Origin of the sequence: Pseudonocardia sp. MH-G8, assembly GCF_002262885.1 — a bacterium.
Taxonomy (GTDB): Bacteria; Actinomycetota; Actinomycetes; order Mycobacteriales; family Pseudonocardiaceae; genus Pseudonocardia.
Window position 1 is genome coordinate 169,402 of sequence record NZ_NKYF01000013.1, and the last position, 57,671, is coordinate 227,072.

43 protein-coding genes (2 of these 43 only partly in view) are annotated in these 57,671 nt (G+C 72.5%); 13 read left to right on the plus strand and 30 right to left on the minus strand.

Annotated elements, in window-relative coordinates; all coding sequences use genetic code 11:
• Positions 1-1,726, minus strand: partial view of a Pls/PosA family non-ribosomal peptide synthetase gene (locus CFP66_RS26670; protein ID WP_198961685.1) — the start only. Its footprint begins 2,522 nt before the window's first position; only the first 1,726 of its 4,248 coding nucleotides appear in the window; its start codon is at positions 1,724-1,726; its stop codon lies beyond the left edge, outside the window.
• Between the two features lie 10 nt (positions 1,727-1,736).
• Positions 1,737-2,723 (minus strand): 2,3-diaminopropionate biosynthesis protein SbnA, encoded by a 987-nt coding sequence (gene sbnA / locus CFP66_RS26675; protein ID WP_094927911.1) that lies wholly within the window; start codon positions 2,721-2,723, stop codon positions 1,737-1,739.
• A 173-nt stretch (positions 2,724-2,896) separates the two neighbouring features.
• On the opposite strand from sbnA (CFP66_RS26675), the gene CFP66_RS26680 reads away from it, so the two are divergent.
• The 4 genes from CFP66_RS26680 to CFP66_RS26695 are packed head-to-tail and all read left to right on the plus strand — an operon-like array spanning position 2,897 to position 7,010.
• Positions 2,897-4,804 (plus strand): molybdopterin biosynthesis protein, encoded by a 1,908-nt coding sequence (locus CFP66_RS26680; RefSeq protein WP_094927912.1) that lies wholly within the window; start codon positions 2,897-2,899, stop codon positions 4,802-4,804.
• Positions 4,805-4,864: 60 nt separating this feature from the next.
• Complete coding sequence (locus tag CFP66_RS26685; protein WP_094927913.1) at positions 4,865-5,578, plus strand: 2-phosphosulfolactate phosphatase; 714 nt, start codon at positions 4,865-4,867, stop codon at positions 5,576-5,578.
• Positions 5,575-6,351 carry an MBL fold metallo-hydrolase gene (locus CFP66_RS26690; protein ID WP_094927914.1) on the plus strand — a complete coding sequence of 259 codons (777 nt, stop codon included), beginning with the start codon at positions 5,575-5,577 and terminating at the stop codon, positions 6,349-6,351. The genes CFP66_RS26685 and CFP66_RS26690 overlap by 4 nt, the downstream gene beginning before the upstream one ends.
• 14 nt (positions 6,352-6,365) lie before the next feature.
• Complete coding sequence (locus CFP66_RS26695) at positions 6,366-7,010, plus strand: TenA family protein (protein ID WP_094927972.1); 645 nt, start codon at positions 6,366-6,368, stop codon at positions 7,008-7,010.
• A 137-nt stretch (positions 7,011-7,147) separates the two neighbouring features.
• Here CFP66_RS26695 and CFP66_RS26700 read toward each other — a convergent pair whose 3' ends face one another.
• Positions 7,148-7,936, minus strand: coding sequence for an LLM class flavin-dependent oxidoreductase (locus CFP66_RS26700; protein WP_094927915.1), 789 nt, complete (start codon positions 7,934-7,936; stop codon positions 7,148-7,150).
• A gap of 260 nt (positions 7,937-8,196) precedes the next feature.
• Here CFP66_RS26700 and CFP66_RS26705 point away from each other — a divergent pair, with 260 nt between their 5' ends.
• Entirely contained in the window at positions 8,197-10,068 is a 1,872-nt protein-coding gene (locus CFP66_RS26705; protein WP_094927916.1) for a S9 family peptidase, read from the plus strand.
• A gap of 16 nt (positions 10,069-10,084) precedes the next feature.
• Here CFP66_RS26705 and CFP66_RS26710 read toward each other — a convergent pair whose 3' ends face one another.
• Both CFP66_RS26710 and CFP66_RS50410 read right to left on the minus strand, forming a co-directional pair.
• Positions 10,085-11,614, minus strand: a complete 1,530-nt coding sequence (locus CFP66_RS26710) for a serine/threonine-protein kinase (protein ID WP_094927973.1) — start codon at positions 11,612-11,614, stop codon at positions 10,085-10,087.
• Between the two features lie 130 nt (positions 11,615-11,744).
• A complete protein-coding gene (locus tag CFP66_RS50410) occupies positions 11,745-13,844 on the minus strand; it encodes a DUF4038 domain-containing protein (RefSeq protein WP_143517389.1) in 2,100 nt (699 codons plus the stop codon).
• A 363-nt stretch (positions 13,845-14,207) separates the two neighbouring features.
• On the opposite strand from CFP66_RS50410, the gene CFP66_RS26730 reads away from it, so the two are divergent.
• The 3 genes from CFP66_RS26730 (at position 14,208) to CFP66_RS26740 (ending at position 16,769) form a co-directional block, all read left to right on the plus strand.
• Entirely contained in the window at positions 14,208-14,639 is a 432-nt protein-coding gene (locus CFP66_RS26730) for a CBS domain-containing protein (protein WP_094927917.1), read from the plus strand.
• A gap of 824 nt (positions 14,640-15,463) precedes the next feature.
• A complete protein-coding gene (locus CFP66_RS26735) occupies positions 15,464-16,219 on the plus strand; it encodes a hypothetical protein (RefSeq protein WP_094927918.1) in 756 nt (251 codons plus the stop codon).
• Between the two features lie 85 nt (positions 16,220-16,304).
• Positions 16,305-16,769 (plus strand): pyridoxamine 5'-phosphate oxidase family protein, encoded by a 465-nt coding sequence (locus CFP66_RS26740; RefSeq protein WP_255413897.1) that lies wholly within the window; start codon positions 16,305-16,307, stop codon positions 16,767-16,769.
• A 16-nt stretch (positions 16,770-16,785) separates the two neighbouring features.
• On the opposite strand, the gene CFP66_RS26745 is transcribed toward CFP66_RS26740, so the two are convergent.
• On the minus strand, positions 16,786-17,409 hold the full coding sequence (locus CFP66_RS26745) for a DsbA family protein (RefSeq protein ID WP_233159739.1): 624 nt from the start codon (positions 17,407-17,409) through the stop codon (positions 16,786-16,788).
• A 160-nt stretch (positions 17,410-17,569) separates the two neighbouring features.
• On the opposite strand from CFP66_RS26745, the gene pepN reads away from it, so the two are divergent.
• Positions 17,570-20,116, plus strand: a complete 2,547-nt coding sequence (gene pepN / locus CFP66_RS26750) for an aminopeptidase N (protein ID WP_094927921.1) — start codon at positions 17,570-17,572, stop codon at positions 20,114-20,116.
• 202 nt (positions 20,117-20,318) lie between these two features.
• Here the strand turns inward: pepN and CFP66_RS26755 are convergent, their stop codons facing one another.
• From CFP66_RS26755 to CFP66_RS26770, 4 genes are all read right to left on the minus strand, one after another.
• Entirely contained in the window at positions 20,319-20,573 is a 255-nt protein-coding gene (locus CFP66_RS26755) for a hypothetical protein (RefSeq protein WP_094927922.1), read from the minus strand.
• A 315-nt stretch (positions 20,574-20,888) separates the two neighbouring features.
• Positions 20,889-21,416, minus strand: a complete 528-nt coding sequence (locus tag CFP66_RS26760) for a DUF5130 family protein (RefSeq protein WP_369805165.1) — start codon at positions 21,414-21,416, stop codon at positions 20,889-20,891.
• Positions 21,403-21,657, minus strand: a complete 255-nt coding sequence (locus CFP66_RS26765) for a hypothetical protein (protein WP_094927923.1) — start codon at positions 21,655-21,657, stop codon at positions 21,403-21,405. The genes CFP66_RS26760 and CFP66_RS26765 overlap by 14 nt, the downstream gene beginning before the upstream one ends.
• A gap of 154 nt (positions 21,658-21,811) precedes the next feature.
• Positions 21,812-23,257 (minus strand): DUF4038 domain-containing protein, encoded by a 1,446-nt coding sequence (locus tag CFP66_RS26770; RefSeq protein ID WP_198961686.1) that lies wholly within the window; start codon positions 23,255-23,257, stop codon positions 21,812-21,814.
• A 59-nt stretch (positions 23,258-23,316) separates the two neighbouring features.
• On the opposite strand from CFP66_RS26770, the gene CFP66_RS26775 reads away from it, so the two are divergent.
• The 3 genes from CFP66_RS26775 (at position 23,317) to CFP66_RS26785 (ending at position 26,724) form a co-directional block, all read left to right on the plus strand.
• Positions 23,317-24,633 carry a glutamate-1-semialdehyde 2,1-aminomutase gene (locus CFP66_RS26775; RefSeq protein ID WP_094927924.1) on the plus strand — a complete coding sequence of 439 codons (1,317 nt, stop codon included), beginning with the start codon at positions 23,317-23,319 and terminating at the stop codon, positions 24,631-24,633.
• Between the two features lie 180 nt (positions 24,634-24,813).
• Positions 24,814-25,302 carry a hypothetical protein gene (locus CFP66_RS26780; RefSeq protein WP_094927925.1) on the plus strand — a complete coding sequence of 163 codons (489 nt, stop codon included), beginning with the start codon at positions 24,814-24,816 and terminating at the stop codon, positions 25,300-25,302.
• Between the two features lie 81 nt (positions 25,303-25,383).
• Complete coding sequence (locus CFP66_RS26785; RefSeq protein ID WP_094927926.1) at positions 25,384-26,724, plus strand: HAMP domain-containing sensor histidine kinase; 1,341 nt, start codon at positions 25,384-25,386, stop codon at positions 26,722-26,724.
• Here CFP66_RS26785 and CFP66_RS26790 read toward each other — a convergent pair.
• The 10 genes from CFP66_RS26790 to CFP66_RS26845 form a co-directional block, all read right to left on the minus strand.
• Positions 26,642-27,376, minus strand: a complete 735-nt coding sequence (locus CFP66_RS26790) for a response regulator transcription factor (RefSeq protein ID WP_094927977.1) — start codon at positions 27,374-27,376, stop codon at positions 26,642-26,644. The two genes, CFP66_RS26785 and CFP66_RS26790, sit on opposite strands and share 83 nt — an antisense overlap.
• 2 nt (positions 27,377-27,378) lie before the next feature.
• The gene (locus CFP66_RS26795; RefSeq protein ID WP_233159740.1) at positions 27,379-28,503 is read right to left on the minus strand and encodes a pyridoxal-phosphate dependent enzyme; all 1,125 of its coding nucleotides are present in this window, start codon (positions 28,501-28,503) and stop codon (positions 27,379-27,381) included.
• The gene (locus tag CFP66_RS26800) at positions 28,500-30,203 is read right to left on the minus strand and encodes a heparan-alpha-glucosaminide N-acetyltransferase domain-containing protein (RefSeq protein ID WP_094927928.1); all 1,704 of its coding nucleotides are present in this window, start codon (positions 30,201-30,203) and stop codon (positions 28,500-28,502) included. The genes CFP66_RS26795 and CFP66_RS26800 overlap by 4 nt, the downstream gene beginning before the upstream one ends.
• 27 nt (positions 30,204-30,230) lie before the next feature.
• Entirely contained in the window at positions 30,231-31,217 is a 987-nt protein-coding gene (gene sbnA / locus CFP66_RS26805) for a 2,3-diaminopropionate biosynthesis protein SbnA (RefSeq protein ID WP_094927929.1), read from the minus strand.
• 37 nt (positions 31,218-31,254) lie between these two features.
• Complete coding sequence (gene sbnB, locus CFP66_RS26810; RefSeq protein WP_094927930.1) at positions 31,255-32,301, minus strand: 2,3-diaminopropionate biosynthesis protein SbnB; 1,047 nt, start codon at positions 32,299-32,301, stop codon at positions 31,255-31,257.
• Positions 32,298-33,299, minus strand: coding sequence for a TauD/TfdA family dioxygenase (locus tag CFP66_RS26815; RefSeq protein ID WP_094927931.1), 1,002 nt, complete (start codon positions 33,297-33,299; stop codon positions 32,298-32,300). Before CFP66_RS26815 ends, sbnB begins: the two co-directional genes overlap by 4 nt.
• A gap of 20 nt (positions 33,300-33,319) precedes the next feature.
• Positions 33,320-35,830: an amino acid adenylation domain-containing protein gene (locus CFP66_RS26820; protein WP_094927932.1), complete on the minus strand. Its 2,511-nt coding sequence runs from the start codon at positions 35,828-35,830 to the stop codon at positions 33,320-33,322.
• A 36-nt stretch (positions 35,831-35,866) separates the two neighbouring features.
• Entirely contained in the window at positions 35,867-39,349 is a 3,483-nt protein-coding gene (locus tag CFP66_RS26835) for a Pls/PosA family non-ribosomal peptide synthetase (protein ID WP_143517390.1), read from the minus strand.
• A 465-nt stretch (positions 39,350-39,814) separates the two neighbouring features.
• The gene (locus CFP66_RS26840; protein WP_094927979.1) at positions 39,815-40,636 is read right to left on the minus strand and encodes a glucose-1-phosphate cytidylyltransferase; all 822 of its coding nucleotides are present in this window, start codon (positions 40,634-40,636) and stop codon (positions 39,815-39,817) included.
• A gap of 122 nt (positions 40,637-40,758) precedes the next feature.
• Positions 40,759-42,186 carry a polysaccharide pyruvyl transferase family protein gene (locus CFP66_RS26845; protein ID WP_369805167.1) on the minus strand — a complete coding sequence of 476 codons (1,428 nt, stop codon included), beginning with the start codon at positions 42,184-42,186 and terminating at the stop codon, positions 40,759-40,761.
• 196 nt (positions 42,187-42,382) lie between these two features.
• Between CFP66_RS26845 and CFP66_RS26850 the strand changes: the two genes are divergently transcribed.
• Positions 42,383-43,939: an oligosaccharide flippase family protein gene (locus CFP66_RS26850; RefSeq protein WP_158228228.1), complete on the plus strand. Its 1,557-nt coding sequence runs from the start codon at positions 42,383-42,385 to the stop codon at positions 43,937-43,939.
• Here the strand turns inward: CFP66_RS26850 and CFP66_RS26855 are convergent.
• From CFP66_RS26855 to CFP66_RS26900, 10 genes are all read right to left on the minus strand, one after another.
• Positions 43,918-45,054 (minus strand): glycosyltransferase family 2 protein, encoded by a 1,137-nt coding sequence (locus CFP66_RS26855; protein ID WP_094927934.1) that lies wholly within the window; start codon positions 45,052-45,054, stop codon positions 43,918-43,920. The two genes, CFP66_RS26850 and CFP66_RS26855, sit on opposite strands and share 22 nt — an antisense overlap.
• Positions 45,003-45,932, minus strand: a complete 930-nt coding sequence (locus CFP66_RS26860) for a polysaccharide lyase (RefSeq protein ID WP_158228230.1) — start codon at positions 45,930-45,932, stop codon at positions 45,003-45,005. The genes CFP66_RS26855 and CFP66_RS26860 overlap by 52 nt, the downstream gene beginning before the upstream one ends.
• Complete coding sequence (locus CFP66_RS26865) at positions 45,815-47,941, minus strand: alginate lyase family protein (protein WP_094927936.1); 2,127 nt, start codon at positions 47,939-47,941, stop codon at positions 45,815-45,817. The genes CFP66_RS26860 and CFP66_RS26865 overlap by 118 nt, the downstream gene beginning before the upstream one ends.
• A gap of 2 nt (positions 47,942-47,943) precedes the next feature.
• Positions 47,944-49,170, minus strand: a complete 1,227-nt coding sequence (locus tag CFP66_RS26870) for a glycosyltransferase family 4 protein (protein ID WP_094927937.1) — start codon at positions 49,168-49,170, stop codon at positions 47,944-47,946.
• Positions 49,167-51,464 carry a glycosyltransferase gene (locus CFP66_RS26875; RefSeq protein WP_198961688.1) on the minus strand — a complete coding sequence of 766 codons (2,298 nt, stop codon included), beginning with the start codon at positions 51,462-51,464 and terminating at the stop codon, positions 49,167-49,169. The genes CFP66_RS26870 and CFP66_RS26875 overlap by 4 nt, the downstream gene beginning before the upstream one ends.
• Positions 51,461-52,510 carry a glycosyltransferase family 4 protein gene (locus CFP66_RS26880; protein ID WP_094927982.1) on the minus strand — a complete coding sequence of 350 codons (1,050 nt, stop codon included), beginning with the start codon at positions 52,508-52,510 and terminating at the stop codon, positions 51,461-51,463. Before CFP66_RS26880 ends, CFP66_RS26875 begins: the two co-directional genes overlap by 4 nt.
• 59 nt (positions 52,511-52,569) lie before the next feature.
• Positions 52,570-54,027, minus strand: a complete 1,458-nt coding sequence (locus tag CFP66_RS26885; RefSeq protein ID WP_094927938.1) for an O-antigen ligase — start codon at positions 54,025-54,027, stop codon at positions 52,570-52,572.
• A 59-nt stretch (positions 54,028-54,086) separates the two neighbouring features.
• Positions 54,087-55,775 carry a hypothetical protein gene (locus CFP66_RS26890; protein ID WP_143517392.1) on the minus strand — a complete coding sequence of 563 codons (1,689 nt, stop codon included), beginning with the start codon at positions 55,773-55,775 and terminating at the stop codon, positions 54,087-54,089.
• Positions 55,776-55,905: 130 nt separating this feature from the next.
• Positions 55,906-57,276 (minus strand): sugar transferase, encoded by a 1,371-nt coding sequence (locus tag CFP66_RS26895; protein ID WP_233159741.1) that lies wholly within the window; start codon positions 57,274-57,276, stop codon positions 55,906-55,908.
• Between the two features lie 339 nt (positions 57,277-57,615).
• Positions 57,616-57,671, minus strand: partial view of a sugar transferase gene (locus tag CFP66_RS26900; RefSeq protein WP_233159742.1) — the 3' end only. The gene runs 1,351 nt beyond the window's last position; only the last 56 of its 1,407 coding nucleotides appear in the window; its start codon lies off the right edge, out of view; its stop codon occupies positions 57,616-57,618.

Sequence of the window (57,671 nt, forward strand, 5' to 3'; positions counted from 1 at the left end):
CGGCGAGCTCGCGCTCCAGCCCGGGCACGCGCCCGGCAGCGGCGGGCGCGGCCGGAACGGCGTCGGTGACCTGCGACGCGGTGAACGCCACCGCCTGCGGCACCGGCAGCGCAACCGCCTGCGGCACCGGCAGCGGCACCGGCAGCGGCACCGGCAGCGGCAGCGGCAGCGGCAGCGCAACCGCCTCCGGCACCGGCACCGGCAGCGCAACCGCCTGCGGCACCGGCAGCGCTACGGCCTGCGGCACCGGCAGGGCCGGCGCCGGCGGCTCGGGAGCCGGCAGCACCGCGGCCTCGACGACATCCGACTCCGTGAGGTCGTCGCGCACGGGGGCCGGCCCGTCGAGCCGGCCGTGGTACTCGAGCTCACCGTCGGGGTTGACCCGCCCCAGGTCGCCGGTGCGCAGGATCCGGCCGGACGGGTTCGCGGGGATGCCCAGGAAGTCGGGGATGAACGCGGTGTCGGTGGGGTCGTCGTGGTCGAGGTGGCCGCCGGTCAGCCCCACGCCGGCGATGCCGATCTCCCCGACCTGGCCGTGCGGCAGGGCGCGGAACGGGTCCGCCGGGTCCAGGACGACCGTGCTGCAGGTGGGCAGCGGGATCCCGAGGGTCGGTGCCTTGTCCGGGTGCAGCTCGGTCCAGGTGACCGACAGCGTCGCCGCTGCCGGGCCGTAGACGCCCACGAACCGGCGGCCGGGCCGGTGCCAGCGGCGGACCAGGTCCTGCGGGCAACCGCGACCGGAGACCAGGAGGAACCGCAGGGCGGGGAGGTCCGCCTCGAGCGTGGCCAGGAGCTCGGGGGTGCCGCACAGCGCGGTGACGCGCTGCACGTCGAGGAAGGAGTGCAGGGACCGGCCCCGCAGCCCGGCGCCTGCCGGCCGCGGCACCAGGGTCGCCCCGACGACCCACGGCACCCAGACCTCCTCGACCGACGGGTCGTGCGCCAGCGGCACGCCCTGGTACACGCGGTCCCACGGCCGGATGCCGTAGACCTCCGCGGCGACCTTGACGGCGTTGCAGGCGCTGCGGTGGTCCACCGCCACCCCGGTCGGCCTGCCGTCGGGCCCCGGCCGGTAGGTGATGAGGGCGAGCGAGCCGTCCCGCGTCCCGCGCTCGACGGGCAGGAGTCGGTGCGCGCTCTGCTCGTCGACCAGCCGCGCGGCGCGGTCGAGCTGGACGACCTCGGTGCCGCCCGCGGTGAGCAGGTCGAGCCGGTCCACCCGGGCCACCACGTCCGAGGCCGACAGCACGGTCCGCACCCGGGCGTCCTCGACGACGGCGGCCGTGTGGGCGGTAGGCAGGTCCGGGTCCATCGGGACATACGCGGCGCCGATCTTCAGGACCGCGAGGGCCGCGACGTAGCCGTCCGTCGCACGGTCGAACAGCAGGCCGACCCGGTCGCCCGCGGCGGCGCCGCGCAGGCGCAGGAACCGGGCGAGCCGGTTGGCGCGCGCGTCCAGCTCGTCGTAGGTGAGCGACAGCTCGGCGGTGTCGACGGCGAGCTGCCCCTCCCGTCCGTACGCGTGGATCCAGTCGCAGCGGGCCTCGAACAGGCGGTCCAGGCGCTCGTCCTCGCGCACCCGCCAGCCCTGCGCCTCGTAGGAGTCCACCAGCACCAGCTCGGACATCGGGACCGAGCGCCGCAGGTCGTCGCGCTCGTCCAGCGGGACGAGGCCCGGCCTGGTGTGCCGCCGCTCGGCGGGCGTCTCGGGAACCAGCGTGCTCATCGGGTGCTCCTCAGGCCGCGCGGTCGCCGGTGGACAGCTCGTCGGCGTCGAGGACGTCGGCGCCGTACAGGTCCCGCACCCAGTTGCTCTGGTAGACGGTCTCGAGGTAGCGCTCGCCCAGGTCCGGGGCGATGGCGACGGCGGTGAGGTCACGCGCGTCGCGCCGGGCCAGCCAGCTCGTCGCGCCGGAGACCACGGTGCCGGTCGAGCCGCCGAACAGGAACCCGCGCCGGGCGAGCCGGTGGCACATCCGGATCGCGTCGGCCTCCTCGACGTGGAGGACCTCGTCCACGAGGCTCTCGTCGAGCAGCGGCGGACGCACGTTCATGCCGAGGCCGGGGAGCATCCGGCGGGCGGCCGGTGTACCGAAGCTGACCGAGCCGGCGGCGTCTACGGCGACGATCCGCACCGACGGGCGCCATTCCTTGAACCAGCGCGCGCAGCCCATCAGCGTGCCGGTGGTACCCGCCCCGACGAACAACACGTCGAGCTCGGGGAACCGCCGAGCGATCGCCGGTGCCGTGGTGCGGTGGTGCGCCTTCCACGAATTCGCGTTCGAGTACTGGTCGAGCCACACGAAACGCGGGTCGGACGCGCAGACGTCGCGGACGTACGCGAGACGCGCACCGAGGTACCCGGTCTCCGGATCCGGCACGGTGACGACGTGCACCTCGGCGCCCAGCGCCTCCATCAGCAGGCGGGTGGCGAGGTTGCAGCGGGAGTCGGTGACGCACCGGAAGCGGTATCCCCTGCTCGCGGCGATGATGCTCAGTGCAACGCCCAGGTTCCCGGACGAGGATTCGACCAGCACGGACCCCGGACGCAGGACGCCGTCGGCCTCCGCGGCCGTCACCATCTCGTTCGCGGCCTTCAGCTTCACCGAACCGGCGAAGTTGAACCCCTCGCACTTGAGGAACAACGGGCTCCCGAGAACCTGCCGCAGGTCGACGTACAGGTCGTCCTGGTTGAACTCCTGGGGAACGGAGATGATCGGCATGGTGCCCCCTCGTCCATCGGGATCGCCGCGGTGCGACTGGAACGAGAATGCGTCGGGAGAGGGCGCGGATCGATGGGGGCAGCACGTCGGGGGGAGAGGGTGCCCCCCGGATCCGGGTGGGGTTGTCCCGACTGCCCTGCCGCCGGCGGCCGCTCCCGGCGTACCGTTCCCAGGTGGTCGCCGACTCGCCGTTCGTGTCCGACGTCCCCGCCGCCCAGGCGCTCGACGCGTGGCGCGACGCGTGCGCGGCCACCGGATGCCCACCGCGGCTGGAGGTCGTGCGGGTGCCGGTGGCCCACGCCGTCGGGCGCGTCACCGCCGAACCGGTGTGGGCGCAGCGCTCCTCCCCCGCCTTCGACGCGTCCGGGATGGACGGGATCGCGGTGCGGGCCGCCGACACCATCGGGGCGGCGGAGACCACGCCGGTGCTGCTGCGCGACTTCGCCGTGGTCGACACCGGCGACCCGCTGCCCGAGGGCTACGACGCCGTCGTCATGCGCGAGCACGTGCACCGCGTCGGCGAGGCGGCCGAGGTGCGCGCCGCGGTGCCCCCGTACCAGCACGTGCGGTCCATCGGCGAGGACATCGCGGCCGCGGAGCTGCTGCTGCCGGCCGGGCACCGGCTGCGCCCGGTCGACGTCGCGGCGGCCGCGGCGGCCGGCGCCGTCGAGCTGGCCGTGCGGCGCGCGCCGGTGGTCGTGGTCGTGCCGACCGGTGACGAGATCCGGCCCATCGGCACCGAGCCCGCACCCGGCGAGATCCTCGACACCAACTCGCTGATGCTGGCCGCGCAGGCGCGCGAGCTGGGGTGCGAGGCGCGGGTCACGCCGATCGTCGCCGACGACCCGGCGGTGATCATGCAGACGTTGCAGGAGGCCACCGCCGAAGCGGATCTGGTGGTGCTCGTCGCCGGCTCCAGCGCAGGTCGCGACGACTACACCGCCCGGGTGGTCGCGAAGGCGGGCACGCTCGCGGTGCACGGGGTGGCCGTGCGGCCGGGACACCCGGTCGTGCTCGGCGCCGTCGACGCGACGCCCGTGCTGGGCGCGCCCGGCTACCCGGTCTCGGCCGCGCTCACGTTCGACATCTTCGCCGCGCCACTGCTGGCCGCCCTGGAGGGAGCCGCACCCCGCGAACGGCCCACCGCCACGGCCCGGCTCGCCCGCAAGCTCGCCTCGAACGTCGGCATGGACGACTGGGTGCGCGTCCGGCTGGGTCGCGTCGGCGGCGATGTCGTGGCCACACCGCTCCCGCGCGGCGCGGGCGTGCTCACCTCGCTGGTCCGGGCGGACGGCCTGCTGGTGGTCCCGGCCGGGTTGGAGGGCCACCACGCGGGCGAGCAGGTACGGGTGGAGCTGCTGCGCGGGCTCGGCGAGATCGGGCGCACGATCGTCGCGATCGGCTCCCACGACCTCGTGCTCGACGTCGCCGCGTCCGCCCTGCGCGCCGACGACCCGCTGGTCACCCTGGCCGGTTCCAACGTCGGCTCGCTGGGCGGGCTCGTGGCGCTGCGCGACGGGCTGTGCCACCTGGCCGGCTCGCACCTGCTCGACCCGGCCACGGGCGAGTACACGCTGCCGTACGTCGACAAGATCCTCGGAGTGGACGACGTCGCCGTGGTGCGGCTCGTGCACCGCGACCAGGGCCTGATCGTCGCCCCCGGCAACCCCCTGGGCCTCGCCGGGATCGAGGACCTGGCCCGCGAGGGCGTCCGCTACGTCAACCGGCAGCGCGGAGCGGGCACCCGGGCCCTGCTCGACCACGAGCTCGCCACCCGGGGCCTCGACCCGGCGCAGGTCGACGGGTACACGCGCGAGGAGCACACGCACCTGGCGGTGGCCGCCGCCATCGCGGCCGGTCGGGCCGACGCGGGCCTGGGCATCCTCGCCGCCGCGCGCGCGTTCGGCCTGGACTTCGTGCCGGTGGCCCGCGAGCCCTACGACCTCGTGCTGCGCGCCGAGACCCTGGACGAGCCGCTGCTCGCGCCGCTGTGGGAACTGCTCGCGCGCCCGGCGTTCCGCGAGGAGGTGGAGGCGCTGGGCGGCTACTCGTGCGCCGAGACGGGTCGGCGGATCCGGTGATCGCGAGTATCGGTTGCCCATTGCTGTGATCACGACAATGGACAACCGATACTTCGGATCATGACCCGTCCCGAGCACCGCCAGCGCGCGTACCCGGTCCGGCTCGAGTGGGGGCGGGAGGGGGCCGCGGTGCTCGCCGCCGACTGTGCGGTCGTGATCGTGGTCGACGTGCTGTCGTTCTCCACCGCTGTGGACGTGGCCGTGGGGCGGGGCGCCGCGGTCCTGCCGTTGCGCTCCGCGGACCGGGACCGTGTGCTGCCTCCGGACGTACAGCTCGCCGGGCCCCGCGGCGGGCCCGGGCCCTCGCTGAGCCCGGCGTCGCTCGTGGACCTGCCCGCGGGCACCCGGCTCGGTCTGCCCTCCCCCAACGGCGCCACCCTGTGCGCGGCCGTCGCCGCTTCCGGGGCCGTGCTGCTGGCCGGCTGCCTGCGCAACGCGTCGGCGGTGGCGGCCGCCGCGCAGGCCGTCGGGGGCCCGATCGGGATCGTGCCGGCCGGGGAGCGCTGGCCCGACGACACGATGCGCGTCGCCGTCGAGGACGCGCTCGGTGCCGGCGCGATCGCCGCCGCGCTCCCCGACCGTTCCCCCGAGGCCGAGCTGGCCGTCGCGCAGTTCCGGGCGGCGCGCGCGCAGGGCCTGGCCGACGTGCTCGCCACCACCGCCTCGGGCCGTGAGCTGCACGCGGAGGGCTTCGCGGACGACGTCGCCCTGGCCGCCGCGCACGACGTCAGCGACGTCGCGCCGACGCTGCGCGAGGGCATGCTGGCGGCATGAGCGACGGGCGGTGGGTCGAGGTCGGCGACGGGATCCTCGCCCGCCGCTACGCGGAGCTGGACCTCACCGTCGGCCTCGTGCTCGGCACCGACCGCGCCCTCGTGGTCGACGTCCGCGGCGACGCGCGGCAGGGCCGGGAGCTGGCCGCGGCGGTGCGGGCGGTCACCACGCTGCCGCTCGTCGTCGCGATCACGCATGCGCACTTCGACCACTGCTTCGGCGCCGGCGCCTTCGCGCCCGCCCCCGTACACGCGCTGCCCCGCTGCCGGGAGGTGCTGGCCGCGACCGCCGCGGCGCAGCGGGAGCGGTGGAGCGCGCACTACCGCGGCCGCGGCGACCACACCACGGCCGACGCGCTCGCCGGCACCGTCGCGCCGCTGCCGGACCGCGACGCACCCGCCGTCCTCGACCTCGGCGGGCGCCGCGCCGAACTGCGCCACATCGGGCGCGGGCACACCGATCACGACCTCGTCGTCGTCGTGCCCGACTCCGGGGTCGTGTTCGCAGGAGACCTGGTGGAACACGGCGCGCCGCCCGACTTCGAGGACGCCGTCGTCGCCGAGTGGCCCGCCACCCTCGCCGCCCTGCTGGAACTGCGGCCGCGCGTGGTCGTGCCCGGGCACGGCGACCCCGTCGACGCCGCGTTCGTCGACCGGCAGCGGGCCGAGCTGGCCGAGGTCGCCACCCTGCACGCGGCGGTCGGCCGGGGCGAGATCACCGCCACCGAAGCGGCGCGCCGGTCCCCGTACCCGGGCGTGCCGTGGCCGCGATGACTACCGTCCGCCCGGTGACCTTCTCAGCGCAGCTGCGGGAGCTGACCGCGCCGACGTGGAACGCCGCCGTCGGCCACCGGTTCGTGGACGAGATCTGGCGTGGCGAGATCGACGGGGACGTCCTGGCGACCTACCTCGTGCAGGACCACCAGTTCGTGGACGCCTTCCTCGCGCTGATGGGCGCCGCCGTGGCCTCCGCCGACCGTGCGGAGGCGCGGGTCGTGCACGCCCGCCAGCTCGGGATCATCGCCGGCCCCGAGAACGACTTCTTCGCCCGCGCCCTCGACACGCTCGACGTGCCGCTGACCGACCGCACCTACCCCGAGCTGCGGGAACCGACGAGCGGGTTCATCGCGCTGATGGACACCGCCCGCACCAGCGCCGACTACCCGTCGTGCCTGGCGGTGCTGCTGGTCGCCGAGTGGCTCTACCTGGACTGGGCCACCCGGGCGGACACCGAGCTGCCCGAGGAGCCGTTGCAGCACGAGTGGATCGCGCTGCACACCGGCCCGGCCTTCACCGCGTGGGTGGACTTCCTGCGCGACGAGTTCGACCGGGTGACCGAGGACCTCGACAACGGCCACCGCGAGCAGGTGCAGGAGCTGTTCGTCCGCGCGGTGGACCTGGAGCTGGCGTTCTTCGAGGCGTCCTACACCTGACCTCGCCGCTTGCCGGGTCATGCCGCCACCCGCTTCCTGCCCAGGTCCAGCCGACGTGAGGGTTTTGGATCTTCCCCGATTCCCTCTCAGATCTATCTGATCATGCAAAGATCGCAGGTCAGGCCCACCAGCCTCGCCTACCGCTTCGCGAGGGCCGCGATCAGCGGCTCCGGGTCCGGGTCGTCGAGGAGGGCCTGGAACACCACCGTGTCGGCCCCGGCCGCGGCGTAGGTGCCGACGGACTCGTCGATCCGCGCACCGAGGTCGGGGGCCGACGCGTCGATCTCCACGAACACGAGGTTGTCGAACGGCTCGCCGACGCGGCCCACGCGACCCTCGGCCGCGGTCGCGAACACCTCCCGAACCTGAGCGGGCGTCTGTCCGGCGTCGAGGATGACGCCGTCGGCCAGCTCACCGGCCAGCCGCACCGTCTTGGGCCCCCGCCCCCCGACCAGCAACGGCGGCGGCGATGCCGGGGGCCAGTCCAGCGTGACGTCGCGCAGCTTCACGTAGCGGCCCTCGACGTCGACGGTGCGCCCGTGCAGGAGATCCCGCACGGCGCTCGTGTACTCGCGCAGCAGGGTCATCGGCGACGCGGCGCGCGCCCCGACCTGCTCCATCCACTCCAGGACGCCGTGGCCGAAGCCGGGCCGGAACCGGCCGGGGAACAGCCGCGCGACGGTGGCGATCTCCATCGCGGCCAGCGCCGGGTTGCGCAGCGGCACCGGCATCAGCCCGATGCCGACCTGCAGCCGCTCGGTGCAGGCCAGTGCGGCGGTGGCGCTGGTGAGCCCGCCCTCGAAGAAGCAGTCCTCCCACAGCCACAGCTGCGCGATGCCCGCGGCCTCGGCCGCCTGCGCCACCTCCTGCAACCGCTCCGGTGGGGACTTCGGGGTGAGCACCACGCCGACCGTCGTATCCGTCATGCACGGATCACACCACGACCGACCGACAAGCCGACACGAAGTGGAAACACCTTGTGCCTTGCGCGGCCAGGCCGCCGCGTCGTCCACTGGCAGTGCCGGGAGGAACGGCCGGGACGGTGCTGTCAGGGCGCGGCGCGCGCAGTGGTACCGGACGCCGTCACCGACCGGTCCACGGGGTACTTTCCGGTTCCGGTGATCCGGCACCTCGAGGGCCGTCCCCGGCCGGCGATGTGGCTGCAGTGGAGGAGGCTGTGAGGGAGATGGAGCACGTGGAGGTGTCGGGGTTCACCGAGCGGCGGCTCGCGCGTCTCGGCGGTGGCACGGATGCGCCCGTGCTGTTCCCTCCGCAGTACTCCCATCCGGCGCCCTCGCCGGACGGGGCGCTGCTGGCCTGGATCTCCGACCGGGACGGCCGCCCGCGCGCCTGGGTGGCCCCGCTCCCGCCCGACGGCGCGCCGGTCGTCGAGCCGGAGATGGCGCTGCCCGTCGAGGGTGACGTCGAGGCGCTGAGCTGGTCGCCCGACGGGCTGTGGATCGCCTGCCAGACCGCGCGGTACGGCGGCGAACGCACCCGGGTGCAGGTGGTCGCGCCCGAGAGCGGGGAGGTCCGCGAGCTCGCGCCCGGTGCTGCGGCCACCACCCTCGGCGTCTGGTCGCCCACCGGGCGGCAGCTGGGGATCACCCTCTTCGCCGAGGGCTCGGGCGACGGGCAGGCCTGCCTCGTCGACCTGCGCGACGGCACGTCCACGGTGCTCACCTCGGGCCCGGCCGCCCGGGTCTGCGCGGTGAGCGGCGACGGGCGGCGCGCCGTCGTCCGGCTGGGCCGCCAGGGCGCCCACCGGCTCGAGCTCGTGGACCTGCGCTCCGGGCGGCGCACCGAGCTGCTGCCGGGTGGCGGAGGAGTCGCCGACGCCCGGTTCGGCGTCACCGGACGCCAGCTCTACGTGCACACCGACGCCGGGCGGGAGCGCCCCGCGCTGCTCGCGGTGACGCTGCGCGGCAGCAGCGGTGTGTCCAGCGTCTACACGATCGCCCAGCGCCCCGACGACGACCTCGACCTGGTGGCCCTCGATCCCGCGGGCGTGCGCGCCGCGCTCGCCTGGAACGTCGACGGGCGCAGCGAGCTGGAACTGCTCGACCTGCGCTCGGGCCTGCTGGAGCCGGTGGTCCCGGTGCCCGGCGACGTGATCACCGGTGTCGCGTTCGGCCGCGACGGGCGGGCCCTGCTCGTGGCGAACGAGGGCCCGACGGTGCCCCCGCGGATCTCGCGCGTGGGGCTGGAGAAGCACGACGCGTCCACGCCGTTGCTGCGCGGCCCCCGTCAGCAGTTCGGCACGTCGCTGGTCGAGCCCACGTTGCAGAACTTCCGGGGCGAGGACGGGCTGCGGCTGTCCGGCTGGCTCTTCCGCCCGAGCGGCGAGCTGGGCCCGCTGCCCACGCTGCTCTGGCTCCACGGTGGCCCGGAGGCCCAGGAACGCCCGACGTTCCAGCCGCTGTTCCAGGCGCTGCTCGCGGAGGGCGTGGCCGTCTTCGCACCGAACGTGCGCGGGTCGGGCGGCTACGGGCGCAGCTTCGCCACCGCCGACCACGGGGAGGGGCGCTTCGCCGCGATCAGCGACGTGCGCGCAGCCGTCGACTTCCTCGTGACGGCGGGCCTGGCCGACGCGGCGCGCGTGGGGGTGTCGGGACGCTCCTACGGCGGCTACCTCACCCTCGCCGCGCTCGCCTGGTACCCCGAGCGGTTCGCCGTGGGCGTCGACGTGTGCGGCATCTCCGACTTCGCCTCGTTCTACGCGCGCACCGAACCGTGGATCGCCACCGCGGCCACCACCGCGTACGGCGATCCCCACGCCGACGCGGCCCTGCTGCACGAGCTCTCCCCGCTGCAGCACGTGGAGCACATCGCCGCGCCGCTGCTCGTGGTCCACGGCGCCCACGACACCAACGTGCCGCTCGAGCAGGCGCAGCAGGTGGTGGACGCGCTGCGCGAGCGCGGCGCGAGCCCCGGCTTCCTGCTGTTCGACGACGAGGCCCACGAGGTGCGCGGCACGGACAACCGCGTGGTCTTCGTGCGCGAGGTGGTGAGCTGGGTGAAGGCCCACCTCCACGAGGTGGGCGAACGCACCGCGTAGCCCCGCCCCGGGCGGGTCAGCCTTGGCTGAAGCTCTCGATGATCGGCTGCCCGTCCTCGCCCGTGCCGACGACGAAGCGGTACGGCTCGGTGGTGGTGGCACCGTCGCGGGGGTCGAACACGACCGTGGCCTCCACGGTGTTCTCCCCCGTGGCGCGGACGTCCTGCAGAGCCACCGACTCCATGCCGCCGTAGAAGCTGTCGAAGGAACCCCGGTTGCCGGACTGGCCCTGCGCCTGGGGGCTCAGCATCTGCCAGGCCGCGTCGCGGTTGCCGGGCAGCAGCCCGTAGTAGGTCTGCACGGCGGCGGCCGCGTCGGTGGCCGCCGGGGCGGACGGTGCGCTCGTGGTCGTCGGCGCGGCGGTGGTCGTCGGCGGTGCGGGGGTCGTCGTGGGCGCAGGAGTGGTCGTGGCGGCGGCCGCAGGCGGCTCCGTCGGTGCGGCGGGCGCGCTCGTGCCGGGCAGTGCGGCCGGTGCGCCGCCCGGGTCGCCGCCACTCGTGAGGAGCGCCACCGTGACGCCGACTCCCGCGGCGAGCACCGCCAGCACCCCGATCAGGATGGGCACGCGGCGGTTGCGACGCCGCTCGGGCCGGGGCCCCCGCAGGTCGGACACGGTGGGCGGGCCGGCAGGTGCGGGCGGCGGGGCCGCGACCGCGGTGCTCGCCGCCATCGTGGGCGCGGGCGGCGCGAGGCCGGTGTCGCGGCCTGCGGCGACCGCGGCCAGCGCGTCGCGGGCCTGCGCGGCGGACGGGCGGTCCTCGGGCTCCCGGCTCAGCAACAGCATGATCACGTCGACGACCGGGCCGCCCTCGCGCGGCGGGCGCACCGTCTCGGTGGCGACCTTGTGCAACAACGCGTAGGCGTTGTCGTCGAGCCCGAACGGCGGGGTGCCCTCGATGGCCGCGTACAGGGTGGCGCCGAGCGCGAACACGTCCGACGCGGCGGTCGGGTCGTGCCCGCGCGCCACCTCCGGCGAGATGAACGCGGGCGTGCCGGCGATCAGGCCGGTGCGCGTGAGCTGCACGTCGTCGACCGCGCGGGACACCCCGAAGTCGGTGAGCTTGACGCGGCCGTCCTCGGCGATGAGCACGTTGCCCGGCTTGACGTCGCGGTGCACCACACCCGCGACGTGCGCGGCCGCCAGCCCGTCGGCGACCTGGCGGCCGATGTCCGCCACCTCGAGCGGTGGCAACGGACCCTTCCCACCGAGCACCTGGGCCAGCGACTGCGACGCGAGGTACTCCATCACCAGCCACGGCCGGTCCTCGTACACCACGACGTCGAACATGCTGATCACGTGTGCATGCTGGAGACGGGCCCCGATCCGGCCTTCGCGCAGGAGCCGCTGGCGCGACTCCTCCAGCGCGTCGTTGCCCGCCGCCGTGGGCGGCGCGGCTGCCACGAGCAACTCCTTGACCGCGACCGTGCGGTTCAGCAGCTCGTCGGTGGCTCGCCATACGACGCCCATCGCGCCCGCGCCGATCCGCTCGTCGAGCCGGTAACGGGCGCCGACGCGGACGGGGCTGTGATTGGATGCGGGGCTCATCGCCCGCAAGGGTAGCCAGGGCCACTGAGAGCGTGCTTAACGGCCGGGGTCATGCCGTGCACCTGCACGAATGGTCCGCCCGGCCGAACCTATCGGACGAATGCGCCGCTGCGCGAGAGGCCCAGAGTGATCACCAGCTCCAGCGGGGCAGGCCCAGCCGGCTCGCGCAGGCGGGCCAGGAGCCGTAGCCGCCGCGGTCGTCGCGGACGCGGGCAGCCACGAGGATCTGCTCCTCCCGGGTGGCCAGGTGCGCCTGCGGCGCGAACTCGGTGCCGCCGTAGTCCTTCCACGTGCCCTCGTTGAACTGCAAGCCGCCGTAGTAGCCGTTGCCGGTGTCGATCCCCCAGTCACCGGAGGACTCGCAGGCAGCGAGCTGCTCCCACACCGCGTCGTCCGCGGCGGCCGGCTCCGCCGCGTCCTCCTCCCGCTCGGCCCGGTCGCCCTCCGTCTCCCCGCGGTCGCCCCCACCGCCGCCGGCGTCACCGGCCTCGTCACCGGCGTCCTCCTGCCCGCCGCCGCGGTCGTCCCCGCCCTCGTCGCCGTCCCGGGCGCGCTCGTCCTCACCACGACCGTCCTCCTCGCGAGCTCCGTCCGCTCCGGGGCCGTCGTCCTCGTCCCCACCGGTACCTCCGTCCGTGTCCGGCTCCTCCCCGCCGCCGCCGGGTCCGAAGCCCGCGTCGGGGTCGTCGAGGTCGCGGCCGGAGGCGCCCGTCCGGTCGGAGGTCGGCGTGTCGCGGCCCTGGAGGCGGTCGGCGCCCGGTGGGCCGAAGTCGGCGGCGGCGTCGTCGACGACGAGGACCCAGTCGGCCTCGTCGCCCCCGGTGACGGGCGGGGTGAAGGTGGCGCGCCCGTCACCGTCGACCGCGTCGAGCCGGAGGGCGTCGCCGCTGCGCGGGTCGAACCACCAGGGCTGGGCGGTGGCACCGGCCACCACGCCCAGGTCGACGTCCACCTCCCGGCCCGCCGGCGTGTAGGCCATGAGCGTGGAGCCGTCGGGCGCCACCGCCGCCTGGATCCGTTCGGCCCCCTCCCCCGGGTCGGCCACGACCGGGCCCGGCTCCACCCGCGGCCTCGACTCCACCAGCGCGCGCACGTTCTGCATCTGCTCCGCGCCGGGGGACCGCAGCGCCTCGGTCCAGGTGCCGCGGGCGTGCAGCTGCGGCGACCGGCCCTCGGCGAGGAACTGCCAGACCGCGTGGTGGCCGTAGGTGTGGCCGGCCGCGCCGCCGAGCACCGACCAGTAGGCGTCGCGCCGCACGTCCCGGGCGTCCGCGTACCCGTCGCCGGGGCGCCGGCAGTACGGGTGGTCCTCGTGGATCGGCTCACCGTCCACGAACGGCAGGCCCGCCGCGTACGTCTGCACGACGAGCTCGGCGCGGACGTCGTGGCGCAGGCAGTGCCCGCCCCGCAGCATGTGGAAGCCGATCCGCTCGTCGCCTTCGAACCAGGTGGCCGAGGTCTGGTCGCCGCGCGGGTGGTAGGTCGTCAGCTGCGTGCCGCCGCCTTCCCGGATCCCGTCGGCGAGCGCCCGCCAGACGCCTTCGACGCCGTCTGCGGGTGCGTCGCCTCCCAGCACCCAGACGACGTTGCCGGCCTCGCCGTAGCGACGTCCGAGGAACTCCCCGTACGCGCCGGCGTTCGCCTCGGTGAGCAGCTCGCCGACCTGCCCGTCCGCCCACACCGGCAGCATCGCCAGCACGAGGCCGCGCTCGGCGGCCTGCGCGACGACGAAGTCGACGTGGTCCCAGTAGTCGTACTGCTGCTCGCCCTCGTCCCCCGGGGTGACGGCGAGCTCGTCGAGGCCCGTGTCGTAGGGCGAATCGCCGTACTGGTTCGGGCCGGGGCCACCGGCCTGCGGGAAGAGGGCCGCCGCCTGCACGACCGTGAAGCCCTGCGCCGCCCGCGTGTCGAGGTACTCCTCGGTCTCGGAGCGGGTGAGGTTGACGAAGAGGCTCCAGGCGGTGTCACCCAGCCAGAAGAACGGCTCGCCGTCGCGGGTGAAGGTGCGCCCGTCGGCAGCGAGCGCGTCCGGCGCGCAGACCGCACGCCCCGCTCCCACGACGCTCCCGGTCACCACGCCCGACGCGTCCGCGCCCGCGCACTCCCAGGTCGCCGCCGGATGCGCCGGCGCGGGGCCCCGGAGCAGCGCGGCGAGCGCCGCCACGGCCACCACGACCGCCAGTACGGCGAGCGCCGGCGCCGTGACAGCGGCTCGGCTCGGACGGCGCACGGACCACCTCGACTCCCGCCGGACGGGCGGGCTCGGACGGGCTGCGACGGCGCCGTTCCGCGCCGCCACTCGGGCAGGCGCACGCTAAGCAGGCGCGCGTCCGAGCCGGTCCGGAACGGTGCGAGAGCACTCGCGCCCGGCGCCCGGGAGGCGCGTCCCTCGGCAGGTCAGTGGCACGTCGCGGGGCCGGAGCGATCACGACCGACCGTTCACGATCGTGATCGGTGACCGTTCGGCGCACGGAGCCCGACATCACGGACGGATGGTGCGACTTTCCGGGTGACACACATCGCTGCCATCCCACACGGCACAGCCGACAGGAGCACCATGGGGCCATTCGCAGCCGGATGTGAAGGGGTAACGATGAAGATCGCCGACATCCTCGACACCAAGGGACGCGACGTCCATTCCGTGCTGCCGTGGCTCACGGTGGCGGAGGTGGTCGATCGCCTCGGCCGGCTCGGCATCGGGGCGGTGCTCGTCAGCGAGTCCGACTCCATCCAGGGGATCGTCTCCGAGCGCGACATCGTCCGCGCACTGCGCAAGCACGGCGCCGCACTGCTCACCATGCCGGTGAGCGAGGTGATGACCCGCTACGTCGAGACCTGCGACCCGGACGAGACCGTGGCGCACGCGATGGCCCGGATGACCGCGGGCCGCTACCGGCACCTGCCGGTGCTCGTGGACGGGCGCCTCGTGGGCATGGTCAGCATCGGGGACCTGGTGAAGCACCGGGTCCGGGAGATGGAGATCGAGACGGGCGTGCTGCGCGATGCGGTGATCGCGCGCTACTGAGGCCCCGTTCCTGATGTCAGTAGAGCCACCTTCATGTCACGAGATGACATGAAGGTGGCTTTACTGACGCGGGAGGCCGGGCAAGCGTCGCCTGCCAGGGGCCCCGCACCCCTTGGGCCGGTAGCGCGCAGGCCGTCGCGATCCGCCCACCGGGCGAGCGATACGTTCACACTTGCAAACACTTTCACGCGAAACGGACCCAAGACATCCCGCGCCGTGTAACCGTCGTCCTGACCGAAAGGCCGAGGCGAGGAGCTGGCGGACATGTTTACAGGTCGCCCATGGAGAGTCCGCGTACCGAAACGCGTTGAGTCGAGCCACATCACGCGGGTCACGACCCGCCTAGCTCCGCTCACGTCGATCATGCTGACACTTGCCTTGGCGGGGAGCGGCTGGGGCGACTCCGCGCACGCCGCTCAGACGGAAGTGCACGCACCGTCAGCGACAACCCAGGATGGGGGACTGTTCACCTCACACGGCGACTACGTCCACACCTCGAACACGCCGCCCTTAGCAGCATCTGCTCATGGCTGGTGGACCATCGGCCCGAATGTAGGCGTACGGCCCGAACTGGCAGTTGTGACCGTCCAGTTGCAGTTCAAAAGGACCGACGGCACGTGGATCGACGTAGGCGAACCAGGATCGGAGCGCGTCAAGCCGGATGGCGGCTCAGCGAACAGGGCGAACGCCCGAGTCCTGTGCGCCGATGCGAAAACGCGCATGTGGCGAAGCGTTGTCGACGTCGACGTCGTCGGCTACGGGGATTCTCCGAACCAGCTGATCACCTCTGAACAGGCAGTGGAATGTAGGGTACGGTTGGATCCATGAAGGTTCTCAGCCCGTCCACGTTCGTGGCCTTGTACGGGTCGTTCCGGCCGCACCCGTGGATCACGATGGGCGAGACGGAAGAAGACGCTTACAGCCTCTTCTTCAACCGCGCGGAAATGATGGGGTGGTCGCATTCGACCACCGAGGGCCGTCGTCCCGTCCTCTGGGGGATGAACGACGCGGGGTTCGACGTCGCGGGCGAGACGACCGACGCGGGCCGGGTCGCCTGGTTCCAGGTCGGGACCGGTGAGGACGAGCTGTCGGGTGTCGCGTTCCCGTTCCATCCGCTGCTGACGTGCGCGGTCGACTCCGTCGCCCGCGTGGGCCAACTCGGCCTGGACGGTGTGCAGTTCCTCGTACCCGTGCAGTACGCCGGCGCGCCGGCGTTCCGCTCCGCGGTGCCGAACTGGTTCAACCTCTGCGATCCGGCCTCCCGCACGCGCCTGCGGGTGACCGTGGACAGCGGCGAGGACGCGGTCCTGCCGCGGGTGGCGGCGAAGCTGTCGGAGCTCGTCACGCTGATGGCGCCGGAACGGTTCGCGGTCGAGCCGGGCCTCCGGCAGGAGCACGTGCAACTCCTGCCGGAGGCCACCGAGTTCTGGATGGGCGAGGGCCGGCATCCGGTCACGTTCGACACCGTGGCCCCGGACTGGACCCTCGACTCCATCGCCTACACCGCGGACCTGTTCGCCGAGGCGTGCCGGCGCATCGAGATCCGCACGTCGGTCCAGATCAACATCGGGCGCCGGTAGGCCGGCTCCTGACGTCCCGTTCCTGCCGTCGCGGCGTAGATCGGTAAGTCTTGACTTACCGTTAGCCTTGGCTTACCGTAGGCGTGTGCTCACCATACCGACGCCTCGGACCCACGACGAACGCGTAGCGGCTGCACGCCTCCGCCTGGAGCAGGAATTCCAGATGTGGCTGTCAACGGGGGGACGGGCCGGTCCACACCTGATCCCGGTGGCGTTCGTCGAAGATGGCGACACCATCGTCACCGCGACCGGAACGGGCAGCAGAACCGTTCGACACCTTCAGGAGACCGGGAGAGCACGGGTCGCCCTGGGCACCACGTCCGACGTGGTGATGATCGATGCCACCCTCGATCGTCTCGTGCCCGTTCCCGAGGTTGCCACCGAACTGGCCGACCGCTTCGCCGCCGTCTCCCATGACCCGCGGCAGATGCCGGGCTACGTGTACCTCCGGCTGCTCCCCCACCGCGTGCAGGTGTGGAACGGGTTCCACGAGTTCCCCGGCCGGACGGTGATGCTCGAGGGTGAGTGGCTCCCGCACCCGGTCGACTGAACTGAGCAGCGAACCCTCAGTCGAACGTCGGGTCCTCGGTGCGGGTGCGCTTGAGCTCGAAGAAGTGCGGGTAGTTCGCGAGCAGCCGCGCGCCGTCGAAGATCTTGCCCGCGTCCTCGCCGCGCGGGATGCGGGAGATGACCGGGCCGAAGAACGCGGTGCCGTCGACGTGGATGGTGGGGGTGCCGACGTCCAGCCCCACCGGGTCCATGCCGCGGTGGTGGCTCGCGCGCAGCTCCTCGTCGTACTCGGTGCTGGTGGCGGCGTCGGCGAGCGCGGCGGGAAGGCCCAGCTCGGCGAGCGCCTCCTTGATGACGACGTCGAAGTCCTTGTTGCCCCCGTTGTGGACGCGGGTGCCGAGGGCGGTGTAGAGCGGCTCGAGGATCTCCTGGCCGTGGTCGCGGGCGGCGGCGATGGCCACGCGCACCGGGCCCCAGGCGCGGTCCATCATCTCGCGGTACTCCGCGGGCAGGTCGCGGCCCTCGTTCAGCACGGCGAGGCTCATGACGTTCCAGTGGATCTCGATGTCGCGGACCTCGCGCACCTCGAGCATCCAGCGCGACGTGATCCAGGCCCACGGACACAGCGGGTCGAACCAGAAGTCGACGCGGGCGGTCTGCGCGGACTCGGCACTCGGCACAGCAAGCTCCTCGGGTTGCGGCGGGGCGTTCGTCGGCACCAACCAGAAGGCTGGGTCGGGCATTCCGCGACAACGGAGATCTCACCGGCGTCCCGCGGGCGGTCGTGGTTGGATCGGCGCCAGTCCCGAGCGTCCACCGATACAGGAGTGCCGAGTCCGCATGGCCCCGCCCAACCTGACCCGCACCGACGCCGAGCGCCGGGCCGCGCAGCTCGAGGTCGCCGACTACGCCGTCGAGCTCGATCTCACCAACGGCTCCGGCGAGCCCGGTGAAGCGACGTTCGCGAGCACCACGACCGTCCGGTTCCGCGCCGAGCCGGGCACCGACAGCTGGATCGACTTCGTGGGCGCCGAGGTCGCCTCGGCCACCCTGAACGGCACGCCGCTGGACGTCTCCGGCTACCGCGAGGAGGACGGCATCGCCCTGCCGGGGCTCGCGGCGGAGAACGAGCTGCGCGTCGAGGCCACCGGCCGGTACATGAACACCGGCGAGGGCCTGCACCGCTTCGTCGACCCCGTGGACGGCGCCGTCTACCTCTACTCGCAGTTCGAGACGGCCGACGCGAAGCGCATGTTCGCCTGCTTCGACCAGCCCGACCTCAAGGCGCGCTACACCCTCACGGTCACCGCGCCGCTGGACTGGAAGGTCATCTCCAACGCGGCCGCCGAGAGCGTCGAGGGCGGGGTACACCGCTTCGCCACCACCGAGATCATGTCCACCTACCTGGTGGCGCTGATCGCCGGCCCGTACGCGGAGTGGCGCGACGAGCACCGTGACGATTTCGGGGACATCCCGCTGGGGATCTACTGCCGCGGGTCCCTCGCCGAGCACATGGACGCCGAGCGGCTGTTCACCGAGACCAAGCAGGGTTTCGACTTCTACCACCGCAACTTCGGCGTGCGGTACCCGTTCGGCAAGTACGACCAGCTGTTCGTCCCGGAGTTCAACGCCGGCGCGATGGAGCACGCCGGGGCGGTGACGTTCCTGGAGGACTACGTCTTCCGCTCCCGCGTCACCCGCTTCCTCTACGAGCGGCGCGCCGAGACCGTGCTGCACGAGATGGCGCACATGTGGTTCGGCGATCTCGTCACCATGCGCTGGTGGGACGACCTGTGGCTCAACGAGTCGTTCGCCACCTTCGCGTCGGTGCTCTGCCAGGCCGAGGCCACCGAGTACCGCAACGCGTGGACCACGTTCGCCAACGTCGAGAAGTCCTGGGCCTACCGGCAGGACCAGCTGCCCTCCACGCACCCGGTGGCAGCCGACATCCCGGACCTGCAGGCCGTGGAGGTGAACTTCGACGGCATCACCTACGCCAAGGGCGCGTCGGTGCTCAAGCAGCTCGTGGCCTACGTCGGCCTGGAGCCGTTCCTGGCCGGGCTGCGCAGCTACTTCACCGCTCATGCGTGGGGGAACGCCACCTTCGACGACCTGCTCGGCGCGCTGGAGAAGTCCTCGGGCCGCGACCTGTCCGGCTGGGGTGCGCAGTGGCTGCGCACCACCGGGCTCAACATGCTGCGCCCGTCGTTCGAGGTCGACGCCGACGGCCGCTTCACCCGGTTCGCGGTGGTGCAGGGCGGCGCCCGTCCCGGTGCCGGTGAGCTGCGCACGCACCGGCTCGCGGTGGGGGTCTACGACGACCAGGACGGCAAGCTGGTCCGCACGCACCGCGTCGAGGTGGACGTCAGCGGCGAGCGCACCGACGTGCCGGAGCTGGTCGGCGTGCCGCGCGGCAAGCTGGTGCTGGTCAACGACGACGACCTCACCTACTGCGCGCTGCGGCTCGACCCGGGTTCGCTGGCCACGCTCGTCGACCGCATCGGCGACATCGCCGAGCCGCTGCCGCGCACGCTGTGCTGGTCGGCGGCCTGGGAGATGACCCGGGAAGCGGAGCTGAAGGCTCGCGACTTCGCCACCCTCGTGGCCGGCGGGTTCGGCGCCGAGACCGAGATCGGGGTCGTGCAGCGGCTGCTGCTGCAGGCGCAGACCGCCATCACCTCCTACGGCGACGAGACGTGGGCGGCCGAGCGCGGCTGGCCGATGCTCGTCGACTCCCTGCTCCTGCGCCTCGGCTCCGCACCGGCGGGCTCCGACGCGCAGCTGGCCACCGTCAACGCCCTGACCAGCAGCGTGCTGTACACGCCGGTGCTGGAGGGCATGCGCGAGTGGCTGCACGGCGAGAACGTGCCGGACGGCCTGACGATCGACACCGACCTGCGCTGGCGGCTGCTGCACGCGCTCGCGGCGCACGGCACCGTGGGCGAGGCGGAGATCGACGAGGAGCTGCGCCGCGACCCCACGTCCACCGGCCAGCGCCAGGCCGAGCGGGCGCGCGCGCTGATCCCCAGCGCGGAGGCGAAGGAGCGCGCCTGGCAGCGGGCGGTCCACGACGACGAGGTGCCCAACGCCGTGCAGGAGGCGATCATCAGCGGCTTCTCCCACCCGGGGCAGCGCGGCATGCTCGGCGGGTACGTCGAGAGGTACTTCGCCGAGGTGGCCGAGGTGTGGGAGCGGCGCACGAGCGAGCGGGCCCAGCAGGTGGTGATCGGGCTGTTCCCGTCATGGGCGGTGGACAAGTCCACCGTGGAGGCCGCCGACGCGTGGCTGGCCGACGAGTCGCACCCGCCGGCGCTGCGGCGGCTGGTGTCCGAGGGCCGGGCCGGCATCGTCCGGGCGCTGGGGGCACGGGAGTTCGACCGCTCATGACCCGGTGAACGACCGCTGGCGCACATGATCGCCAGATCGGCGCACCGACGGCGAGCTGTCGCCGCTACTGCACCGGTCTGGCGATCATGGCAGCAGCGCGGCCGCTGGCCCCTGGCCCCGGCCGACCGCACCTTGGAGCCTTACTGCTCTGGAACGGCGCCCAGAACGACTGTATGGCTCCAAGGTGCGGTGGGAGATGCGCTCAGGACGGTGACGTGATCTTGCGCCAGAGCTGGCGGAAGAACCCGTTCTCGGGCCGGTACTCCCCGCAACCACGCCGACCGCAGGTGCCGCAGTCGCTGCCGGGCCGGTAGTGGTCGTGCGCCGCGCGGCCGTGCCCGCACGTGCACGGGTCGATGACGGTGCGCTGGGCGGGCGGAGGCGGGACGTCCGCCGGAGCCGGCGACGACGTGCGCTGGACCGGGAAGGAGGTTTCCAGGTCGGAGAGGGAGGGCATGCCCGTGGGTGGAGTGAGGACCGAGGATCCCGCGTTGTGTGAGCGGCCGCGTCGCTGCCCTGCGCCGGCCGAGTGCCCCGATGCCGCATCACCCATGTGGGTCCCTGCCCTTCATCAGTCCGAGCCCCCGGAGGGGGCGTGCACGCACAGTATGCGACCGAGGCCATCAAGTCGACCATCACCAACTCCGGTACAAGCTCGAAGGTTACGGTCGATCTGTCATCGGTCGTGCTGCACGTTGCGTCACCGCCGACCTACGGGGGTACCCGTTCCGGGTCGGCGGGGAAACGACGGACTGCGTCGGTGAGCGGTGGGTCAGCGGGTGCGGCGCCGCCCGCCCGCCTGGTCGGCGAGCATGCGCAGGCCGCTGAGCAGCCCACCGAGCAGGTCGCCCTCCTTGAAGGAGGCCACCATGCTCATCACGGCGAGCTTCGCCCCGCGGTCGGGCAGGCGGATCCGCGCGTCGGCGCCGCTGAGGACCTCGACCACCCGCTGTTCCGGGCTGACCGCGATGAGCACCGCCTCGTCCGAGCCCTCGAGCTCGTCGTGCAGTTGCGCCACGCGGGCCTGCGGCTCCGGACCGAGGTCGCCGAGGTAGACGCTGAACAGCAGGCCGGTCTCGCGGCTGGCCAGTGTGAGCGCCTCGTCGAGCCGGCTGAGCTCCAGCGGTGTGAACGGCTGGTCTGCGCGCGAGGGCTCCTCGTACTCCTCCGCCCGCGAGATCCGGCCCGACGCCGTGACGACGCTGCCGCTCGGCAGCTCGTCGCTCTCCGGGAGGGAGATGGCCGTGCCCGTGCCGCCGTGATCGGTCGTGCTGCCGGGGGTCGACTCACCAGCTCCCACGGGCACCTCCTCGCTCGGTGCCGGCGCGCGCTCCGGTCACAGCCGTCGTGTCGTGGTCGGCGGCCGGGAGCTGCGCGCCCTGCGGGTTGGCCGTCCACCACATGGGAGAGTGCGGCCACGGCTGGCCGACCCGGTACCGGGGTCGGCGGGCCATCCGCGGCGCGACGACCAGCAGCACGATACCCAGGTACAACGCCACAGTCGGTACCGCGAAGAAGAGGATCGTCTCCAGCACGCTCACGTACCGGAACGATAGTCGACGCGGTTGCGCGCGCTGCATCCGGCGGCCGGTGTCGCGGATGGGGGTGTCGGGCGCACACCCGGTGGTCACGTCCCCGGTCAGGACGCGCGGGGGTGATCAGTCCGAGCAGTGCGTGGATGCTGCCGCGGCGACGTCATGTGCTTCCCACGGCGACCACCAGCAGCCAGTCCTGGCCGCCCGCCGAGTTGGCGCCCGGGGTGCTGATTTCGCCGGACGGGTCGACGGCGGCCTCGACCGGCGGCGCCGTGGCATCGGCCGGGTCCACCCAGCTCGCCGTGCCCGCCGACGCGGCCAGGGTCAGGGTGCGGGCCGTCGGGACGTAGGCCACGAGGGTGTCACCGGCCCGTGCCGCGGTGACGTGGTCGTCGGCCATCACACCGACCTCGTCGTCGCTGCCGACCGGCTCCCCGCGGCCATCGACGATCACGTCGGCGCTCTCGTCGGGTACGAGCTGCCACCAGGGCAGCGACGCGAAGAACTCCCGCAGCCGCGCCAGCTGCTCCACGGCAGCGGTGTCCAGCCGCGACTCCCACCCGGGGTGGAGCTCCCAGTCGTCGGAGCCGTAGAAGTAGCCCGGCGAGCCGGACGTGAGCGCCCACCCCATCTGCCGGCGCAGGACCTCGTCGTCGGTGACGGGCGTACCGGGCAGGTTGTTCTCGCCCTCGTAGTTCGCCTCCATCAGCAGCGCCGGCCGCCGGTCCCGGGCGTAGCCGTCCAGCACGGCACGGTAGGTCGGGAGGTAGGTGTAGACGAAGTTGAAGTCGGCGTAGGGCTCCCACCGCGGGCTGTCGGTCGAGACCGACGCCGGGTACCCGAGCTGGACGGAGAACGGCCGGGTGTCGCCGGTGTCCCGGATGCCGAGGAGCACCTGCTCGAACTTCTCGTCGTGCTCGCGGGGGGAGTCGTGGCGGTCCGGGAGGTCGTGCGGGAAGTGGTCGCCGCCGGTCATCCAGACGATGTTCGGGAAGCGCGCGTACCGCTCGGCGACCATCGCACCGAACCGGCGGGCGTCCTCGAGCGTGGCGTCCCGGAAGGCCGTGCCGGCGGTCCAGCCGTCGATCGGGTAGAGGAACAGCGTGTTCTCGTGGGCGCACGCCGAACCGACGATGGCGTCGATGCGCTGCCAGTAGGGCTCGTTCCAGCGCGTGACGTCGCCGTCGGCGAAGGGCAGGATCCCGTCGGCGGTGCGCCCGTCGTCGTCCGGGCCGCCGTTGGCGCGGGAACCGATCAGCGAGACGATCGAGGCGTTGAAGCCGTGCGCCTCGCGGTCGGCGAAGTACAACTCGGCCTGGGACGGCGACCAGCGCGCCGGCCCCGCCCACGGGGAGTCGCCGAGCACGAGCAACGGGGCGCCGTGCTGGTCCTCGAAGTACCGGCCGTCCGCGCTCACCGCGGTCACGTAGGAGTGCTCGCCCATCCTCGTCCCCTCGCACGACGCTTGCGGTGCCCGACCGGTGACGACGGGGCCGGGCGCGGAAGTGCCGCAGGACGCGAGGAGCAGGCCCGACAGGAGCAACGCGCCACGCCGCACCACGTCCCGCCCGCGGTCGGATACCTCGATGAGGCGCACGCCGGGCACGGGTCCATCATGGCCGAGGAGAACCGTCCGAGCCGCCCCGCAACGACGAAGGTGCACGCATGACGCTCCCGAACCCGTCCCTGCCGCGCTCGGCCGCGCTCAACAAGCGGCTGCACGCCGCCGTCCCCGGCGGAGCCCACACCTACGCCAAGGGCGACGACCAGTACCCCGAAGGGCTCGCCCCGGTCATCTCCCACGGACGCGGCGCGCACGTCGTCGACGTCGACGGCAACACCTACATCGAGTACGGCTCCGGGCTGCGCGCCGTCGCGCTCGGCCACGCCCACCCCCGCGTCGTCGAGGCCGTGCGCCGCGAGCTCGACCGCGGCAGCAACTTCGTGCGGCCCGCCGCCATCGAGCTCGACGCCGCCGAACGGTTCCTGCAGACCGTCCCCACCGCCGAGATGGTCAAGTTCGCCAAGAACGGCTCCGACGCCACCACCGCCGCGATCCGCCTCGCCCGCGCCGCCACCGGACGCACCCTCGTGGCCCTCTGCCACGACCAGCCGTTCTTCTCCACCGACGACTGGTTCATCGGCGGCACACCGATGTCGGCAGGCATCCCCGAGCAGCTCACCGTCACCTTCCCCTACGGCGACCTCGACGCCCTCGCCGCGCTGCTCGACAAGCACGAGGGCCGCATCGCCTGCATGATCCTCGAAGCCGCCACGCAGACCGACCCTCCCGCCGGCTACCTCGAAGGGGTCCGCGAGCTCGCCACCCGCCACGGGGTCGTCCTCGTGTTCGACGAGATGATCACCGGCTTCCGCTGGTCCGAACACGGCGCCCAGGGCGTCTACGGCGTCACCCCCGACCTGTCCACCTTCGGCAAGGCGCTGGGCAACGGCTTCGCCGTCTCCGCCCTCGCCGGCACCCGCGAGCTCATGGAGCTCGGCGGACTGCGCACGGAGCAGGAGCGCGTCTTCCTGCTCTCCACCACCCACGGCGCCGAGACCCACTCCCTCGCCGCCGCGATCGCCGTCATGGACACCTACGCCGAGGAGGGCATCGCCGCTCGCCTGCACGCGCTGGGCGAGCGGCTGGCCGCAGGCGTCCGCGAGGCCGCCGCCGGGATGGGCGTCGGCGAGCACGTCCTGGTCCGCGGGCGCGCCAGCAACCTCGTCTTCGCCACCCTCGACGCCGACGGGAAGCCGTCACAGCCCTACCGCACCCTGTTCCTGCGCCAGCTGCTCGCCGGCGGGGTGATCGGACCCTCGTTCGTCGTCAGCGCCGCACTCACCGAGGACGACATCGACCACACGGTGGAGGTCGTCGCCCAGGCCTGCACCGTCTACCGCAAGGCCCTCGACGCCGGCGACCCGGCACCGTGGATGGGGGGACGGCCGGTCAAGCCGGTCTTCCGGCAGTACGCCTGATCAGCACGCCCGATCAGCACCCCGACCACTAGGCCGAACGCGGCCGGAATTTTGCCGACACCTTGCCATTGCGAGGTATCCCGTTAGCGCCCGATCGCATAGCGTTAGGGACCCGGTGCCGGCGCGCGTGCGTGCCGGACGTGAGGTACCGCGGACACCGCAACCGACGGGACGATCACGATGGACCTCCGCTTCGCGGCTTTCGAGCTCATCACGCGCGACGCGGCGCTGCGGGCCCTCCTCGTGAGATATGCCGACCGCATCGACCAGGCACGGGTCCCGGAGCCGCGACCCGCGAGCTGCTTCGTCGCGCTGGCGTGGAGCAACGGCGACCAGCCGGGCTCCCAGCTGCTGACCGCCCGGGTCCACGCGCCCCGGCAGCTCCCGGGCGGGCGTCCGTTCCTCGACGCCACCCTGGCACGGCTGCGCGCGGCCCTCACGGCGCCCGCGGCGCGCAGGGTGATCAGCACCCGATGCCATCCGCCACCGCGCGCTGGGGTGGAGGACGGCGTCGACACGATCTTCAGGACCGGCCTTTTCGGTATCTCCCCGGCCGCAGCACGCGGTAGCGGGGCCGCCCTGCTCGAGCTGGCGCCCTGGCCCGCGCACGCCCCGGTCGGTGCCAGACCCTCCCTCGCGCCCCGCGATGCCGTCCCCAGCATGAACTGATGGGGCGGGCGAGGTAACGGTCCTGGGCGCCGCGCAGAGCAGAGTTGAGACACGGCGGCCACGGGATCGGAGGCGACGCTCGTGCGCACTCGAATCATCGGCCTGGCCGTTTGCGCCTCCGTGCTGGCCATCGGCCTGTTCGGGGTGCCGCTCGCGGTGGCGGTGCTCCAGTACGCGATGCAGGTCGAACGGGGCGAGCTCGCGCAGACCGCGCGCGCGGTGGCCATCCGGGTGGCCCCCGACGTCTTCGACGAGGACGAGGTCGCGAACCTGGAGGCACCCCGAGGGGTCCGGGTGACGGTGTACGACTCGGACGGAGACCGGCTCAGCGCCGCCGGGCCGCCCGACGGCGGGCCCGAGGTCGCCCGGGCCCTCGGCGGCAGGGCGGGGAGCGGCACGGACGGCGCTGATCTCGTCGTCGCGGTGCCGGTCACGCACGAGGACGACGTGATCGGTGCGGTGCGCGCCGCCGTCCCCCGCAGCGCCGCGTTGGCGACGGTGGCGCTGGTCTGGGTGGTGATGGCCGCGCTGGCGGCCCTGGCCGTAAGCGCGGCGTGGCTGGTCGGGCGGTGGCAGGCCCGCCGGCTGGCGCGCCCGCTCGAGGACCTGGCCGTCGCCGCCCGACGGCTGGGCGACGGCGACTTCAGCGTGCGCACGCGCCCGGGCGGGATCGCCGAGATCGATTCGGTCGGCTCCGCGCTCAACTCCACCGCAGGTCGCCTCGACGCCCTGCTCGCCCGGGAGCGGGCGTTCTCCGCCGACGCGTCCCACCAGTTGCGCACACCGCTCGCGGGGCTGCGGCTGCGGCTCGAGGCCGCCCTCGAGTCGCCGGGCCAGGACCTCGCGCCCGCCATCGCCGCGAGCCTCGTCGATGCGGACCGCCTGGAGTCGACCATCGACGAGCTGCTCGCCCTCGCCCGTGACGACCGGGGAGCCCCGGGCGCACCGGTCGATCTCCCCGTGCTGCTGGCCGCGGTGTCGGCCGAGTGGAGCGGGCGCCTCGCGCTCCAGGACCGCGGCCTCGACCTGAGCGTCGAGCCGGGGATCCCGGCCCCGTGCGCATCGGCGGCCGCGGTCCGGCAGATCCTCGCGGTGCTCGTGGAGAACGCGACGACGCACGGCGCCGGGACGGTGACGGTGGCCGTCCGGGAGGCCACCGATGCGGTGGCGATCGACGTCCGTGACGAGGGGGCCGGCGTGCAGGACGCCGAGAGCGCCCTGTTCGGCCGGCGCCCCGACCAGCAGCGCGGCCGGCACGGGATCGGCCTGGCACTGGCACGCCGCCTCGCGGAGGCGGAAGGCGGTCGGTTGGGCCTGTCCCGGCCGGCGCCCCCGACGTTCACCCTCTTGCTGCCCGCCGATCCGTCGGCCGGTCCGCAGGCGCCCCCAGCTCCAGCCGGTACCCGTGCCCTCGGAGTGTGACGATCGCGGGAACCTGCGCCGACACGGCGCTCTCCGCGATCTTGCGGCGGAGCGCGGCCACGTGGACGTCGAGGGTCTTGGTGGAGCCGAACCAGTGCTCGTCCCACACGTCGGACATGAGCGTCTCGCGGCTCAGCGCCACGTCCGGCTGCGCGGCCAGCCGGGCCAGCAGGTCGAACTCCTTCGACCGCAGGCGCAGTTCCCGACCGGCCACGCTCGCCCGCCGCCGCGGCACGTCGACCACGAGGTCTCCGACGGCGCGGATCGGCGCCACCCCGGCCGCTGCCTCGTTGCGCCGCAGGTGGGCGCGGATGCGCGCGTGCAGCTCGCCCAGCCGCACCGGCTTCACCAGGTAGTCGTCGGCACCCGCCTCCAGCCCGACCACCACGTCCATCTCCGCCGAACGCGCCGTCAGGATGACGATCACGCAGCCGGGCTGGGCGCGCCGCAGCTGCCGGCAGACCTCGACGCCGTCGAGGTCGGGGAGCCCGAGGTCCAGCAGCACGAGGTCGACGGACGTGACCGCGGCACCGGCGAGGCCCGCCGCCCCCGTCCGCTCCCACCGCACCTCGTGGGCATGGCTGCGCAGGCTCGCCGTCAGGACCTCCCCGATGGTCGGGTCGTCCTCGACGAGGAGGATCAGGCCGCCCACCACTAACCGCCCGCCATCGCCCGCTCCACCTCGTCGAGGGTCTCGACGACGGCCACGCGGCCCGGGTCCGCCGGCCCGCCCGCGGTCACCTCCCGGCCGGTCACCAGCAGGACCGCGGTCTCCTGCGGGTCCACCAGGCCGTGCTCGACGGCCGTGGCGAGCCCCGCGAGGGCCGCCGCCCCCGCAGGCTCGGCGCCGACGCCGGCCGTGGCGGCCAGCGTCGAGACCGCGTCCCGCAGCGCCTCGTCGGTGACCGCGACCATCGCCCCGCCGCCCCGGCGCACCGCCTCCAGCACGGCGTCACCGATGGCCGGGCGCACCACCGCGATGCCGTCGGCGATCGTGGCGCCGGGATCCAGCTCCGCCGCGCCGACGGGTTCCCCGAGCCACGCCCGCACCAGCGGCTGGCAGTGCCGGGCCTGCACACCGATCAGGCGCGGTCGCCGCGTGGCGAGCCCGCGGCGCTCGAGCTCGGCGAAGCCCATGTCGAGCGCCACCAGCGTGGGGCCGTCGCCGACCGGGGCGAGCAGCACGTCGGGGACCCGCCGCCCGAGCTGCTCCCACACCTCGAACGCCACGGTCTTCTTCGCCTCGAGGGTGAGCGGGTTGGCCCCGGTGTTGCGGTCGAGCCAGCCGAACGTCCGCGCGGCGGCCCGGGAGAGGTCGACCGCGGCCGCGTAGCCCGCGGGCACCCGGAAGACCCGGGCACCGGCCTGGGTCATCAGCGCGAGCTTCTCCGGCCGGCAGCCGGTGGACACGAAGATGGCGGCGCGCATCCCCGCTGCCGCGGCACCGAAGGCGGTGGCCACGGCCGCGTTGCCGGTGGACGCGGTGGTGATCGTGCCGATCCCGCGCCGCAGCCCGTCCTCGATCACGAGCGCGGTGGCGCGGTCCTTGTTGGAAGCGGTCGGGTTGCGCGTCTCGTCCTTGAGCCACAGGTGCGGCATGCCCCAGGCCTGCCGCAGCGCCGGCGCGGGCAGCAGTGGCGTGCCCCCGATCGGCAGCGGGTAGCGGATCGGGCCGTCGGGCACCGGCAGCAGCTCCCGGTAGCGCCACATGGTGAACGACGCCGGTGGGTCTGCCGTCCGCAGCACGGAGCCGTGGTCCATCCCTGAGAGAGCGGTCACGGGCAGTTCGCCTCCTCGTAGGCGTCGATGAGCTCCTCCGCCTGGTCCACAGCGCCCTCGTCGGGGGCCTGCGCCTGGGTGTCGCCCACCTCGGCGAGGGTGTCGGCCACGGAGACGGCGACCGCGTCGCGGATCTCGGCGGGCGCCACGCGCGGCATGTCGACCAGGGGGCCGCGCGCCTCGCCGACGAACGCCACCGGATCGTCGGGGTGCCGGTCGTCCGCGGCGTCGACCTGCTCGGACAGCAGGCAGTACCGGTCGAGGTCGGGTTCTGGTCCGGGCTCGGCAACGGCGGCCGGTGCGGGGTCGGGCGGCGGCGCGGCGAGCGTCTCGGCGGTCGCGACCTCCTGCGGCTCCGGCGCCGGACGGGCCACCAGGACGAGGGCGAGGGCCACCACCGCCGCGCAGGCCACCGGCACGACGAACTGCGCCACCCGTGCGGCGGCGCCGCGGTCCGCGGCCGGGCCGCCCGGTCGACGGGGGAGCCGCTCGGCCAGCCGACGGCGCGTCGCACCGGCCAGGATCGCGACGACCCGCTCCAGCGGTCCCTGACCGAGCAACCGCCGCCACACCACGGCGAACGCGCCCGCACCCACGACCATGAGGCCGAAGAGCACGACGGGCTCGTCCTCCAGCACGCCGGTCGCCAGCAGGACGAGGTGCGCGGAGTACAGCGTGAGGGCCATGCTGCCGGCCGCCGCGAGTGGCGACAGCAGGCGGGCCGGGATCCGGGAACGGGTCAGCAGCAGCGCCGCACCGAGGACCGCGACGGCGCACGCGAGGGTGTGCACCAGGTCCACCGTCGACTCCGAGTGCGGGGCCGGGAGCGCCAGGTACCACCACGACGTCGCCGGGTCGGGGTCCCACAGCAGCGTCCGGGCCGTCTCCGCGGCGGTGCCGCCGGGTGAGCTCCCCGAGATCAGCACGGCGAACCCGCCGAGCGGGTACAGCAGCAGCACGGACGCCAGCCGCGCCACCACGGCCAGCGCGACGCCGCCGCCGAACAGCCACCAGGCCACGCGGCGCGCGGTCAGGTCGAGCCGCCCGATCGCCAGGCCCGCGCAGAGGTAGGCGAGGTAGACGACGACGGGGTAGGAACCGGTGAGGAACAGTTGGGCCACCACCGCGAGCGGATCCTGCACCAGGGCGGTGAACGTCGGGTCGGAGTCGGGGTCCGGCAGCGGCAGCCCGGCCGTGGCGACCAGCAGGACCGGCCCCACGACGGCCACCGCGGCGGCCAGGCCGGCCAGGACCGCCGGCGGGCAGGCGAGCAGTGGCACGGCGAGCAGGAACAGCACCGCGTAGAACGGCAGGATCCCGTCGACGCCGTTGCTCTCGGCGAGCGCTCCGAGCGCGAGCCCGATGGCCCCGATCAGCAGGGCCCGGACCACGAGCCCGCCCGCCACCGCGGTGCGTTCGGATCCGCGCACGACGTGGCGGCCGCCCGACAGGAGCGCCACGCTGACCCCTGCGACCAGGGCGAAGGTCGCCGCCGAGCGCCCCGCGGCGACGAGCGTGGTGGCGGTGGGAGCGTCCTGCGCGTCGAAGGAGTCCAGGACGTGCACGGCCATCATCCCGAGCAGCGCCGCGCCGCGGGCGACGTCCACCCCGACGATGCGCGCCCGGCGCACGACCGGTCCGGCGTCCGCCGGGTCGACGGTGGTCTGCTCGGCGGTGCTCGGATCCCGTGAGATCAACATCAGGTGTCCCCGCTTCGTGTCTCGCGCTCAGGCCGGGCGGGGAACGGGCGTCAGCTCGTCGGAGCCGAGCACGTCCGCACCGTAGAGGTCCTCCAGCCAGTTCGTCTGGTAGACCGTGTCGAGGTAGCGCTCGCCGAGGTCGGGCGCGATGGCCACGGCGGTGACCGAGGGTGTGCCGTTGCGGGCCAGCCACGCCATCGCCCCGCTCACCACCGTTCCGGTGGAGCCGCCGAACAGGAAGCCACTGCGCGCCATCCGGTGGCAGGCGCGGATCGTGTCCGCCTCCTCGACGCGCACCACGTCGTCCAGGTAGGACTCGTCCAGCAGCGGCGGGCGGACGCTCATGCCCAGCCCGGGGATCATCCGGCGGCCGGGCGGCCCGCCGAAGGTCACCGAGCCGACGCTGTCCACCGCCACGACGTCCACCCGCCGGTGCCAGCCCCGGAACCAGCGTGCGCAGCCCATCAGCGTCCCGGTCGTTCCCGCACCGATGAACAGCACGTCCAGCTGCGGGAACTGGCGGGCGATCGCCGGCGCCGTGGTGCGGTAGTGCGCCCTCCAGTTCCCGGAGTTGGAGTACTGGTTGATCCACACGTACCGCTCGTCCGTGGCGCACAGCGCGCGGACGAAGTCGATGCGGGCGCCGAGGAAGCCGCCGGCGGGATCCGGCTCGGAGACGACGTGCACGCGGCTGCCCAGCGCCTCCATCATCCGCCGGGTGGACAGGTTGCACCGGGGGTCGGTCACGCACAAAAACCGGTAGCCCTTGCTCGCCGCGATCATGCTCAGCGCCACGCCCAGGTTCCCCGACGAGGACTCGACCAGGATCGAACCCGGTGTCAGGGTCCCGTTCCGCTCGGCGGAGTCCACCATCTCGCTCGCGGCCTTCAGCTTGATCGAGCCGGCGAAGTTGAATCCCTCGCACTTCAGGAACAGCGGGCCCCCGAGGATCGACCGGAGGTCGACGTAGAGCTCGTCCTCGTTGAACTGGTGCGGGGCGGAAATGACAGGCACGATGCCTACTCCTCACGTGGGTCGAACCGCACGGCGCTCATCCGTGCCGCCGCAGTTCGTGGAAGAAGTCGTCGATGACGTGCAGATCGCCGGATCGGGCCACGTCGTCGTAGACGAACTTGCCGACGGCCAGATCGAGCACCCCGAGGCCGAAGGGTGAGAACACCACCGGCCGGTCGTCCGGAACGCTCACACGCCCGGTGAGCACGTCGTCCAACGTGCCGTGCAGGAAGTCGCGGTTGCCGGTGCGCTGCTCGGCCAGGTGCGGCGAGGTGTCGGCCTTGAGGCAGTGGTCGACGTCGTCGACGATGTTGGTCGAGGCGAGCACGATCTCCGGTGCGAGGTCGCGCAGCGACACGTGCAGCACCAGCGGGGCGTGCGCGAACCACGACACGTCACCGACGTGCGGCTCCGCGGCCACGGTCGCGAAGACCACCAGGTCGCTGGAGCGGATCAGCTGCTCGGGGCCGTCGTGCACGGTGATCCGGCCCGCGGTGCCGGACTGCGCCAGGTACCCGCAGAACCCCGCCGCGCTGTCCGCGGAGAGGTCGTGCACGCCGACCTCGTCGAACGACCAGCCGGTGCCGGCGAGGAAGGTGTGGATGTAGCGGGCGATCAGGCCGGTCCCGACGAAACCGACCCGGGCCGGACGTGGCCGCCCGCGGCTGAGCCGGTCCGCTGCCAACGCCGCGGACGCGGCCGTCCGGGTGGCGCTGATGATCGAGCTCTCCATGCAGGCCAGCGGGTAGCCGGTGTCGTGGTCGTTGAGGATCAGCACGGCCGAGGCCCGCGGGATCCCGGCCGCGACGTTCCCCGGGAAGCTCGAGATCCACTTCAGCCCGTCCACCCGCACCTGCCCGCCGAGCGAGGCGGGCAGCGCGATGATCCGGGACAACGGGCGGTCGGGGAAGCGCAGGAAGTAGGACGGCGGGTTCACCGAGTCACCGGCGCCGTGCAGCCGGTAGGTGGCCTCGACCAGCTCCACGATCTCCTTCTCCCGCCCTTGCAGCGCGTGCCGGACCTGCGCGCCGGAGATCACGGCGAACGGGGGCACCGTGAGCGGCTCGCTTCGGGTGGCGGTCATCGCGGCGCCACCTCGACGGTGGGAGCGCAGTCGGTGAGACGCACCGGGTCGGCCATCCCGACGAGCACCTCGCGCGGGCCGCGGAAGGCCTCGCGGCTGTGCGCGCTGCGGATGTTGTCGACGAGCATCAGGTCGCCCGCCTGCCACGGTGTCCGGACGGTGGCAGCCTCGTAGACCTCGTTCAGCAGCTGCACGACGTCCGCGCCGATGGGCTCGCCACTCCCGAAGCGGGTGGTGAACGGCAACCCGTCCGCTCCGTAGACGTCCACCAGGAACTCGCGCACCTCGGGGTCGATCGTCCACTCGTTCAGGAACGCGATCTGGTTGAACCAGCAGCGCTCGCCCGTGGCCGGGTGCCGCATCACCGCACTGCGGCGCTGCTGGGTGCGCAGGCCACCGCCGGGCTGCCACTCGAACGCGATCCCGTTGGCGCGGCAGTAGCTCTCGACGGCACCCCGGTCGTCGGTGCCGAACGCCTCGGCGACCGACGACCCGATGTCGTCGTTGTAGTTGCGCACGAGCAGCCACCCCTCCCGCTCGAAGCGGTTGATCAGCTCGGAGGGCAGCGCGCGGAGCACGGCCGAGGAGTCGGCGACCCCGGTGGCACCGCCGTCGGTGGGCGCGGTCAGGCAGGCGAAGAGCATCAGGCCGGGGAACTCGAGGGCGTAGCTCAGTTCGTGGTGCATGCACATCGGCTGGTTCGCCGGCCACGCGGAGGAGGAGTACACGCCGTCGGCGTACGTGCGCCGCGCGGCGAAGGCCTCCTTCTCGGCCATCAGGCCCGTCGCCAGCCGCCGGAAGACGGCGCCGATCTCGTCCGGATCGCCCAGCCCGAGGCCGCGGACCAGGACGCACCCGTGCTCGGTGGTGGCGGCGCGCAGGGCATCGCGGTGCGCGGCGGCCCAACCCGGCGCGTCCCGGGTGGCCCCGACGTGCAGCGTCGGGAGCGCGCCCGGACGCAGCTCCAGGTCGAGCAGTGCGGTCGATGAGGTGGACATGTCGTTCCCTTCGGTTCTGGTCAGGACGGGGACACGAGCGCGGCGGCCTGCGGGGCCGAGACGGTTCTGCTCTCGAGCAGCTGGGCCAGTTCGGCGAGCGTCGGGCATCCGGTGATGTCGGCGAGGGACACCTCGCGCTGCAGGGCGATCACCAGCTTCACCGCCGACAACGAGTCGCCGCCCCGGTCGAAGAAGTGGTCGTGGCGGCCGATCTGCGCTTCGGCGACCCCGAGCACCGCCGCCCACGCGTGCGCCACCCGCTTCTCGGCCGGGGTGGCAGGCGCCGCGGAGCCGTTCTCGGCGACCCCGAGGGCCCCGGCGCGCGCCGTCAACGCCGACCTGTCGATCTTGCCGTTCGGGGTCAGCGGGAGGCGCTCGCACCAGTGGAGCACCGACGGCACCATGTACTCGGGCAGCCGCTCGCCCAGCCCGCGGCGCAGCACGTCGTCCTCGATCGCCCGCTCCCCGGTGTAGAAGGCGAGCAGGCGCGTGCCCGCGGCGGTGCCGTTGGCCACCAGCGCGGCACCGTCGCGGACCCCGGGCACCCGCAGCAGGGCGTTCTCGACCTCGCTGATCTCGATGCGGAAGCCGCGGATCTTGACCTGGTTGTCCCGGCGGCCGAGGAAGTCCAGCTTGCCGTCCGGGCGCCAGCGGCCGTAGTCGCCGGTCCGGCAGATGCGCCGCCCCGGGCGGTGCGGATCGTCGGCGAACATCGCGGCGGTGCGCTCGGGATCGTTGACGTAGCCGCGGCCGACGCAGACCCCGGAGAAGACGATCAGGCCGGGCGCGCCCAGCGGCACCGGCGCCAGGTTCTCGTCGACGACGTAGACGGTCGTGTTCTGGACGGGGCGGCCCAGCGGGACCTGCGTCCCGTCCGGGACGTCGTGCATGATCTCGTGGACGGCGTCGTCCGAGGTCTCGGTCAACCCGTAGGTGTTGACGAGCCGGGTGCCGGGCACGGCGGCGAACCAGCGGCGCACGAGCTCCTTCTTCAGGAAGTCGCCGGTCGGGCACACGCAGTGCAGGTCCGGCAGCTCGCGGGGGTGCTGCTCGAGGTAGGACAGCAGGACGTCGAGGTAGGACGGCACCACCTGCAGCACGCCGGCCCGGGCCTCGACGAGCGTGTCGACGAGCCGTGCGACGTCCACGACCACGTCCTGCTCGACGAGCAGCGTCCGGCCGCCCACCAGGAGCGCACCGACCAGCTGCCACACCGAGATGTCGAAGCACTGGGGTCCGGTCTGCGGGACGACCTCGCCCTCACCGACCCCGAGGTCGGCGAGCTTGGCCTGGATGTGGTTGAGCATCCCCGCGTGCTCGCACATCGCCCCCTTGGGTTCGCCCGTGGAGCCGGAGGTGAAGAGCATGTAGGCGAGCTGGTCCGGCCCGACGTCGACCCCGAGGTCGTGGTCGGCGTGGCCTTCCGCGTAGGCGGTGTCGGCGTGCAGCACCTGCACCCCCGGCAGCGTGGCGAGGGCCTGGTCGAGCGTCGTGGTGCTGCCGCGCTCGGTCAGCACGAGCCGGCAACCGGCCCGGGAGACGGCGGACGCGATACGCGCGGGCGGGAAGTGCGGTTCGAGGGGCAGGTAGGTCAGCCCGGCCTTCCAGATGGCCAGCACCGAGGCCATCCAGTCGAGGTTGCGCTCCATCACGACCGTGACGACCGCTTCGCGTGGCAGCCCGCGCGCCTGCAACGCCCGCCCCAGCCGGTTGGCGCGGGAGTTGAGCTCCCGGTAGGTCCACTGCCGGCCGGCGTGCACGGCGGCCACGGCGTCCGGGTGGATCACGACCCGCTGCTCGAACAGCTCGTGCACGCGCAGGTCCGGCAGCGCCCGTTCGGGTCCGGCGAGCCCGTCGAGCTGCAGACGCAGCTCGTCCTCGGAGAGCAGGCTCTGCCGTCCCGGCTCGGCGTCGGGATCGTCGGCCATCCGGGTGAGCGCGGTGAGGTGGTAGCCGGCGATGCGCGCCGCGGCGTCCGCATCGAGCGCTTCGGTGCGGTAGCGCAACCGCAGCACGAGCTGACTGCCGTGCCAGTCCACGGTCAGCCGCAGAACGCCCCCCTCCCCCTCCCCCACCGACCGCACCTTGGAGCAGTACTGCACTTCGCAGCCCCGAAAAACAGCATCCTGGCTCCAAGGTGCGCCGTCGGCGTGGCGCAGGAGGTCGTCCTCGGCCTCCTGGGTCTCCCGCACCACGGCGCGCCAGGTGCCGCCTGCCGGGGTGGTGAGCCGCAACGGCAGGACCGGCCCGTCCGGCAGTGCGTAGCCGGTGACGACCTCGCGCTCACCCGAGAGCGCGGCACGCACCACGGCGTGCGCGGCGAGCAGGACCGCGCCCGGGCGCACGTCGAGCTCGCCGGCCAGCCGGCGCAGCGCCGCGACCAGTTCGGCGGGAACCGTCTCGTCGTGCTCCCCGACGCCCGGCGCCGGGTCGCGGGTCCACCGCGGGATCGTCGCGGAACCACCCGCCACGAGCACCCGGCGCCAGTACTCCGGGTCGCTGCACTCCGGGCCGCTGTCCGGCATCCCCATCTCCCCGTTCCTCCACTCGTCCTCGTGAGCCACCGCTCACCGCCCCTCCTGCAGCGCGGCCCAGGTGCCCGGGCCGACCGCTCCGTCGACGTGCATCCCCCGCGAGGCCTGGTAGTCCCGCACCGCCTCTGCGGTCGCGGCTCCGTAGCTCCCGTTGCGCGGCAGCGACCGCCCGAGCGCGACGAGCAGGGCGTGCTGCAGCCGGTGGACCTGCTCGCCGTGGGAGCCCGCCGCGAGTTCGGTCCGGTCCCCGGCGGCCTCCAGCGCCTGGGCGGTCGACCGGCCGACCGTCCCGGGCGGGTCCGCGACGACACCGGCCGCGGCCTGGAAGGCGCGCACCGCCACCACCGTCGGTTCGTCGAGCCGGCCGTGGACCTCACCCTGGTAGTGACCGAGCCGCTGCAGGTGCTGCTGGACGGTCCCGACCAGCGGTCCGCCGGCGCCCGTGGTCAGGCCGGCGTCCAGCGAGGCGATGTCGGCGAGGCCGAACGAGGCGGGCGACCCGCTCGCCATTGCCGCCGGCGGCAATGCCACGGGCGGCGCCGCGGCCGCGGGCGCGGGCGATGCCGCGGGCGCGGGCGGGGGCGGCGCCGGAGCGACGGCCGTCGTGGCCGGCGCGGCGACCGGCTGCCGGACGTTCTGCGCCAGTGGCGCGTACAGCGCGTTCCAGCTGCTCACGCCGGTCAGGCCGGTGGCCACTCCCAGCGGTACCAGTGCGGCCGCCAGCCACAACGGCGGGCGGGACCGGACCGGGCGAGCCGGCAGCTCCGGGAGCGGCGGCACCACCGGGGCCGCCGCGGGCGGCCGTCCGGCGCGGATCTCGCGGGCCGGGTTCCCGCCCCACTCGGCGTACGGCGGGACCTCCTCGCCCTTCATGAGGAACGAGTCGGGTGCGAGCACCGCCCCGTCGCCCATCGTGACGCCGTAGTGCACCAGCGCGTTCACCCCGACCGTGCCGCCGGAACCGATGCTGATGCGGTCGGACTTGAAGGCGTAGTCCTCCTGCGAGTGGCACTGCACGACCGATCCCTCGTTCAGCACGACGTCGTCGCCGATCGTCACGAGGTTCTTCTCCGACATGTCGGAACCGTCGTCGAAGAGCCGCTTGCCCAGCCGCACGCCCAGCAGCCGCAAGAACACACCCTTGAACGGAGTGCCGTTGAGGACGGCTCCCGCCTTCGCGTGCATCTTGTAGAAGCGCTCGATGCGCCAGAAGTCGCGCTCGTAGATCGAGCAGTACGTCGGGCGCACCCCCCGGAACCCGGTGGAGGCCCGTTCGACCACGACCTCGTAGCCCACGGTGAACAGCAGGACGACGAGGCCGGCCAGCACGATCGACCACTCGCCGAGGCGGGCGAACAGGTCGGTGGCGGCCAGCGCCACCACCGTCAGCGCGAAGGTGAGAACCCACCGCACCAGCAGGTGCAGCCCGATGGTGGCGGCGTTGTGCCGGTTCTTGGCGGCGAGCCGGCGCCGGAACTCGTCGCCGGCCCGCAGGTCGTCGAACCTGCTGTCGCGCTCGACGCTGCGCGGGATCTCGAAGCTGGGCGAGCCCAGCAGCCCCACGTTCTCCCGCAGCCTGCCGTCGATCGGCACCAGCACCTTCGTCCCGAGCAGGACGTTCTCCCCCGTCCGGCCCGCGGCGGGGTAGGCGATGAGGTTCCCGAGGAAGTTCTCGCGCCCGATCGACACCCGGGAGACCCGGAAGGACGTGCTCGAGACGCCGACGTTGAGCATCGAGAGCCCGTCCGCGACGACCGTCCCGCTGCCCACGGAGCACAGGTAGGGCGAGTCGTGCTTGACCCCCGTGGCGAAGTTCGAGCCGGTCTGCAGGACCGGGGCGAGGTCGTACCCCAGCCACCGCAGGTAGGGCACGATGTAGGAGCTGTCGCCGAAGAGGTTCGTGTAGAAGCGGCTGTTCGTGCCCCGCTCCACGAACCGGTGGGCCCAGAAGTGGAAGCCGTAGAGGCGGTAGGTCCGGTCCGGGGTGAGAACGAGGTTGACCACCCGCGGGAGGGTGCCCACGACGAGCAGGCCGAGCAGCAGCGAGCCGAAGAAGAGCACGAACGACACGGCGAGGGCCTCGACGTAGAACCGCGAGGTGGTGAGCGCGAGCGGCCCCGCGTCCAGGAGCGTGGCGAGGCGCGGGACCTGGAAGAACAGGATGGCCAGCCCGCCGACGCCCAGCGGCAGGTACACGAGCAGCAGGCTCAGCACCTGCGCCAGGGAGTAGGCCACCCGGCGCCAGGTGCGCAGGCGCCGCGCCGGCACCTCCCGGTAGTCCGCGCCCGTCCGCTCCGCGGGCGACCCGTGCCAGTGCTCGTAGGCCGGCACGGCCTGCCCGGTGTGGAGGGCGGAGGCGTGGCCGATCTGGGCGCCGTCGCCCATCGAGGTCCCGACGTCGAGCACCACCCACTCACCGACGAACACGCCGCGCCCGAGGGTGACCGGGCCCGTCTCGATCACCCCTGCGCGTGCCCGGTAGCAGTTGAGGAACGTGTCCTTGCGGATCACCGTGTCCGCACCGACGGTCAGCAGGTCGGTGCACAGCGGGACGTGCTTGGAGAAGATCACGACGCCGCGCCCGATCCGCGCGCCCAGCGCCCGCAGGTAGAGCACGTAGAGCGGCGAGCCGACGAACAGGACCAGCGGGTTCGCGCGGACGAGGGTCTTGACGACCCAGAAGCGGACGTAGGCCAGGCTCCAGATGCGGATCCGCTGCGGCTTCCACCGGCCGATCAGCAGCCACTTGGCCAGGATCGGGAGCAGGCACATCGCGAGGAACGCCGCACCGGCGAACAGCGCCGACCGCAGGTAGATGTCGATCACACCGGCAGCGGCAGAGACGAAGCCGTACCCGCGCACCACGACCACGGCGACCACGTAGGAGTAGCCGAGGTAGAACAGGAGCTGCAGCGCACCGCAGAGGACGTACTGCGCCGTGCCTGCCGGGGTCGCCACCTCGACCGCGGCCGCGGCCGGCGCCGGCGCCGCGTCCGGGAGACCGCTCGCCAGGCTCCTGATCGTCGGGTACCGGTAGATGTCCTTCATCGACACCGACGGCAGGCCCTCGCGCTTGCGGACCCGGGCGCAGAACTGCGCCATCACCATCGAATCCGCACCCAGGTCATCGAAGAAGTGGCTCTCCACCGACACCCGCTCCACGCCGACGACGTCCGCCAGCACCTCGGCGAGCACGCTCTCGGTGGTCGGGAGCGCGACGCCGGGCAGCGCGCTCGTCAGGCTCCTGATCGTCGGGTGCTGGTAGATGTCCTTCATCGACACCGACGGCAGGCCCTCGCGCTTGCGGACCCGGGCGCAGAACTGCGCCATCACCATCGAATCCGCACCCAGGTCGTCGAAGAAGTGGCTCTCCACCGACACCCGCTCCACACCCACCACGTCCGCCAGCACCTCGGCGAACGCACCCTCGACGCCGGCCGTCGGGGCGGCGGGACCGACCTGGGTGATCGTGATTGCGGCCGGTTCGGCCGTCAGGACCTCGAGATGATTTCCCACGAGGCGAACTCCTTGCGCCAGATCTCGGCGATTTCGTGAGACGTTCGAGTGGCCGGGTGCCCCCGACCGGCAGACGTGCGGACGTGCTTCTGATCAGCCACCGTGGGCGAGAGCCCGCCGGCACGGGTGGGGAAGTCGATGAAGGCGTCTCCGCGGGCCGTCCCCACCGGCGCGTGCGTAGGCGGTTCCTTCGATCTGATCAGCCAAGATCATGGTGTCTCCTCGCGGGCGGGCCGCCCCCTCACGGCCCCAGGTTCGATTTCTCGTCCGACCCCCGAGGAGCGTTTCCCGGCGCCGCGTTCCGTCATCCATTCGGCCCTCACGCCGTTGCACACAGCGACGAAAATGTAGGAGGCATCGCTCGAACAGGCGAAGAAGCGCAGACGTGTCTTCCCATCCGGCGTACAGCGGAGTAGCGGTACGCCGAGACCTTCGCTCTAGCCGGTGGGCTCCGCCCAGGGGGCGTCAGCCCGCGGTCGGGCCGGGCGCCGCCACGGGGACCTCGGGGTGGGAGCCGTCGCGCCACGGCATCCACGGCGTCCGACCCGCCTGGTACATCGCCTCGAGCGCGACGCGTTCCTTCACGGTGTCGGCCGGCTGCCAGAAGCCCTGGTACGGGTAGGCGCCCAGCCGCCCCTCCTTGGCCAGCACGGCGCAGGCGTCCGCGACGAGGTCACCGTTCTCCGGCAGGTAGTCGAACACCTCCTGGCGCAGCACCAGGTACCCGCCGTTCTCCTGCAGCCGCAGGTCCTTGAGCGCGGTGATCGCCTCCACGCGCCGGTCCTCGCCCACCTCCACCACGTGGAAGGCCGCCTGCGGGGGAACGGCCAGCAGTTGGCCCACCGCGTCCGGGGTGGCGGCGAACTGGGCGATCATCGCGTCGATCGGGGCATCGGTGAGGACGTCGGCGTAATTGGCGAGGAACATCTCCTCGCCCGCGACGTATTCGCGGACGCGACGGAGCCGTTCGCCGATCGGCGAGTCCTGGCCGGTGTCGACGAAGGTGATGCGCCAGTCGGCGATGTCGCTGCGGAGCATCTCGATCTGACCGTTGTGCAGCACGAAGTCGTTCGACGCCGATTCCTGGTAGTCGAGGAAGAACTGTTTGATGTGGTGCCCGCCGTAGCCGAGGCACAGCACGAAGTCGGTGTGCCCGTAGTGGGCGTAGTAGCGCATGACGTGCCACAGCAACGGGCGCGGGCCCACCGTCACCATCGGCTTGGGCGTGTCCGAGGCCCCGTCACGCATCCGCATTCCGTAACCGCCGCAGAACAGCACGACCTTCATCTGCTGCACCCCCTCGACGTCGGGACCGGCTGGTCCGTGACCGATATCCGTCTACTCGGCCCGTCCGGCGAACCCGTTACCCGCAGTGGTGTAGCGCCCCGCACCTCACGGGAGGTCGCATCTCACTGCTCGAACAGCACGAACGGCGGACCGCTTGCGTGGCCGTCAATCTCCGGGGCGGTCGGTCGTGACTGCCCCTCGTCGACGAGTGCGACGACCCGGTCGAACGCCTCATTGCTCAGGTCGACCTGAGTCGCCGCGGACTCGCGCAGGCGCAACCGGACCTCAGGTGCACGCTGCCACGCCGATCGAGCCGCGGCCGCCACCCGCTCCTCGAGGTCGGCATCGTCGAGGCGGAGGAGTTCCACGCAGTTCCCGCCGAACATCGCGTCCAGGCCGAGGAGCTTGTCGTCGTAGTAGCGCGAGGACGACAACCCGACGACGGGAATGCCTTGCGCCAGCGCGAACACCGCCAGGTGGTAGGCGCCCGTCACGAGGATCCGGCACTCCCCGACTCGGCGAGCGACGTCCAGTGGAGTCACGAACCGACCCTGGACGGGCGCCACGTCCGGGTAACCCGCGACGAGCGGCAAGGTGGAACGCCGGTCCTCCGACTGGTGCTCGGAGATGATGAGCGGGACCAGCCGGGCACCGGCCGCTCCCGCCACCGACCGGACGGCCCGGCCGACAGCCTCCTGCGCCCGCGAGGCGACCGGCGAGTACTCCGCAACCCGCAGGCACACCCCGAGACTCGCGCCCATCTCCTCGCGCCTGATCGAGTACGCGAGTGCGATCGCATCGTCCCCCGTGACGACCACACGGTCGGCGGGAACGCCGAAGCCGGCAAGGAGGCCCGGCCCGGCCCGGCCCTCCCGCAGCGCGATCACATCGACCGCGGGCAGCACCTTGCCGGCCCGGGCGACGAGCGATTCCGCAGTCAGAGGGCCGAACCCCTGTCCGATCATGGCTGTGGGCGTGCCTCGTTCGACCGCGGACTGCAAGAGGTCGAGCGTGCAGTGGAACTGCCACGGGTCGATGTCGTTCATGTATCCGCCGCCGACCGCGAGGACGAGCGAGGCCCCCCGCAAGGCGCTCGCGACCGCCGGTCGTGTCGCGATGTCGCGTCGATCGGCGTCCGCACCGGACTCCTCGACGGGGGCAGCAACCTGTTCAGCGACAGACCTCGTGCGGATTCGTCTGGCTGCGCCCCACAGGAAGTCACGGGCACGGAGGGAGCCGACCGAACCCACGCCGGCGATGCTCGGCCCGAGGCGTGATCCCACGGCGGACAGCGGCTGGGCGATCCAGCGGGGCAACCGGCCGTCCGACACCGGGTGCACGTCGGGGTGGTAGGCGCGCAGAAGCGTCGGCGCGCTGGTCATCACGTGCAGCGATGCATCCGGCCAGTGGTCACGGAGCCGGCGCAGCGTCACGGAGAGCATCGCAAGATCCCCGACGTTGCGCATCCAGTGCTCGCCGTCCTGAACCAGTACCCGAATGGGCGTATCGTCCTGTTCACCGCGATGACCAGTACCCGTTGTTCTCATCATCGGACTCCCGTCGAACAGATCGTCGGCCCACCGGCGCGGCGCTCGCGCGATAACTCGTTCGGAGGATGCGAACGGTTAGCGGGTTGCTCCGCGTGACGTACGCATAGTGGCCCTGCTAACACCTGGGGCTCGCGTCGCGACCACTCCCTGGGACGGCAACGTCCACCACGACGATCGACACCCATCGAGGGAGCAGGTGGACAGCCCGCAGCCGAGCAGCACGGACATCCAGGCACCGGCATCACAGCTGCGGAAGAAGCTCACCCGCGTCGCAACCGCATCGGCGGCGGCGCAGGCCGTCACGCAGACGGTGTCCCTCCTGCAGACCGTCGTTCTCGCACGCCTGCTCACGCCGGCCGAGGTCGGCCTCTTCGCGGCCGGGACCGTCCTCACCGCGCTCCTCGTCGAGTTCTCCGAAGGAGGCCTGCGGGCGGCGCTGGTGAACCGGGACCGCGATGTCGACGCCGCGGCCGAGACAGTGTTCTGGGCCACCTTGGTCAGCGGTGTGCTCATGAGCCTCGGGGCGCTCGCCGCGGCCCCGCTGATCGGCATCGTCTTCGACGACGGGACGGCGGGGCTCGTCGCGGCAGCCTCCGCGGGTGGCCTCCTGCTCTACTCACTGACCAACGTCCCGGAGGCCTTCCTGCAGCGCGAGTTCAGCGTGCGGCGGAGCACCGTCGTCGCTCCCATCGTCTCGCTGAGCTTCGCCGCCGTGTCCATCCTCTTCGCCGTCCTGGACTTCGGCGTGTGGAGCCTCGTGATCGGCACGTACGCGTCGTCGGGGGCGCTGCTCGTGGCCGTGTGGCTACTGGCCGGGTGGCGCCCGGGCACGGCGAAGCCGTCCGTGCGGCTCTGGCGGGAACTCGCGCGCTACGGCTTCCCGCTGCTGGTCGACCGCACCGCCTCGCAGATCCGGACCACGACCGAGCCGGTGGTGATCGGCCGTCTCCTCGACACCGCGGCGCTCGGCTTCTACCGCTACGGCCTGCGGATCGCCCGGCTGCCGGTCGATGTCATGATCAGAGTAGTTGCTTACGCCCTCTTCCCTGCGTTCTCCCGCATCGCCGCCGAGCCTGCGCGCCTCCGTCCGAACTTCCTGAAGGCCCTGCGGTGGGTCACGTTCTGCGCCGCACCGGTGTCCGGCCTCATGGTCGCGATCGGCGAGCCCGCTGCGGTCGTCGTGCTTGGCGAACCGTGGCGCGCCGCCGGGACCGTCCTCGTAGCCATGGCCGGGCTCGGCATCGGTAAGGCGCTCGCGTCGGTCAGTGAGGAGGCGATCAAGGGCTGTGGCCGGACGGCGCTCATCAACCGGGCGACCGCAGTCGAGTTCGTCCTCGGACTGGGTCTGTTGGTCCTGGTCGTACCGTTCGGCCTGGTCGGTGTCGGGCTTGCGGTCTCGCTGACCGCGCTCGTCGTCGGCATCTTCTGCCTCGTCCTGGCGCGCCCGGTCGTGGGTGTCAGATCGATGGAGATCGTCCGCGCGACGCTGCCATCGGTGCTGGCCAGCCTGGCAGCGACGGCGACCACCGCGGCTCTCGAGCACCTCGTCCTGCACTCGGACAGCCGAGCAACGGTTACGGCAGTCGCTTTCCTCGCGCTGGATGGGCTCGCGTTCCTCCTCGTGTACGTCGCAGTGCTAGCCGCCATGGCGCCTTCGATGGTCGCGACGCTCGCCCGCTCGGTGGTTGCCGCGGCTCGGCGAGCCGGGCCCGGTAGCGGGGACCGGAGGGATCAGCGCTCGCGCACGGTATGACGGTCGGCGAGGGCGGCCACACGCGCCACGACCCGTGAGGCACCCCGGCTGACCCGGTGCTTGAGCGGGCGGATCACTCGCAAGGCGCCCGGAGCGACGGACACCCCGACGAGGACGACTGCGCCCCGCATCGTGCGACGCTGCGAGAAGGCCGCGCGGGACGCACGACGCGCACCCGCCACATCGCCGTTGACGAACGCCCACCGGGCCCGGCGCAACGCCTGCTCGTACCGAAAGCCCCGAATCCGTTCGGCGAGCACCGAGAGAATCGCGGGATCACCGGACTCGAGGGCGGCTCCACTGTAAACACGCTCACACGCCGATTCGAACGCTTCGACGCCGCTCGGGTCACGTGAGGCCGAATCCCCTCGCAGCCGGTATCGCGTCAGCCGCTCGGGCAGAACGCGGACGTCGTGCCCGGACACGATCAGACGCAGGTAGAGCGCGATGTCCTCGACGAGGTCGGTACCGGGGGCGTAACCACCCGCGGCCAGCCAGGCGTCGCGTCGGAACACCGCGAAATACGGGATCACGTCGTGCTCGCCGATCATGTCGGCGAGCGTCAGCCGGTGCTCCAGACCCAGGCGTTTGCGGAGGAACGAGTTGGCGAGGTCGTGCTCCTCGCCATCCCGGAACACCCGCGCGTCACAGGAGAGGACGTCGATCTCGCTCCGGCTGTCGAGCACCTCCGCCATCCGTCGGCAGAACGCCGGCGTCAGCATGTCGTCGCTGTCGAGCGGCACCAGGTACTGCCCCGTCGAAGCGTCGACGGCCGTGGCCATGCCGCCGATCAGCCCGCTGTTCTGCTGCCGGATGAGCCGGATCCGGGGATCGTCCCGGTACCGATCGACGATGGCAGCTATCGCGTCCGACGGCCCGTTGTCGACGATGATGAGCTCCCAGTCCGCCAGCGTCTGGCCCACGACCGAGTCGATCGTGTCTGCGAGGTAGGCCTCGCAGCGGTACGCCGAACACAAGATGCTGAAGGCGGGTTGTCCGCGCGCCACGGCATCCTGGTCGGCGTCGAGCGCCGGGATCGGCGCACCGGACTGCGGTCGGGCCATCACGGCTGCGCCTCTCGCCCGACCGCGCCCCGCGAGGTACCGATCCGCCATTCGTCGAACACGATCCGGCCCACGGAGTCGATGCTGCGATCGCGGTAGTAACCCATCTTCACGGAACTGCGCGCCGAGCCATCATCTGGGTTCGTGTACATCGTGCCGGTCTCCGGCGCGAAACGGGGCAGGGCGAGCTGCCCGTCGCGCCACACCTCGACGTACCCGACGTCCGGATCGGGCGAGAACTTCACGTGCAGGAGCCAGTCGTGCCATCGGCCGGTGACGGCATCTCCGACGGGCTTGCTGAAGACCTGAGGCCCATCCGGGTGGCCGTAGCCCCCCTCGATCAGGAAGGCGCCGTCCTGCACGCTCAGCTCGAGGGGCGGCGAGCCGTCGAAGTTCTGCTTGAACTGCATGATCGTCTGAAACTCCGAGTACGTCGTCGGGAACCCTTCGGCCAGGAACGTCGAGAAGGCGAACCAGAGATCGTCCCCGGGCACCATCTCCCGGAACTTGGGTTCGATCTCGTTCCGAGACCCGCAGCAGATGCCTTCGTCGGGCGCGGTCGTTCCCACGATCGACAGTTCGACCGCGTACCGGCCGCCGCGCACCGGTTCCTCGACGATCTCCGGCGGGCTCCCGCCCACGCGGTTCCACGGGGTGTCCATGAACTGGGAGAGATCGCCCGTCTCCAGGTCTCCCGTCCAGAGGAGCATCTCGGACTGCTGCGCGTCCGGGGCCGGGCCGCAGGCGATCAGCAGCCCCAGCGCGAGCAGCGCGGATCCCGATCTGCAGGCCCGCGGAACGAACCACCGCATCAGGTCCGCGCAGGAAGGTCGCAGGAGACGGCGCCAGGAGTGTTCGGATCGACTCTGACCACGGGTCGAGTCTTTCCATCGATCCACGCCACTTCTACCCCGTTCGCTTCCTCCCACACGATCGAGAGTTCCTCCACCCGAGCTTCCCGGTCGGTCGCGATGGTGAGGACCGTGGCCACCGCCACCGGACAGTCGATGTCCTCGACGAGCGTTCCGATGAGCCATGCCGGAGTCCGCGACTCGAACCGGTGGGACCACCACCCGAGTCCGTCCTCACCGCCCCGCACCCGGTACGGATGGGCCGGAGCCGTGCTCGCACTCGCGACGTGCAGCACCGGCTCACCGTCCCGCACGACGACGCGCACGTTGCCGTGCTCTTCGACGTCGAGCTCCGGATGCAACGGCCAACTGGTCCGGATGCGGTGCCGACCGGCTCCCTCCAACAGGTCGAGGACGAGCGTCCACTCCCGGTCCGGCGGAGCCACGAGGTACCGGCGGTGCACCACCGGGGCGGCGAGCCTGCGGTAGCCGTCGTGCTCGGCCTCCACGAGCCCTCGCTCCAGGTCCACCGCTCGGATGGTCGTCGCGGCGTGCCGCGTCCACAGGAAGGGGCCGCCTGCGACCGACTGGTCGAGATCATCGACGGCGACGGTGGCGTGCATCCGGGTGCTCCGGAAGGCACGCCGCCAACCCGGCTCGGCGTAGTAGCTGCCGGTGCCCGGATCTCCGACCAGCTCTCGTCCACCGGAGGCCACGGTGACGGCGAGCGCATCGGCGTGCCCGTGGGCAGCCAGGGAGAGGTAGCCGAGGGGCCCGACGTCCATCATGGTCCGGCTCGCCGACCTACGCAGGACCGCGACCCCGCCGTGCGGGGCGTACCAGCTCCCGGTCCTCGGGGCCCGTGCCTGCGCAACGACGCCCGGCCCCACCAGCCATCGCGCCGCCAGATCGGCGGGCGCGGCGACCGAGCCGCCCGTGACCGCACTGACGGCCGCGAGGTGCGGTCCGAGCGCGGCGACCGGCTCCGGATGCAGCCGGAAGGCGAACCCACCGTCTTCGTCGCCGTACCGCGGGAACGGGTCGCCGTCGCCGACGAGGTCGGAGAGGTAGCCCGCGCTGCGCAAGACGGCCGCGAGGATGGGCGCAGGCGGCTCATCACCTCGCAGCCGCACGAGAGCGGCGGGCAGGAGCAGCAGCTGTGAACTGAAGATCAGGTAGGACGAGGACTGTTCGGCTCCCGCGCCGTCGGGCAGGATCTGCCTGTCGGCCTCCTGTGCCAGGGCGGCGAGGGCGTCGTGCTCCCATCGCTGGGCCCCCGCCAGCTCGGGGAACAGGATCCCGACGGTCGCCGCACCGGCCAACTCGCCGAGGAGGTGGTTGTTGGCGGAGCTGAACCGGGACCGGTCCTGCCAACAGAGGTGGGCGCTCTCGGCCAGCACGGTCACGATCCGCCGGTAGCGCTCGGGGGTCATCGCCCGCGCCTGTCGGAGACCCTGCACCGCGATCGCGACCGAGATCGCGCGCAGTCCCGCCTCGAATCCCCCGCGCCACGCGATCCCACGCCCGGTGGGGTTCTGGTCGAGCCAATCGTCGAGCTGGCCGAGCGCACCCTCCGCGTAGGTGTCGTCACCGGTGAACAACCACGCCTGGGCGAGCCACGGCAAGTGCTGCAACCGGTTGAGCTCCCAGATCCACTTGGCGTCGCCCGGGTGAGTGCGGTGGTCGATGCGTGAGGCCGGCTTGTCCGGCCACCGGCGGCCCGTGCGCGGGTCGAGGTTCCAGTCGACGGGACCCGGGTACGGGACCGCGCTCTGGCCGAAGAATCCGAACCTGCCCTCGAGCACCGCATCCGCAGCGCGGACGACGCCGTCGACCTCGGCGGGCATCTCGCGCGCGATGGCGCGAGCGCGGCGCTGATCGAGCAGGACAGGTCGCTTCGTGGCGTCACGGAAACTCTGGAACGCCCGCTCCCAGCCCGGCCGGCTCGGATCCTCCAGCACGCGGCATCCGCGGCCACGGGGAGCGAGCGTCCGCGCCGTCCCACCCGCCGCCGTCGCGATCCGCCACAGGACCTCTCGGGACTCCATCATCCGGGCGCGCGCCACGTACCAGCCCAGCCTGCCCATCGTCAGCGTGCTCCCTCGTGATCCTGGTCCGCCGTCGGGGCGAGCCGTGCGTAGAACGCGGTCAGCTCCCGTTCCGAGTTCGCCCACGACAGCTCGCCGACGACCCGGGACCGCCCCAGCTCACCCATCCGTGCGCGCCGGGCCGGGTCACCGAGGAGCTCGTCGATCAGCTTCGCGAAGGCGAGCTCGTCGTCGGCCGTTGCGTAGGCGGCAGCACTTCCGGCCGAGACCCTCGCCTCGAGGAGGTCGAACGAGACGATCGGACGCCCGATCGCCATGTACTCGACGATCTTGTTCATCGTGGACACGTCGTTGAGCGGGGTCTTCGGATCGGGCGCGAGGCACACGTCGGCCGTCGACAGACAGCGCTGCACGAACTCGTCCGGGACCCGGCCGGTGAACTCCACGCAGCTGTCGAGATCGAGTCCGGCGCACAGTCTGCGCATGTCGTCGAAGGCGTCGCCGTGTCCCATGAAGATCGTGTGCAGATCGTCGCGCCCGAGGTCGTGGCGCAGGTGCGCCAGCGCCCGCAACGCGTAGTCGATGCCGTCCTGCGGCCCCATCACACCGAGGTAGGCAGCGAGGTAGCGCTTGCCGCGACGCAGCTCGGGATCAGGATCGCGCGCGGTGAACCGGTCCAGGCGCGGCGCGCTGCGCACCACCCGCACCCGCTCCGGGTCCATGCGTCCGCGCGCGATCGCCACCTGCCGGTAGCTCTCGTTCGTGCTGATGACGCCGTCCGCGACGGCGAAGGTGAGCCGCTCGCACGCCATGGCGGACCGCAACAGCCACCGGCCGCCGTTCGGGAACCGGGACCGGAACAGCTCGGGAACGAGGTCGTGCTGGTCGTAGACGAACCGCGCACCGAGGAGCTTGAGCGGTAGGACTGCCGGCAGCAATAGGTCCGGCGGGTTGCACGCGTGCACGACATCGATCCGCCCGCTCCGGCGCACGCGCAGCGCCAGGCGCAGGGTGTGCCACAACGCGAGGCCGTACTCGCGCACGTAGCCGGCTGGGCCCCCGGTGGCCGCCCGCAGCGGGTACCGCAGGATCCGCACGCCGTCGAGGAGCACCTCCCGCTCCTCGTCGCGGCCGAGGCCCATCGGACAGATCACTACGACGTCGTAGCCGGCACCCACCAGCGCCTGGCTCTCCTGCCAGACCCGCCGGTCGAAGGGGACCGACAAATTCTCGACGAGGACGAGCACCCGCGGCCTGCTCGCGTTCATCGGGGTACCAGGTCCACGAGCAGCTGCTGGAAGCCCTGCACGGTGCGTTCTATGGAGCACTCACGTTCGGCCCGCGCCCTGGCCCGGAGGCCCATGGTCTGCCGGAGGTCGGGATCGGCGATCAACTCGGCGAGCCGCCCGGCCAGTGCCACGGCGTCGCCGACCGGCACGATGAACCCCTCTCGCGAGTCGGCGACCATGTCGCGCACGGCACCGCAGTCGGTGGCGACCACGGGCACGCCCGCAGCCATGGATTCCAGGACGGCCAGGGGGGCTCCCTCGTGCACCGAGGACAAGCAGGAGACGTCGAAGCCCGGCAGCAACTGCGCGACGTCGCTGCGCAGTCCGGTGAACAGCACCCGGTCGGCGATGCCGAGGTGGTCGACCAGTGCGCGCACGGCGCCTTCCTCCGGGCCGTCACCGACGACGACGAGTCGGAGCCGGGGATGCGCCGGGGTGAGCGACGCGATCGCGCGGAGCAGGACGTGGTGCGCCTTCTGCGGCCTGAGCACCGCGACGATCCCGACCACGAAGTCCGCGGGATCGAGGCCGAGACGCTCACGCGCCGCGGTCCGGTCGGCCGGGGCCGGGGCCGGGGGGACCTCGACGCCGTTGGGAATCACGACCTCGCGGATGCGCCGCCATGGGAACCGACCGACGCCCTCCTCGTCGTGCAGGTAACGGCCCTGGCTGGGCGCCAGGAGCACCAACGCGTGCGACAAGAACAGCGTCTCCACGACCGTCCTGGGCAGGACCCGCTTCCCCACGCTCCGGAGATCCATGTCGTGTGCCGCGACGACGTTCGCCGGCACCCGAGCGAACCGCGCCGCGATCCGGCCCAGCAGCAGGGCGGCCCGGTGGTAATGGGTGACCAGAACCACGTCCGTCCCGGCCGCCCGGAACGAGCGCACCAACCGGACGAGGGTGCTCGGGTCGAAGCGCCCACGCCGCCCCAGGGACTCGACCACCACCCCGGCCGCCTCGAAATCGCTCCTCATCGCACCGGCCTCCCGTAGGCAGACCAGCCGTGGCTCGACCACGGATCGATCGATGTGCCGGCACAGGTCGAGCAACAGATTCTCCGCGCCGCCCACCGTGACCTCGTCCTGAACGATGCTCAGCCGCAGCGGGCGGGCCGGGTGCTCCCGCCCCGCGGTACGCAGCAGTGTGGACTCCGCGACGCGGACGGACCGTTCGAGGGTGAAGCGTTCCTCGACCCGTCGCCGTGCGGCCCGGCCCATCTCCGCTGCCGGTTCGGGGTCGCGGAGCAGCTTGATCAGCGCCTCCGCCATGGCGCGGGGATCGCGAGGCGGGACGAGCCGCCCGGTGGTTCCGTCGTCGATCATCTCCGGCACGCCGCCGACGTCCGTGCCGACGACGGGCAGCCCGCAGGCCATGGCCTCCAGGACCGCCAGCGGGAAGCACTCCGTGTAGGAGCTGAGCAGGACGACGTCCACCACCGCGAGCAGGGGCGCGACGTCCGAGCGCGCGCCGGCGAAGACGACGCTGCGCGCGATCCCCAGCTCCTCGGCGAGCTGCTCGAGCGCGCCCCGGGCCGGCCCATCGCCGATCAGCACCAGCCGCGCATCCGGGATCTCGTCGAGGACCGTCCGCATGGCGTGGAGCGCGGTGCTGTGGTCCTTCTCCGGGCGCAGGACCGCGAGGATCCCGATCGTCGGGCCCGTCGGGGAGATCCCCAACTCGCGCGCGACGCGCGCGCGTTCACCGGGGGGCGGAGGGCGGAACCGCGCCGGGTCCACGCCGTTCTCGATGACTTCGATCTTGCTCTCGGGGAAGCCGAGCTGGTCGACGAGGTAACCGCGCTGGACCTCCGCGACGCCGTAATAGGCGCTTGTCACCGCGTCGAGGAGCCGGTACACGACGCGGCGGACCGGGCTGCGCGGTGTGATGTCGCTGGAGTTGTGCACCCAGACGACGGATCGGGGCACCCGGGTGAGGGCGGCGGCGATCCGCCCGAGGGTGTCCGCGTTGTACCCGCGCGTGATCACGACGTCGGGCCGTTCTCTGCGCATGATCCGGATGAGGCCGAGCAGCGCGCGGAGGCGGCGGTACCTGCTGTGCAGGGCACGACCGGGAACGCCCTGGCGGGTCAGCGTGGTGAACAGAGCGCCCTCGTCGCCGATGCAGACCACGGAAACCGTGAACCGGGCCGGATCGAGCGCGGGCGCCAGCGTCACGACGTGCCGCTCGGCGCCCCCGGTCCCCAGGTCGGGTACGACGAACAGGATCCGCAGTGGATCCGAGCGCCCCAGATCCTCGCCCAGCACCTTCACGACTCGATCACCTCCCGGTAGAGTGCGTCCAACCGCCGCCACACGACATCGACGTCGAACTGCGCCAGCACCCGTCGGCGCGCCTCGGCGCCGAGGCGCTCGCGGAGCTCTCGATCACCCAGCACGCGGTTCAGGGCGTCGGCCAGAAGATCGGGGTCGTCAGGCGGCACGAGTAGTCCGGACCGGGTGTCCTCGACGAGCTCCGGGATCCCGCCGACCCCGCTCGCCACGACGCAGACGCCTCGCGCCATGGCCTCGAGGACGGCCATCGGCTGTCCCTCGTGCCGCGAAGGCAGCACGAGGACGTCGGCGGCTTCGAGGAGCGCAGCCGCCTCGGCAGGCGACAACCAGTCCTGAACCCGCGCCGACCGTTCGATTCCGAGAGCCACGACCGATCGGCGCGCCTCCGTCACACCACCGTCACCCGCGAGGGTCAGGTGCACCGGCACGGGCCCGTCCCAGCCTGCAACGAGCTTCGCCCAGGCGCGCAACAGGCAGAAAGCGCCCTTGCGTTCGCCGATCGCGCCGAGGAACACCACCTGTAGTGCGTCGCCGGCACGAGGCGCCACCGACTCTGGCACGACGACGGCGTTCGGCACGACCTCGACACGCGCGCCGGGCGCGATCCGGCTGATGCGCTCCGCCCACCGTTCCCCCAGCGTCAGCACCACGGCAGCGTGCGTGAGCACGCCGCGCACGACGAGGCGCAGCGGCGCCGGCAACCGGTCGTGGAACTCGTCGAACCGCGATCCGTGGACGTGCACGAGCGCCGGTACGTGGAAGGCGCGCGCGATCCAGAACAACACGGCCTTGCGGACGAAGCTCCCGTGCGAAGACATGTGCAGGTGGACGAGGTCGGGGCGGGCGACCAGGAGGGCGCGCAGGTACAGGAGTGCCGCCCGGGCGAAAGTGAGGACCTTCCAGGCCCGGCTCCCGTCCCCGTGGGTGGCGATGTGCTCGATCCCCCAGCGTGCCCAGAGCGGCGTCGCACGGATGGTCCGCACGTAGGTAGCGATGCCCCCGCGGGTCTCGAGGCCGGTGGACACGCAGAGCACCCGGCTGGGCGGCGCTGGGACCGCGGTGCCGCCCGTAGCGCTGTGATGGCTCACACCGCCACCCCGTCGCGTCGCTCGGCCGGGCTTCCCGTCCGCGTCCCGGCCCCGTTCGTGGAGGCGCCGACGGCGGCCCCCGCGAGGAGGAACACCAGCAGGTTGACGAAGTCGTTGTAACGCAGGTCGACGGTCAGGCCGGTACCCGACCAGACAACCAGGGCGATCAGGGCGAGCACTCCGATGGTCCGTCCGTCCATGCCGGTCGCGGGCAACCGGCGGAAGGCCCGCACGACCTGGACCAGGAGGAGGACAAGAACGGCGAGCCACAGCGCGAGCCCGATCAGCCCCAGCTCGACCGCGATGCCGAGCTCGTTCTCGTGGGAGGAGTACCCGTACCCGCGCTCCCAGCTGATGTCACTGGCCCACTGCTGGTGGTGGTGGGTGTTGACCTGAGCGAACCTCCCGAGCCCCCAGCCGGCCAACGGCTTCTCCCCGATCGCCCACATCGACGTCGTGATCATGTTGAGCCGGTCGTGGATCTCGGAAGGCGACCCCAGGCCACCCGACGCCCGGTCCGCGCTGGTGATCGTCGCCCATTCGGCCGCGACGAACGCCGCCGCCGCGACCAGGATCGCGACGAAGACCGCCCGCGCGCCACGCGCGATGACGGCGCACATCACGAGGGCCAGCCCGAATACGATCAACACCGCTCGTGTGTGCGTGAGGTAGATGCCGACGGCGCACATCGGCGCCACCAGGCCGGACAGCACCCGGTGCCAGGTCCTCAGCGACCGGTCCGCGGCGAGCAGCACGGCGGCGACGAACCCTGCGGACATGACCAGCCCGTTCACGACCGGCTGGTCGAAGACCCCGACGGCACGCTCCGGCCAGCTGGGGGCCTCGACGATGTACCGCGGCCAGACCAGCGCCTCCGGACCGGTGAACTGCAGGATGCTGACCAGCGCCGAGTAGGCCGCGAACCCGAGGAGGCCGATGACCAGCACGCGGATCTGCGTTGCGCTTCGGAAGAAGGCCTTGCCCGCGATGTAGCCGACGAACGGGAAGACGGTTCCCATCAGGATGAACCGGTACAGGACGATCGGTTCCCCGGTGCCCGGGATCACCGCCGGGAAGACATGCTCCCCCATCGCCGACGCGACGTTCCAGAGCAGATAGGCGACCATCACCGCTTCCAGCGGGCCGAAGCGCAAGCGTGCCGTGCCACTCATGCCGGCCAGACCCGCCGATACGACGAGCGCGGCGAACAGGAGGATCATCGGCTCGGCCGGGAGGCCGTCGAAGTGGATCGCCAGTCGCAGGAACGACGCCACCAGCAGCAGGACGATCGTGACCAGCGGCGAGCGGAGCAAGATGCCACCGGCTGCACACGCCATCGCGACGAGCAGCACGCCTGTCGGGCCCGGAACCGGGCCTGCGTACATGACACCGCCCATCAGGACGCATCCGATGACGACGGCCGCCACGATCCGCCCGCGGTCGGCACCGTCCACCGGCGGCAAGAACGGGACGGCACGCGGCCTTGGCCTGCTACCTACCGGAACCGGCGCGCTCAGCCCTGCCACGTTCCGTCCCTCGACGCGTCCGGATCGACCGACGCACCTGACCCAGCGGTGGCCATCGCCTCCCGGGGGTACGGGCTCGGACGTTCCGTCGCCGACGTGCCGTCCCGGGCGTTGCTGCCGGCCCCGCCGGTCTCGGCCCCGTTGATCTCGGCCCCGCCGGTCTCGGCCCCGCCGGTCTCGGCCCCGTTGATCTCGGCGCCGTTGATCTCGGCGCCGTCTGCCTCGACGTGGCGGGGCTCAGCGCCGTTGACCTCAGCGGAGCCCGGGACGAGGGCGCTGGGCGTCGCGGCGACGACCGCACGGGACCGGGTGACAGGGCTGGCAGGCCGTCGTTGCACGCGATCGATGACAACCCCGGCGACCTGCGCGTGCACGGACCTGAGCAGGACGACGGCCTCCTGCAGATCGTCGGAGCGCATCCGGGCGCCGTCGAGGACCAAGATCACCCCGTCGGCGGCCGCGCAGACCGATTGGCTCTCGGCGGCCTCCAACACCGGTGGGGCCTCGAGCACCACGAGGCCGGTGGTCTTCGCCGCCTCCTCGACGACTCGCGCGATCGAGTGGGGATCGGCGAGCGCGTACGGATCGGCATCGGGGGTCCCTGGGGGAAGGACACGCAGGCCGTCGGGGTAGCTGACGGCGGCGGCGAGAACGCTCATCCGGCCCTGCAGGACGTCAACGAGACCGTGCCCGTCCTCGTACCCACGCTCGGGACCCCTGAGGTCGGCCATCACGTGGAACGCCCCGCCCCGCCGCGACGACCACGCCGCCACCAGCTCGTCCACGAGTGCCGGGGCCCCCGGACTCCTGCGGACGGAGGCGACCGCGATCACCGGTGGCGTTCCGCCCTCGGTGAGCGACAGACCGTTGAGGAGGTTCCGCAGTCGGATCCGCGTCTCGCTATCCCGCCCGCGGCCCAGCTCGGCCAGGACCGGCAGTCCGACCGCATCCTGGACGTCGTCCGCCGTGCGGACGCGCCGGTCGAACAAGGACAGGACCAGGGCGATCAGGATGCCGACGAGCGCACCTCCGACGACGCCGGTGAGGACGTTGACCAGAGGGCTGGGAGCAGTACTGGTGATGCCAGGCTCGGGCTGGAGTTGCTTGATGTGGTTGGTGTTGTCTGCGAGGAACTCGGTGAGCCGACCCTGCAGCGATCTGATCTGGTCGAGGATCACGTTCTTCTCGACATCGGTGCGTTCGAGCGAGTTGAGGTCCTGGACGTTGCTGTCGATCTCTGCCTGCAGGTCGTCGGCGGCTTGCCGACGTTCGAGGACGAGGCTCTCCCGCACGTCCTCGCGGAACGCGTCCGCAGCGTCTGCCGCGGCGTCGCGGGCCACGCTCTCAGAGGGGCCGGTAGCCCGGATGTAGATGATGGGGCTGGATGCCCCCGTCTGCGCAGAAAGCGAAACCTCGTCGAGGATGCCCGTCTGAGCACGCAGGAGTTGCTGATAGCTGTCCTGGTTGAAGTAATCGACATAACCGAGGGCGAGTACGCCGTCCTGGTCCGGCGACCGCTGTTGCGATTGAGTGGTGAGAGCGGCGGTCGCGGTCCATGTCGTTGCGGCCGTCGTGACCGACCACAACGCCGCGAGGATGCCGCCGGCCACTGCCAGGGCGACAACCACTGCCCACCATCTGGCGGCGCGCATGGAGTACTTCCGGAGGGGGCTCATCGGCTGCCTTTGCTGAAGGTGCTGGAACGCCCCGTACTCCGGTCCGACTTGGAGACTGGGCGGGTTGCAGGTGTGTACTCGCGCTGCGTGCCCCGGCCATTACGCGCGGGGAAGGACTCCACGACCACGGTCAGTAGGCGCCGCGACCGCTGAACACGGCCCCGACGGTCCGGCGCAGGATCAACAGATCGAGTGCCGGCGTCCAGTTCTCGACGTACCGCAGGTCGAGGCGGACCGATTCGTCCCAGGACAAGTCGCTGCGACCGCTGATCTGCCACAGCCCGGTGAGTCCCGGTTTCACCAGCAGCCGGCGCCGAGCGTCGAATGCGTAGGTCGCCACCTCCTCGGGAAGCGGTGGACGCGGCCCGACGAGAGCCATCGCCCCGGTGAGAACGTTGAACAGTTGCGGAAGCTCGTCCAGCGAGTACCTGCGCAGCAACGCACCCGCGCGGGTCGCCCGCGGATCGGCCCTCGGCTCGAGCAGCGGGCCCGCATCGTAGTTCCGCTCGACGAGCGCGGGTCCCTGCTGCTCCGCGTCCACGACGACCGAGCGGAACTTGACCATCCGGAACTCACGGCCTCGCCGTCCGACGCGCGTCTGTCGAAACAGGACGGGCCCACCGTCGTCGATCTTGATCGCGACCGCGACCATCAGCAGGACGGGTGCCAGGATCACGATGAGCAGGACCGCCGCGATCCGGTCGTAGCAGTGCTTCACCATCCAGGACACGCCCGTGTATGTCGGGTTCGTCAGCCGCAGCAGCGGTAGGCCGTCCACCGGCTCGACGTGCAGCCGCGGACCGGCCACCTCCATGAGGCCGGGGTCCACGACGAGTTCGGCGCCGGTGTCCTCCAGACGCCAGGCGAGCTCGTGCAGGCGACGTGACGACCATCCCGGAGTCGCGGCGACCGCGACGACGTGGTGCTCTCCCCGGGACACCACCTCACCGACGGCGTCGAGGTCCCCGAGGACCGGCACCTCGTTGATCTGCTCGGCGCCATCGGGCCCGGTCCCGGTCGGTGTGCAGGCACCAGCCACGATCCATCCCGCGGCCACGTCGCGGCGGGTCCGGACGATGAGGTCCGCGACGGAGTCGGTCGTCCCGATCGCCAGCACCGGGACGAGGCAGCTGCCGCTGTTGCGCTGTCGGTGCAGGCGTGCGCGCAGCCCCAGGCGACCGGCTGCCGCGAGAACCGCCGCCAGCGGGATCAGCCCGAAGACCCACGGTCGAGCGGCGGTGGCGAGCATCGCCAAACCCAGCATGCCCAGCAGGACCGCGCTGGTCACCATTCCTTTGAGGACTCGGGCGAACTCCTCGGGACCCTGACCGAGCACCCGGACGTCCCACGCTCGCGCCGCGTACAGGCAGCTGAGGGTGAGGACCCCCGCGAGTACTCCCACGGCCGGGGTGACGTCGCCGAAGACCGGGACGGCCCTTCCCAACCCGAGCACGTTACCCACGACGACGGCGAGTGCCACGCTGACGACGTCCGACGTCATGACGTGCGCGCGGTAGCGGCGCTGCCACGCCGCGGGGCCAGCAGCACGAGCCGGGTCGGCACGACTGCGTCGTGGAGGTCGCTCCCGACCGCGGCGGAACGCCGACGGGTGGCCTCCGCGGTGCGGGCGCTTCACGCCGAGATCAGAAGTCACGTGTCCCCTCGTTCCTCCGCGTGCAGGAGCGGATGCCGCGGAAGGGTGAAACATGATGGTTGCCGCGAATGGGTCCTCGACCAGCGCTGGGCGCTGATGACGTCGCCCGCCCGGCGCGCCGTGTTACCGCGCAGTCAGCAGCCGGGTGACAGTCCGGCCGACAGTCCTCACTCGACAGGAGCACCGTCAGTACGCACCATCGCCCCGAAGCACTGCCCGGGCGGTCAAGACGAGGATGCGGG

Excerpts from the sequence above, each read along its gene's own strand:
- sbnA (WP_094927911.1), bottom strand. The coding sequence starts at position 2,723 with ATGCCGATCATCTCCGTTCCCCAGGAGTTCAACCAGGACGACCTGTAC.
- CFP66_RS26685 (WP_094927913.1), top strand. The coding sequence starts at position 4,865 with ATGACCCGTCCCGAGCACCGCCAGCGCGCGTACCCGGTCCGGCTCGAG.
- CFP66_RS26690 (WP_094927914.1), top strand. The coding sequence starts at position 5,575 with ATGAGCGACGGGCGGTGGGTCGAGGTCGGCGACGGGATCCTCGCCCGC.
- CFP66_RS26700 (WP_094927915.1), bottom strand. The coding sequence starts at position 7,936 with ATGACGGATACGACGGTCGGCGTGGTGCTCACCCCGAAGTCCCCACCG.
- CFP66_RS26705 (WP_094927916.1), top strand. The coding sequence starts at position 8,197 with ATGGAGCACGTGGAGGTGTCGGGGTTCACCGAGCGGCGGCTCGCGCGT.
- CFP66_RS26710 (WP_094927973.1), bottom strand. The coding sequence starts at position 11,614 with ATGAGCCCCGCATCCAATCACAGCCCCGTCCGCGTCGGCGCCCGTTAC.
- CFP66_RS26730 (WP_094927917.1), top strand. The coding sequence starts at position 14,208 with ATGAAGATCGCCGACATCCTCGACACCAAGGGACGCGACGTCCATTCC.
- CFP66_RS26735 (WP_094927918.1), top strand. The coding sequence starts at position 15,464 with ATGAAGGTTCTCAGCCCGTCCACGTTCGTGGCCTTGTACGGGTCGTTC.
- pepN (WP_094927921.1), top strand. The coding sequence starts at position 17,570 with ATGGCCCCGCCCAACCTGACCCGCACCGACGCCGAGCGCCGGGCCGCG.
- CFP66_RS26755 (WP_094927922.1), bottom strand. The coding sequence starts at position 20,573 with ATGCCCTCCCTCTCCGACCTGGAAACCTCCTTCCCGGTCCAGCGCACG.
- CFP66_RS26775 (WP_094927924.1), top strand. The coding sequence starts at position 23,317 with ATGACGCTCCCGAACCCGTCCCTGCCGCGCTCGGCCGCGCTCAACAAG.
- CFP66_RS26780 (WP_094927925.1), top strand. The coding sequence starts at position 24,814 with ATGGACCTCCGCTTCGCGGCTTTCGAGCTCATCACGCGCGACGCGGCG.
- CFP66_RS26800 (WP_094927928.1), bottom strand. The coding sequence starts at position 30,203 with ATGTTGATCTCACGGGATCCGAGCACCGCCGAGCAGACCACCGTCGAC.
- sbnB (WP_094927930.1), bottom strand. The coding sequence starts at position 32,301 with ATGACCGCCACCCGAAGCGAGCCGCTCACGGTGCCCCCGTTCGCCGTG.
- CFP66_RS26815 (WP_094927931.1), bottom strand. The coding sequence starts at position 33,299 with ATGTCCACCTCATCGACCGCACTGCTCGACCTGGAGCTGCGTCCGGGC.
- CFP66_RS26820 (WP_094927932.1), bottom strand. The coding sequence starts at position 35,830 with ATGGGGATGCCGGACAGCGGCCCGGAGTGCAGCGACCCGGAGTACTGG.
- CFP66_RS26840 (WP_094927979.1), bottom strand. The coding sequence starts at position 40,636 with ATGAAGGTCGTGCTGTTCTGCGGCGGTTACGGAATGCGGATGCGTGAC.
- CFP66_RS26845 (WP_369805167.1), bottom strand. The coding sequence starts at position 42,186 with ATGATGAGAACAACGGGTACTGGTCATCGCGGTGAACAGGACGATACG.
- CFP66_RS26855 (WP_094927934.1), bottom strand. The coding sequence starts at position 45,054 with ATGGCGGATCGGTACCTCGCGGGGCGCGGTCGGGCGAGAGGCGCAGCC.
- CFP66_RS26865 (WP_094927936.1), bottom strand. The coding sequence starts at position 47,941 with ATGGGCAGGCTGGGCTGGTACGTGGCGCGCGCCCGGATGATGGAGTCC.
- CFP66_RS26870 (WP_094927937.1), bottom strand. The coding sequence starts at position 49,170 with ATGAACGCGAGCAGGCCGCGGGTGCTCGTCCTCGTCGAGAATTTGTCG.
- CFP66_RS26890 (WP_143517392.1), bottom strand. The coding sequence starts at position 55,775 with ATGAGCCCCCTCCGGAAGTACTCCATGCGCGCCGCCAGATGGTGGGCA.
- CFP66_RS26895 (WP_233159741.1), bottom strand. The coding sequence starts at position 57,276 with ATGACGTCGGACGTCGTCAGCGTGGCACTCGCCGTCGTCGTGGGTAAC.